General features: G+C 36.2%; 49 protein-coding genes (1 of these 49 running past the window's edge). 34 read left to right on the top strand and 15 right to left on the bottom strand.

What is annotated here, in order from left to right:
• The 6 genes from glmS to ACZ9HT_RS09595 all read left to right on the top strand — a co-directional run.
• Positions 1–1,058, top strand: the 3' portion of a protein-coding gene (glmS, locus tag ACZ9HT_RS09620) for a glutamine--fructose-6-phosphate transaminase (isomerizing) (protein WP_476040274.1). 793 nt of this gene lie to the left of the window's left edge; the window shows 1,058 of its 1,851 coding nt (coding positions 794–1,851); its start codon lies off the left edge, out of view; it ends in the stop codon at positions 1,056–1,058.
• Between the two features lie 111 nt (positions 1,059–1,169).
• Positions 1,170–2,585, top strand: coding sequence for a T9SS ring complex lipoprotein PorK/GldK (porK, locus tag ACZ9HT_RS09615; RefSeq protein WP_476040273.1), 1,416 nt, complete (start codon positions 1,170–1,172; stop codon positions 2,583–2,585).
• 52 nt (positions 2,586–2,637) lie between these two features.
• Complete coding sequence (gene porL, locus ACZ9HT_RS09610) at positions 2,638–3,324, top strand: type IX secretion system motor protein PorL/GldL (RefSeq protein WP_476040272.1); 687 nt, start codon at positions 2,638–2,640, stop codon at positions 3,322–3,324.
• A 52-nt stretch (positions 3,325–3,376) separates the two neighbouring features.
• Entirely contained in the window at positions 3,377–4,942 is a 1,566-nt protein-coding gene (gene porM, locus ACZ9HT_RS09605; protein ID WP_476040271.1) for a type IX secretion system motor protein PorM/GldM, read from the top strand.
• A 254-nt stretch (positions 4,943–5,196) separates the two neighbouring features.
• Positions 5,197–6,075, top strand: coding sequence for a type IX secretion system ring subunit PorN/GldN (porN, locus tag ACZ9HT_RS09600; RefSeq protein ID WP_476040514.1), 879 nt, complete (start codon positions 5,197–5,199; stop codon positions 6,073–6,075).
• Positions 6,076–6,149: 74 nt separating this feature from the next.
• Complete coding sequence (locus ACZ9HT_RS09595) at positions 6,150–7,181, top strand: NAD(P)/FAD-dependent oxidoreductase (protein ID WP_476040270.1); 1,032 nt, start codon at positions 6,150–6,152, stop codon at positions 7,179–7,181.
• A gap of 73 nt (positions 7,182–7,254) precedes the next feature.
• Here the strand turns inward: ACZ9HT_RS09595 and ACZ9HT_RS09590 are convergent, their stop codons facing one another.
• Positions 7,255–7,998 carry a succinate dehydrogenase/fumarate reductase iron-sulfur subunit gene (locus tag ACZ9HT_RS09590; protein WP_476040269.1) on the bottom strand — a complete coding sequence of 248 codons (744 nt, stop codon included), beginning with the start codon at positions 7,996–7,998 and terminating at the stop codon, positions 7,255–7,257.
• A 66-nt stretch (positions 7,999–8,064) separates the two neighbouring features.
• Positions 8,065–9,975, bottom strand: a complete 1,911-nt coding sequence (locus ACZ9HT_RS09585) for a fumarate reductase/succinate dehydrogenase flavoprotein subunit (protein WP_476040268.1) — start codon at positions 9,973–9,975, stop codon at positions 8,065–8,067.
• 435 nt (positions 9,976–10,410) lie between these two features.
• Here ACZ9HT_RS09585 and tkt point away from each other — a divergent pair, with 435 nt between their 5' ends.
• The 8 genes from tkt (at position 10,411) to pgi (ending at position 20,411) form a co-directional block, all read left to right on the top strand.
• A complete protein-coding gene (tkt, locus tag ACZ9HT_RS09580; RefSeq protein WP_476040267.1) occupies positions 10,411–12,420 on the top strand; it encodes a transketolase in 2,010 nt (669 codons plus the stop codon).
• 52 nt (positions 12,421–12,472) lie between these two features.
• Positions 12,473–12,940 carry an RpiB/LacA/LacB family sugar-phosphate isomerase gene (locus ACZ9HT_RS09575; RefSeq protein WP_476040266.1) on the top strand — a complete coding sequence of 156 codons (468 nt, stop codon included), beginning with the start codon at positions 12,473–12,475 and terminating at the stop codon, positions 12,938–12,940.
• Between the two features lie 54 nt (positions 12,941–12,994).
• Positions 12,995–14,083 carry a transaldolase gene (tal, locus tag ACZ9HT_RS09570; protein WP_476040265.1) on the top strand — a complete coding sequence of 363 codons (1,089 nt, stop codon included), beginning with the start codon at positions 12,995–12,997 and terminating at the stop codon, positions 14,081–14,083.
• Positions 14,084–14,086: 3 nt separating this feature from the next.
• Positions 14,087–14,710, top strand: a complete 624-nt coding sequence (locus ACZ9HT_RS09565; protein ID WP_476040264.1) for an HAD-IA family hydrolase — start codon at positions 14,087–14,089, stop codon at positions 14,708–14,710.
• Positions 14,711–14,800: 90 nt separating this feature from the next.
• The gene (gene gndA / locus ACZ9HT_RS09560; RefSeq protein WP_476040263.1) at positions 14,801–16,237 is read left to right on the top strand and encodes an NADP-dependent phosphogluconate dehydrogenase; all 1,437 of its coding nucleotides are present in this window, start codon (positions 14,801–14,803) and stop codon (positions 16,235–16,237) included.
• Positions 16,238–16,272: 35 nt separating this feature from the next.
• On the top strand, positions 16,273–17,799 hold the full coding sequence (zwf, locus tag ACZ9HT_RS09555) for a glucose-6-phosphate dehydrogenase (protein WP_476040262.1): 1,527 nt from the start codon (positions 16,273–16,275) through the stop codon (positions 17,797–17,799).
• Between the two features lie 5 nt (positions 17,800–17,804).
• The gene (gene pgl / locus ACZ9HT_RS09550) at positions 17,805–18,533 is read left to right on the top strand and encodes a 6-phosphogluconolactonase (protein ID WP_476040261.1); all 729 of its coding nucleotides are present in this window, start codon (positions 17,805–17,807) and stop codon (positions 18,531–18,533) included.
• Positions 18,534–18,755: 222 nt separating this feature from the next.
• Positions 18,756–20,411 carry a glucose-6-phosphate isomerase gene (gene pgi, locus ACZ9HT_RS09545; protein WP_476040260.1) on the top strand — a complete coding sequence of 552 codons (1,656 nt, stop codon included), beginning with the start codon at positions 18,756–18,758 and terminating at the stop codon, positions 20,409–20,411.
• Between the two features lie 5 nt (positions 20,412–20,416).
• On the opposite strand, the gene glk is transcribed toward pgi, so the two are convergent.
• The gene (gene glk, locus ACZ9HT_RS09540; protein WP_476040259.1) at positions 20,417–21,490 is read right to left on the bottom strand and encodes a glucokinase; all 1,074 of its coding nucleotides are present in this window, start codon (positions 21,488–21,490) and stop codon (positions 20,417–20,419) included.
• Between the two features lie 113 nt (positions 21,491–21,603).
• Entirely contained in the window at positions 21,604–22,392 is a 789-nt protein-coding gene (locus ACZ9HT_RS09535) for an alpha/beta fold hydrolase (RefSeq protein ID WP_476040258.1), read from the bottom strand.
• Positions 22,393–22,734: 342 nt separating this feature from the next.
• On the opposite strand from ACZ9HT_RS09535, the gene ACZ9HT_RS09530 reads away from it, so the two are divergent.
• The 11 genes from ACZ9HT_RS09530 (at position 22,735) to ACZ9HT_RS09480 (ending at position 35,297) form a co-directional block, all read left to right on the top strand.
• The gene (locus ACZ9HT_RS09530) at positions 22,735–23,412 is read left to right on the top strand and encodes a response regulator transcription factor (protein ID WP_476040257.1); all 678 of its coding nucleotides are present in this window, start codon (positions 22,735–22,737) and stop codon (positions 23,410–23,412) included.
• Positions 23,413–23,449: 37 nt separating this feature from the next.
• A complete protein-coding gene (gene porY / locus ACZ9HT_RS09525; protein ID WP_476040256.1) occupies positions 23,450–24,700 on the top strand; it encodes a PorY family sensor histidine kinase in 1,251 nt (416 codons plus the stop codon).
• A 246-nt stretch (positions 24,701–24,946) separates the two neighbouring features.
• A complete protein-coding gene (locus ACZ9HT_RS09520) occupies positions 24,947–26,209 on the top strand; it encodes a TolC family protein (RefSeq protein ID WP_476040255.1) in 1,263 nt (420 codons plus the stop codon).
• 5 nt (positions 26,210–26,214) lie between these two features.
• Positions 26,215–27,138: an efflux RND transporter periplasmic adaptor subunit gene (locus ACZ9HT_RS09515; RefSeq protein ID WP_476040254.1), complete on the top strand. Its 924-nt coding sequence runs from the start codon at positions 26,215–26,217 to the stop codon at positions 27,136–27,138.
• Positions 27,139–27,339: 201 nt separating this feature from the next.
• Entirely contained in the window at positions 27,340–30,384 is a 3,045-nt protein-coding gene (locus ACZ9HT_RS09510) for an efflux RND transporter permease subunit (protein ID WP_476040253.1), read from the top strand.
• Positions 30,385–30,519: 135 nt separating this feature from the next.
• Entirely contained in the window at positions 30,520–31,524 is a 1,005-nt protein-coding gene (locus ACZ9HT_RS09505) for a YncE family protein (RefSeq protein WP_476040252.1), read from the top strand.
• A 542-nt stretch (positions 31,525–32,066) separates the two neighbouring features.
• Positions 32,067–32,507, top strand: coding sequence for a PepSY-like domain-containing protein (locus ACZ9HT_RS09500; protein ID WP_476040251.1), 441 nt, complete (start codon positions 32,067–32,069; stop codon positions 32,505–32,507).
• Between the two features lie 62 nt (positions 32,508–32,569).
• The gene (locus ACZ9HT_RS09495; protein ID WP_476040250.1) at positions 32,570–33,331 is read left to right on the top strand and encodes a phosphatase PAP2 family protein; all 762 of its coding nucleotides are present in this window, start codon (positions 32,570–32,572) and stop codon (positions 33,329–33,331) included.
• Between the two features lie 8 nt (positions 33,332–33,339).
• On the top strand, positions 33,340–33,780 hold the full coding sequence (locus ACZ9HT_RS09490) for a DUF2147 domain-containing protein (RefSeq protein ID WP_476040249.1): 441 nt from the start codon (positions 33,340–33,342) through the stop codon (positions 33,778–33,780).
• A 44-nt stretch (positions 33,781–33,824) separates the two neighbouring features.
• Positions 33,825–34,595 (top strand): COG4705 family protein, encoded by a 771-nt coding sequence (locus ACZ9HT_RS09485; protein WP_476040248.1) that lies wholly within the window; start codon positions 33,825–33,827, stop codon positions 34,593–34,595.
• Between the two features lie 291 nt (positions 34,596–34,886).
• On the top strand, positions 34,887–35,297 hold the full coding sequence (locus ACZ9HT_RS09480) for a GNAT family N-acetyltransferase (RefSeq protein ID WP_476040247.1): 411 nt from the start codon (positions 34,887–34,889) through the stop codon (positions 35,295–35,297).
• Between the two features lie 83 nt (positions 35,298–35,380).
• On the opposite strand, the gene ACZ9HT_RS09475 is transcribed toward ACZ9HT_RS09480, so the two are convergent.
• A complete protein-coding gene (locus ACZ9HT_RS09475) occupies positions 35,381–37,873 on the bottom strand; it encodes an ATP-dependent Clp protease ATP-binding subunit (protein ID WP_476040246.1) in 2,493 nt (830 codons plus the stop codon).
• A gap of 605 nt (positions 37,874–38,478) precedes the next feature.
• Between ACZ9HT_RS09475 and ACZ9HT_RS09470 the strand changes: the two genes are divergently transcribed.
• The 9 genes from ACZ9HT_RS09470 to ACZ9HT_RS09430 all read left to right on the top strand — a co-directional run bounded on the left by ACZ9HT_RS09470 (position 38,479) and on the right by ACZ9HT_RS09430 (position 47,449).
• A complete protein-coding gene (locus tag ACZ9HT_RS09470; protein ID WP_476040245.1) occupies positions 38,479–39,150 on the top strand; it encodes a LuxR C-terminal-related transcriptional regulator in 672 nt (223 codons plus the stop codon).
• 12 nt (positions 39,151–39,162) lie between these two features.
• A complete protein-coding gene (gene tssO / locus ACZ9HT_RS09465) occupies positions 39,163–39,702 on the top strand; it encodes a type VI secretion system TssO (protein ID WP_476040244.1) in 540 nt (179 codons plus the stop codon).
• Positions 39,703–39,713: 11 nt separating this feature from the next.
• Entirely contained in the window at positions 39,714–40,241 is a 528-nt protein-coding gene (tssO, locus tag ACZ9HT_RS09460) for a type VI secretion system TssO (protein ID WP_476040243.1), read from the top strand.
• A gap of 19 nt (positions 40,242–40,260) precedes the next feature.
• Complete coding sequence (locus ACZ9HT_RS09455; protein WP_476040242.1) at positions 40,261–41,181, top strand: PKD domain-containing protein; 921 nt, start codon at positions 40,261–40,263, stop codon at positions 41,179–41,181.
• Between the two features lie 24 nt (positions 41,182–41,205).
• Positions 41,206–43,572, top strand: coding sequence for a type VI secretion system protein TssR domain-containing protein (tssR, locus tag ACZ9HT_RS09450; protein WP_476040241.1), 2,367 nt, complete (start codon positions 41,206–41,208; stop codon positions 43,570–43,572).
• Positions 43,573–43,694: 122 nt separating this feature from the next.
• Complete coding sequence (gene tssD, locus ACZ9HT_RS09445) at positions 43,695–44,102, top strand: type VI secretion system tube protein TssD (protein ID WP_476040240.1); 408 nt, start codon at positions 43,695–43,697, stop codon at positions 44,100–44,102.
• A 49-nt stretch (positions 44,103–44,151) separates the two neighbouring features.
• Positions 44,152–45,033: a lytic transglycosylase domain-containing protein gene (locus ACZ9HT_RS09440; RefSeq protein WP_476040239.1), complete on the top strand. Its 882-nt coding sequence runs from the start codon at positions 44,152–44,154 to the stop codon at positions 45,031–45,033.
• An 82-nt stretch (positions 45,034–45,115) separates the two neighbouring features.
• The gene (locus ACZ9HT_RS09435) at positions 45,116–45,556 is read left to right on the top strand and encodes a GPW/gp25 family protein (RefSeq protein WP_476040238.1); all 441 of its coding nucleotides are present in this window, start codon (positions 45,116–45,118) and stop codon (positions 45,554–45,556) included.
• 12 nt (positions 45,557–45,568) lie between these two features.
• Positions 45,569–47,449, top strand: coding sequence for a type VI secretion system baseplate subunit TssF (locus tag ACZ9HT_RS09430; RefSeq protein ID WP_476040237.1), 1,881 nt, complete (start codon positions 45,569–45,571; stop codon positions 47,447–47,449).
• Between the two features lie 292 nt (positions 47,450–47,741).
• Here the strand turns inward: ACZ9HT_RS09430 and ACZ9HT_RS09425 are convergent, their stop codons facing one another.
• From ACZ9HT_RS09425 to tssD (ACZ9HT_RS09380), 10 genes are all read right to left on the bottom strand, one after another.
• On the bottom strand, positions 47,742–48,110 hold the full coding sequence (locus ACZ9HT_RS09425) for a hypothetical protein (RefSeq protein WP_476040236.1): 369 nt from the start codon (positions 48,108–48,110) through the stop codon (positions 47,742–47,744).
• A 199-nt stretch (positions 48,111–48,309) separates the two neighbouring features.
• Positions 48,310–49,599 carry a hypothetical protein gene (locus tag ACZ9HT_RS09420; protein WP_476040235.1) on the bottom strand — a complete coding sequence of 430 codons (1,290 nt, stop codon included), beginning with the start codon at positions 49,597–49,599 and terminating at the stop codon, positions 48,310–48,312.
• Complete coding sequence (locus ACZ9HT_RS09415) at positions 49,592–50,608, bottom strand: hypothetical protein (protein WP_476040234.1); 1,017 nt, start codon at positions 50,606–50,608, stop codon at positions 49,592–49,594. The genes ACZ9HT_RS09420 and ACZ9HT_RS09415 overlap by 8 nt, the downstream gene beginning before the upstream one ends.
• Positions 50,598–51,422 carry a hypothetical protein gene (locus ACZ9HT_RS09410; protein WP_476040233.1) on the bottom strand — a complete coding sequence of 275 codons (825 nt, stop codon included), beginning with the start codon at positions 51,420–51,422 and terminating at the stop codon, positions 50,598–50,600. The genes ACZ9HT_RS09415 and ACZ9HT_RS09410 overlap by 11 nt, the downstream gene beginning before the upstream one ends.
• Positions 51,423–51,545: 123 nt before the next feature.
• Positions 51,546–51,995, bottom strand: coding sequence for a tetratricopeptide repeat protein (locus ACZ9HT_RS09405; RefSeq protein ID WP_476040232.1), 450 nt, complete (start codon positions 51,993–51,995; stop codon positions 51,546–51,548).
• Positions 51,996–52,006: 11 nt separating this feature from the next.
• Positions 52,007–52,645 carry a hypothetical protein gene (locus tag ACZ9HT_RS09400; protein ID WP_476040231.1) on the bottom strand — a complete coding sequence of 213 codons (639 nt, stop codon included), beginning with the start codon at positions 52,643–52,645 and terminating at the stop codon, positions 52,007–52,009.
• A gap of 4 nt (positions 52,646–52,649) precedes the next feature.
• Positions 52,650–53,993 (bottom strand): PAAR-like protein, encoded by a 1,344-nt coding sequence (locus ACZ9HT_RS09395; RefSeq protein ID WP_476040230.1) that lies wholly within the window; start codon positions 53,991–53,993, stop codon positions 52,650–52,652.
• Between the two features lie 10 nt (positions 53,994–54,003).
• Entirely contained in the window at positions 54,004–55,056 is a 1,053-nt protein-coding gene (locus ACZ9HT_RS09390; RefSeq protein ID WP_476040229.1) for a hypothetical protein, read from the bottom strand.
• Positions 55,057–55,061: 5 nt separating this feature from the next.
• On the bottom strand, positions 55,062–57,134 hold the full coding sequence (locus ACZ9HT_RS09385; protein ID WP_476040228.1) for a type VI secretion system Vgr family protein: 2,073 nt from the start codon (positions 57,132–57,134) through the stop codon (positions 55,062–55,064).
• A gap of 195 nt (positions 57,135–57,329) precedes the next feature.
• The coding region (gene tssD, locus ACZ9HT_RS09380; RefSeq protein WP_476040227.1) for a type VI secretion system tube protein TssD at positions 57,330–57,671 on the bottom strand (342 nt) is incomplete at its 5' end.

Below are 57,671 nucleotides of genomic sequence, written 5' to 3'. Positions count from 1 at the left end.
AGCCAAAATCAATTCATGATACTTTAAGAGGCAGATTGTTGGTAGATGAAGGCATTATTAAAATGGCCGGGATCTGGGATAATCTCGAAAGATTGAATCAGGCGCAAAAAATAACCATTATCGCTTGCGGTACTTCCTGGCACGCAGGTTTAATTGGGGAATATCTGATCGAGGAATTTGCAAGAATTCCTGTTGAAGTGGAGTATGCTTCAGAATTTAGATATAGAAACCCAATCATCACTGAGAAAGACATCGTGATCGCAATTTCTCAGTCTGGAGAAACTGCAGATACTATGGCTGCGATTAAAATGGCCAAAGAAAAAGGAGCTTTCGTCTATGGAATTTGTAATGTAGTTGATTCTTCAATTTCAAGGATCACCGATGCAGGTTCTTACACGCACGCCGGACCAGAAATCGGTGTAGCTTCTACAAAAGCATTTACAGCTCAACTAACCGTTCTTTCTTTAATTGCATTAAAATTAGGGAAACATAACGGTCAGTTAAGCAATCAGGAATTCATGAAATTGATTACTGAACTTGATGCATTGCCAAAAAAAGTTGAGGAGGTTTTAGAAACCACTCACGAAATCACAAAAGAAATTGCGAAGAATTTTATCGACGCACAAAACTTCCTTTATTTAGGTAGAGGTTATAATTTCCCTGCAGCTTTAGAAGGAGCTTTAAAATTAAAGGAGATTTCTTACATTCATGCAGAAGGTTATCCGGCTGCAGAAATGAAACATGGTCCAATCGCCCTGATCGACGAAAATATGCCGATCGTAATTATCGCACCTAAACAGGGTCATTATGATAAAATAGTGAGTAATGTCCAGGAAATTAAGGCAAGAAAAGGAAAAGTAATTGCGTTGGTCAACAAAGGGGATACTCAGGTTTCTTCCGTAGCGGATTACGTGATTGAGTTCCCGGAAACTTCCGAATGTTTTTCTCCCATCATCGCTTCCATACCGTTGCAGCTATTAGCTTACTATATCGCAGTTTACAGAGGTGCAAATGTGGATCAACCTAGAAATTTGGCGAAATCTGTGACTGTGGAATAAAAAAAATGTTAATTTTTATGAAATAATCCAAACATTTTTTCGTTTTGGAAAAAAAATCATAATTGTTTTTCTAAAAAATTATATATTTACCGCTTAATTTCAAAAAATAGCATGAACAAAATATTTCTTGTATTACTATCCGCCACTCTAATAATTTCGTGTTCCAAAAGGGGCAGTTCTACCGCTGGTAAGCCCGGAGTTAAAGGTGAACTGGTTCCAAAAGGAAAGTCTAAATCATTTGTTGCAGAAAGACCTTACGGAATGGTTGCCATACCTGCAGGATCTTTTGTAATGGGTCTTGCTGATCAGGACTTTACCGATACTCCAGAAAAAGCAACGCTTAAAACAGTAACTGTTTCTTCATTTTTTATGGATGAGACAGAAATTACCAATGCAGAATACCGTGTATTTATTAATTATGTACGTGATTCTGTTGTACGCTCTTTGTTAGCAGAAGCTGCTGGAGATGGTGGTACTGAGGGAGACGGAGAAGCGATTGGAGATTACGCTTACTTAGGTAAAAAAGCGGGTGAAGACAAAACAGCTTATCAGGAGTTTATGGATTCTCAGGGCGGAAGAGATGGTTATGATGAATCTAAAAAATTAGACTGGAACGTTCCTTTACGCTGGAAAACTTCAGAATATCCGGATGCTCAATATGCAGAGATCTTAGAATCAGTTTATATTCCACCTGCAGAAAGAATCAATAACGAAAGAATTATCGACACCAGAAAATTGCTTTATGCTTTTAAATGGGAAGATATAGAATCTGCTGTCAAAGATAAATCCAGAGGTGCAAAATATTTGAAAAAAGAAAGTATCGCTGTTTATCCTGATACCACGGTTTGGATCAAAGATTTTAATTACGCTTATAACGAACCGCTTTACGATGGATATTTCTGGCACAGTGCTTACAAAAATTATCCTGTTGTTGGTGTAACCTGGGATCAGGCAAGAGCTTACTGTAATTATAAATCTAAATTGAAATCTGATTACAACGAATCCCTGAAAAAGAAAAAACAGAAAGCAATGGCTTTCCGTCTTCCAACCGAAGCGGAGTGGGAATATGCGGCAAGAGGTGGTAAAGAAAATGCAACTTACCCTTGGGGTGGCCCTTATTTGCAAGATGACAGAGGATGTTATTTAGCGAATTTTAAACCGAAACGTGGTAATTATATCGAAGACGAGAAGAAAGGTACTTTTACATACACTGCTCCCGTGAAACAATTTGCTAAAAATGGTTTTGGATTGTATGATATGGCTGGAAACGTTGCAGAGTGGACAGAATCTCCATACAACAATTCAACCTACGAATTTGCATCTACTCTAAATCCCTACTTATCTAATCAAGCTTATAAAGAGGTGAGAAAATCTGTAAGAGGAGGATCCTGGAAAGATGTTGGGTATTTATTAATGAATGGTGCCAGAGATTACGAAAGAAAAGATTCTGCCAGAAGTTATATCGGTTTTAGAACCGTGCAGGATATTCCGGAAGGTACAGCGAAGTTCAAAAAAAGAACCAACTAGATTTAAAAAAAAATAAACAAATAATTCTTACTAACTAATAAATTAAAGCCATATGTTTAAAACTAAAGAAGCAACTTACAATTTCATCTATTCAATTGGAGCTGCAATTGTAATTTTGGGTGCCCTTTTTAAAATGACTCACTGGAGTATAGGTCCTCTTACCGGAAATGTAACGTTGGCTATCGGTTTGATTACTGAAGCGATTATCTTTACGATTTTTGCATTCGATATCCCAAAATCTGAAGAATCTTATGCTTGGGAAAACGTATATCCAGAGTTGTTAGACTCGCATGCAGAAGCAAACCCAAAACATTCTTCTTTAGCTTTACAATCTGCAGAGGTGAAAGAGTTAGAAACTTCTTTATCAGATAAATTAGACAAAATGCTGGCTGATGCAAAATTAGATGTTAGTCTTTTCGACAGATTAAGAACGGGAATCGACAAGTTTTCAACTTCTGTTGATCAAATTAACCAAACGGTTGATGTTACTGGTTCTACGCAAAAATACAATGATCAGTTAATACTAGCTGCAAGTCATTTAGAAAGCATGAATGCATTGTATTCTCTTCAGTTAGAGCACGGTAAAACGCAAACTGAATACAGTAAAAAATATGTTGAAGATATGCAGAAATCTGCTGCTCATTCAGAGAAATTTAATGAAGAATTAACAGGATTAACCTCAAACCTAAATAGTCTTAACAGAGTTTACGGCGGAATGCTTAGCGCAATGAAATCATAGTTTCCTATCCATTTATAAATAAAATTTAAACTATTAACAAAATTTACTAAAAATGGCACAAGGAAAACAGACGCCTCGTCAGAAGATGATCAACTTGATGTATCTGGTGTTCATTGCAATGCTTGCAATGCAGATCGACCAGGAGATCATTAGATCCTATAAAGATACGACCGGTTCTTTGGAAGAAACCAGAACCTTAACTGAAAATAACAATAGTATTTTCGGGAAAACTTTAGAAGCTAAGGCTGCTAATACTCCCGAAACTTTTTCTGCTCCTTTGGCAAATTATAAAAAATTAGAAGCGGTATCCGACGATCTGGTTCAAAGTATAGAGGGTTTAAAGTTAGAGCTCAGTAAAGAAGCAGAATACAACAAAAACGAACTCGATATTCAGGAGAGTTTTGCGTCACTAAATAATACAGAACCTTCAACCAATATGTTTTTTACAGGCGGTGATGAAAATAATCCATCAAAAAAAGCGGCTGACTTAAAACTAAAAATTGAGGCTTTTAAAAGCTTTGTGAATCAAACATTCGGATCTAACAACTTAATGAAGGCAGTAGTTGCAAGAACCAATAAGCAAATGCTTACGGAATATAAAGAACTTAGAAACGGTAAGAATTGGGTTCAGTATAAATTTTACAACCAACCTTTAATTGCGGCACTTTCAAATTTAGAAGTTATTCAATCTTCTGCTAGAGGAATTCAAGGTGATGCATTATCAGTAATGCTTCAGGAAAAAGTAGATGCAGACATTAAGTTTGATGCTTATTCTGCAATAGTTTCTGCACCAACAATGGTTGTTCAGGGCGAAACTGCTCAAGGTAAAGTAGCGATCGGTAATTATTCCAGCAATGTTCCGGGATTAACCATGCCAGGTTTAACCATAACAAATGGAGAAGGAGTTCGTAATTTAGATACGGGTTCTTTAGGCGATAAATCGTTTGCAGGAACAATTTCCTTTAAAGACGTAAACGGAAAAGATCATCCTTTAACTTATAATCATCCTTATACGGTAGTTCCCGGATCAAAAGAAGTTGCTTTTGAAAGCGGTGCCTTATTATCTGCAGACAAAATGCAGGTTTTATACAGAGGTTTACCAAATCCAATTTCAGGTTCGATCCTTGGAGCAAATAATGGACAAACAACATTATCTGCATCTGGAGCCGGAGTTTCTAAAACAGGAGGTGGTACATGGGTTGTAACACCAGGATCTGGAACCAGTACAACATTAACGATTTCTGGTAAAGGACCAAAAGGTGAAACGATCTCTAAAGCTTTCCCTTTCAGAATCAAAAATGTTCCGCCACCAATTGGATTGATTCAGGGTAAAAATATTGTGTCAATGCCTGCAAGTTCAATTCCTAATCAGAAAGTTTCTGCAGACATGCCAGATTTCGATTTCCCGGTAACTTTTACGGTAAACAGTTTTATGTTTAAAGTTCCTGGAAAAGCAGCAATGCTTGTTAACGGGAGTTCTTTAAGTTCTGTTGGCAATCTTACAAAAGGCCTTAGAAATGGTGATATTGCTTACGTATTTAATATTCAGGCAACCGCTACAGGACTTGGTAATCAGCAGTTAAAAAACATAGGAAACGTCATAATAAACGTGCAATAAAATCGTTACTGATTTAATAATTAAGTTGTCTTTAGTACAAAAATTTTAGAATGAAAAAGGTCATATTAATAGTTCTTGCTTTAAGTTTCAGCTTTGCTGGAGCGCAAACTAAGAAAAAAACGAAAAGAAAAGCCAAGCCTAAAACTGCGGCTGTGGTAGCTGCAAAACAGGAAGAAGGTGCTGATATGGGCAATATTGATTCCTTGGTTAACGCCTACGCCACGCCAGCGATTCCAGAAGAGCCTATTAATTCTATGTCGATTTTGAATGCAAAGTCTCCCGAATCTTTCCGAAAATTTCGTGAGTTGGGAATGATCAAGCAAGGTGATTCTATGGTTTCTACCAGAAAAACTCCTTTAAAATATGGCTTTATTGAAGACAAGGACATCTTGAAAAGCATGGTCGTTTGGGAAATTATTGATATGAACGATAAGTTGAATCAACCTTTTTACCACAATGAAGACGGTTTGGTTTCTCAAAATAAATCATTGTATCAAATTTTATTCGATGCGATTAATGACGGCAGAATCAAAGAAGTCTATGATGACGAACTTTTTTCTATTAGATTAGATCCAGACGCCATTCAGGCCAGAATCAAAAATGCTGTAATGAGCGATGCTGGTATCGATAAGCTGAACGAGAGCGGGACACTGACGGACGAAGAAAAGAAAGAATTTACCAATGTTTACGAGACTAAAACTGAAAATGTAAAAGTTTTGAAAATTAAGGGAATGTGGTATATTGACCGAAGAGACAGTCAGATGAAATACCGATTATTAGGAATTGCCGCGATGGGACAAGATCCAGCAACAATGGGCCAATATGGACCAGATGGACAACCTTTAGCAGCGAAAGATGAATTGATCGATCTGTTCTGGGTGTATTATCCGGATGCGCGGGAAGTTTTAGCAAACTCTATTGTTTTTAACAGTAAAAATCTTGCTTCAGATATTTCCTTTGATGATTTATTGAACGCCCGTCGATTTTCTACCATCATTTATAAATCAGATAACGGTTTAGGAAACGGAGTTATTAAAGATTATATTCCACGTGATGCAGATGCACAGTTAGAAGAAAGCGAAAGAATTAAAGGACAGATCCTCCAAATGGAAAACGATATGTGGAATTATTAATTTCACTCGAAAATATCCCAAAACCTGAGTATTTTTACTCAGGTTTTTTTTATTGAATTTTTAGACCGATAAAAATGAAAAATGTTGATTATATTATTGTAGGCGATGGTTATGCCGGGATTTTTTTTGCACACCAGTTAATAAAGCATAACAAATCTTTCGTTATTTTTTCAGGCAATCAAAATGGAGCTTCCAGAGTTTCCGCCGGTGTCATTAATCCCGTAGTATTAAAAAAGTTCACTACATTTTGGTTGGCGGAAGAGCAGATTGACTTCCTCACCAAAACCATGGACGAGATCGAAACTTACACTGGAAAAAATTATTTGATTCACGAAAATATACACCGCATTTTTCATGATGAAAACGAAAAGGAACTGTGGCTCAGTAAAACTGAAACGGAGGAATTGGGACCGTTTTTGAATCCTGAATTTCAGACTTTAGATACTATAAGAAATCCTTTTGGAACAGGCTCTGTCAAAAAATCTGCCCGACTGAATGTTGAAGCGTTTTTTAACGATTTTTCAGATTATTTCCAAAAGAATAATATTTTGGTTCAGGAAGACTTCGATTACGAGAAGATTTCTGATCATAGTTACAAAGACTTTAACTTTAAACATATCGTATTTTGCGAAGGAATGGGAGTACGGAAAAATCCTTTCTTCGGCGATATTCCTGTTATTCCCAATAAAGGACATCATCTAAAAGTCAAACTCTCCCAAAAGTTAAATCATCAGCATACATTAAAGAAAAAGCATTTTCTTTTTCCACTGAATGAAGAATCTTACTATTACGGTGGAACTTACGATCCCAACGAACGGGAGAATGAAATTGATGACTTTAAAACCCAGGAATTGACGGAAAGTTTGCAATCATTTTATCCGCATAAGTTTGAAATTGAAGAAATTAATTATGGTTTTCGGCCAACCGTAAAAGACCGACGACCTATTCTTGGAAACCATCCAGACCATTCTAATTTTTATATTTACAATGGTTTAGGTGCCCGTGGAATTTTAAATGGATGTTACTTTTCCCTCGAACTTTTTGAGCACATCGAAAATAGAAAAATTTTAACGCCCGAAGTCGATATAAAGAGATTCATCAAGTAAAAATACACAGAGTCTGTCGAGAGTGAAAACGCTTCTAAAACATTTCCTCAATATCATTATAAAAATTCAGGTCCTAAGAAATATATTTCGCTTTAAAATATCTTGCATTCATTTCTGCTATGTTGCTGATGGAAATATCCACCGGACATTCTACTTCACAAGCACCGGTGAAACTGCAGCTTCCAAAATTTTCCAGATCCATTTGGACAATCATTTCTAAAGTTCGGCGATGTTCTTCCGGTTTTCCTTGTGGCAATCTGTTCAAATGATTTATTTTTGCAGAAGTAAACAGCGCAGCAGAAGCGTTCTTACAAGTCGCAACACAAGCACCACAACCAATACAAGCTGCAGCATCCATCGCACTATCCGCAATTTCTTTCGGAATTAGAATTGAATTTGCTTCAGCCGCCGTTCCCGTTTTAGTCGTAATAAATCCGCCCTGTTCTATAATGCGGTCAAAAGCAGACCGGTCAACCACCAGATCTTTAATGACAGGAAATGCACTTGCTCTCCAAGGTTCTACCACAATGGTATCGCCATCTTCAAAGCTTCGCATGTGCAATTGACAAGTCGCAGTATTTGCAAGTGGTCCATGTGCTCGACCATTGATAAAGACACCACATTGTCCGCAAATTCCTTCCCTGCAATCATGTTCAAAAGCGATGACTTTTTCGTTTTTCAAAACCAGCGTTTCATTTAGATGATCTAAAGCTTCAAGAAAAGACATTTCCTCATTGAGTCCATCTGTTTCGTAAGTCATGAAGGAACCTTTAGCTTCGAAATTTTCCTGTCTCCAAATTTTAAATGTTACTTTCATTGAGATGTTTTTATTGCGTTGATGAGAAGTTTATAAATATATTTCGAATTTTTAAAGTAGTCTGAATTACTTGTAGTTTCGAACGGTAGGTTTTTCAAATTCAAAATCTAAGTGTTCTTTGTGTAAAATAAAATCGCCACCATTATATTCCCAGGCAGAAACATAGGCGAAATCTTGATCATTCCGAAGTGCTTCTCCATCTTCAGTTTGATATTCTTCCCGGAAATGTGCTCCACAGGATTCATCCCGTTGCAAAGCGTCGATACACATCAATTCTGCTAAATCAATAAAATCTGCCAGACGCAAAGCTTTTTCTAACTCACGATTTAATTCATTTTCATGACCTGTGATTTTAACGTCTTTCCAAAATTCTTCCCTTATTTTTCTGATTTTAATAATAGCAGCTTCCAAACCTTTCTTATTGCGACTCATCGCACATTCCTGCCACATCACTTTCCCTAATTCACGATGGAAATCGTCCACTGTTCGGCTTCCCTTAATCGCCAGAATTTTTTGAATTTGTTCTTTAACTTCATTCTCAATTTTCAGGAATTCTGAATGTTCTGTTCCCGGATGCTTCTCTTTTAATTCTCCTGCTAAATACGTATTAATGGTATTCGGTAGAATAAAATATCCATCAATACTGGCTTGGAGAAGCGAGTTCGCACCCAAACGATTTGCGCCATGATCAGAATAATTGCATTCGCCGATCGCGTATAAGCCCGGGATTGTGGTCATTAATTCATAATCGACCCAAAGTCCACCCATAGAAAAGTGCGCCGCTGGAGAAATTTTCATAGGTTCTTCGTAAGCATTTATTCCTGTTATCTTTTCATACATTGAAAACAGATTTCCATAGCGGTCTTCAATTTCTTTTTTACCAAAATTTTCGATTGCATGTTTAAAATCCAAATAAACTGCATTTTTAAAAGTTCCGACTCCGTGTCCGGCATCAATTCTTTCCTTTGCAGCGCGGGAAGAGATATCTCTCGGTGCCAGATTTCCAAAACTTGGATATCGCCTTTCCAAATAATAATCCCGTTCTTCTTCCGGAATTTCGCCAGGTTTCCGAGGGTCCTCTTTATTTTTAGGTACCCAGATACGACCGTCATTTCGCAGGGATTCCGACATCAAAGTGAGTTTCGATTGGGCGTCGCTGGATTGTGGGAGCGCCGTTGGATGAATTTGGGTAAAACTGGGCGCCGCGAAATAAGCACCGCGTTTGTGAGCTTTCCAGATGGCACTTCCGTTGCAGCCAATTGCCAAAGTTGACAATCTAAACACGCGTGAATATCCACCAGTCGCCAGAACTACAGCATCAGCGGCGAAACGTTTTATTTCTCCCGTCGTTAATTCTCTGGCAATCACGCCTTTTGCTTTTCCCTCAATAATAACGATATCAAGAATTTCATGTCTCGGCAACATTTCAACTTTTTTTGCCCTGATCATTTTATATAATTGAGAATAAGCTGCGATTAATAATTGCTGACCAGTTTGTCCTCTGGCGTAAAAAGTTCGCTCTACCTGAACACCACCAAAACTTCGGTTAACCAGGACGCCACCATATTCTCTAGCAAATGGAACTCCTTGCTGCACAAAATGGTCAATTAAAGGAGCAGATAATTCTGCCAGACGGTAAGTGTTCGCTTCTCTAGATCGGAAATCTCCACCTTTCAAAGTATCATAAAACATGCGATAAACACTGTCACCATCATGTTGATAGTTTTTTGCAGCATTAATTCCACCTTGTGCAGCCACAGAATGTGCACGTCTAGCAGAATCCTGATAACAAAAACATTGGACCTCATAGCCAAGTTCGGCTAAAGTTGCGGCGGCACCTGCTCCTGCTAAACCAGATCCAACAACAATAATATTTAATTTCTTTTTGTTGGCCGGATTAATTAATTGCGCTTTCGCCTGATAATTTTGCCATTTATCTTCCAGCTTACCTTCCGGAACTTTTGCATTGAGTTTCATATCAGCTAAAATAACGAATTATTACCTTGGAAGCGAATCCAGTGAGTGCGATTACTCTTTTTACGATAGATGTCATATTAAAGGGCCGACGTATTTCTTGTAATATTTATTGGAGAATTCGCACTTCGTTTTAACAAACTAAATTCAAAATAACATTTAAATTTTTTTGAAAAGGTTGTGCGATGAGTATAAATTCTGAAAATTTTTTATCAAAAATAATTTTAAGAGTTACAATCAATGCTTAAAATAAGAAATTTCATAGTTAATAACCATTCGTTGGCTGAATGTTTGTTCCTGTTTTAGAACTGAAGAATAAGATAACAAAAGATGACTAATTAATCTTAAACTAAATTCAGCGCTTCCTTACCGATTTCACAGGCTTTCACAGCTATAATCGACATAAGAAATTCACTGTTCAAGAAGAAATATTACACTATGGAAAATAACGATTTAATTCAGAAAAGTATCGACACCGTAAGGGTTTTATCTGCAGATGCGGTGCAAAAAGCAAATTCCGGACATCCCGGAACACCAATGGCTTTAGCTCCTCTGGGCCACGTTTTATGGTCGGAAGTCATGAAGTATAATCCGAAAAATCCTGAGTGGGTAAACCGCGATCGATTCGTTCTTTCTTGTGGTCACGCCTGCATGTTGCAGTACAGTTATCTGCATTTAACGGGATATGAAATCTCTTTAAAGGATATCGAAAATTTTCGTCAACTTCACAGCATTACAGCAGGTCATCCTGAATACGGATTAACTCCCGGAATCGAAGTAACCACCGGACCTTTAGGACAGGGATTTGCGAATGGAGTAGGAATGGCGATCGCACAACAGTATATGGCGAAACGTTACAATCAACCGGATTTTAATATCTTCGACTATCATATTTATGCGATCTGTAGCGATGGTGATTTAATGGAAGGAGTTACAGCAGAAGCAGCTTCTTTTGCGGGCCATCTTGGATTGGGAAATATGATTTATTTCTATGACAGCAATCACATTACTATTGAAGGTGATACCGATCTGGCTTTTGATGAAGATGTTTCCAAACGTTTTGAAGCTTACGGATGGCATGTACAAAACCTTTCCGATATTAATGATCTGGAAGCTCTTTCTGCCGCCATCAAAAATGCAAAAGAAGAAACAACCCGGCCTTCCTTAATTAAAGTCCGAAGCATTATTGGTTACGGAAGTCCGAATAAAGAAGATACCGCCGCTGCTCACGGTTCGCCTTTGGGCAAAGATGAAGTTCGTTTGGTGAAAGAAAATTTCGGTTTTGATCCGGATAAAAGTTTCATCATCCCCGAAGAGGTTGCCGATTTTTACCATGACGCTGGAAAAAAAGCTGCTCAGAATGAAACTGACTGGAACGAACTCTACAAAAATTACAAAGAACGCCATCCAGATTTAGCCAAAGAATATGAAGACATTACTGCAGGAAAATTACCTGAAGGATGGAAAGAAAAACTTCCCGTATTTGAAGCGGGTGAAGACTTAGCCACCAGAAAAGCTTCCGGTAAAACTTTAAATGCCATCGCCGAATATTTTCCGCAACTCATTGGTGGTTCTGCAGATCTTGCACCTTCTACAGATACCAATCTCGACGATTATAAATCGTTTTCGCCTAAAAACCGAGACGGACGAAACTTCCACTTTGGAATTCGCGAACATGCGATGGGAGCCGTTTTGAACGGAATGGTTTTGAGTAATTATCTTATTCCTTATGGTGCAACATTTTTGATCTTTTCTGATTATATGCGGCCACCTTTAAGATTAGCGTCCATCATGAAAATTCGTCCGATCATGGTTTATACGCATGACAGCATTGGTTTGGGAGAAGATGGAACAACGCATCAACCGGTTGAACAACTGATCGGATTAAGAACGGTTCCAAACATGACCGTTATTCGTCCCGCCGATGCAAATGAAACTGCTCAGGCTTGGCGCGTTGCCCTTGAACATAAAGATGGTCCGGTTTGTATTGTCTTAACTCGCCAGGGAATTCCGATCATCGATCAGAAAAAATATGCAAGCGCAGAAAATCTTGAAAAAGGAGCGTACATTCTTTCAGATTCCGAAGGCGAACCAGATGTAATTCTTATCGCCTCAGGTTCAGAGGTTCAATTAATTATGGGAGCCCAGGAACAGTTGAAGAAAGAAAATATTCACGCAAGAGTAGTAAGTATACCATGTTGGAATCTATTCGACAAGCAAAGCGCAGATTACCGTGAAAAAGTTTTCCCCAAAAAAATTCGAAAACGTTTGGCAGTTGAAGCAGGATCTCCAGTTGGCTGGATGAAATATACTACTGATGATGGTGACGTAATCGGAATTGAAAAATTTGGAGAATCCGCCCCTGCAGAACAAATTTTTGAAGAGTACGGATTTACGGTAGAAAACGTCATGAAAAGAGCACGGGATTTGCTTTTAAAGGAAGACTGAGATGTTTTTAACTTCTATTTCTTCCATCACTTCTAACGAATTCAAATAAAAAATGTCCAACAAACCTCTCCAAATCGGAATTTGTGCAGACCACGGCGGTTTTGAACTTAAAGACAAAATCATTTCCTTTTTAAAGGAAAATAATTTTCAACCCGTTGATTTTGGTGCAACGGAATTAGACAATGCGGATGATTTTCCGGATTATGTTATTCCACTCGCCAAAGCTGTTGCAGCGGGAGAAGTTTTACGTGGGATTGCCATTTGTGGCAGTGGGGTCGGTGCCTGTGTTGCAGCTAACAAAATATCAGGCGTAAGAGCTGCATTAATTACAGATTATTTTTCATCACATCAAGGCGTGGAGGACGATGACATGAATTTGATCTGTCTTGGCGGTCGCGTAACAGGATACGCAAGTGCTGAAGAATTGGTTCTGGCTTTTCTCAACGCGAAATTCATAGGAGCTGAAAGACATTTGAGGCGACTGAAGAAGATTCAGAACTTAGAAAACCAATCTTTATAACAATGTCACTTTTCCTTCCTCACTTTAAGAATTATTAATTTTAAAACAATCAAAATGAATTCATTAAATAAAATAAGAAACTTAGGTCAAAGTATTTGGCTTGATTTATTAGACCGCGAAATAATGACTTCGGGTAAACTACAAAGTCTCATTGATACCGACGATTTGCGGGGTCTTACTTCCAATCCTTCAATATTTGAAAAAGCTATCAGTGGAAGTTCAGATTATGACGAAGATATTGTGAAACTTTCAAAAACAGAAACCGACAATTCCGCTATATTTTTCGATTTGGCCATTGATGATATTCAGAAAGCTGCCGATATTTTTAAACCGGTTTACGATAAAACCAATGGCGAAGATGGTTTTGTTAGTTTAGAAGTTTCTCCTTATTTGGCAAAAGATACTGATGGAACGATTTCACAGGCGAGAGAACTCTGGAAAAGAGTCGACCGTAAAAATGTGATGATCAAAATTCCTGGAACCAAAGAAGGATTGATCGCCATTCGGGAATGTTTGCGCGAAGGAATTAATATTAATGTAACCCTGCTTTTCGGACTTCCGAGATATCGGGAAATTACCGAGGCTTTTATGGGTGGACTGGAAGATCGCCTCGCGGAAGGTAATCCCATTAAAGACGTCGCTTCTGTAGCGAGTTTCTTCCTCAGCAGGATAGATGTTATGGTCGATCCAATGTTAAAAGAAAAAAACGCAGAAAATTTATACGGAAAGATAGCGATTGCTTCTGCAAAACAAGCTTATCAGATTTATCTGGAAATGATTTCGAGCGATCGTTTTAAAAAATTAGTAGAAAACGGCGCCCAAAAACAGCGTGTACTTTATGCAAGTACCGGTACGAAAGATCCGACCTTCAGCGATGTGGTTTATGTAGAAAGTATCATTGGAAAAGATACCATCAACACTCTTCCGATTGAAACGATTGATGCTTTTCGTGACCATGGAAATGCGGAAGAAACTTTAACAACCGGTTTAAAGGAAGCAAATGAAGCAATGCAGGAATTGAAAGATAAAGGAATTGATATTGATCAAATTACACACAAGCTGGAAGATGAAGGAATTGAAAAATTCAACCAGGCTTATGAAAAATTGATCAAAAGTATCGACAGTCAAAAACGAAAACTTTAAACAATGGTCGATTTTGATGTTTCGAAAATTAAGGTAGTTTTTATGGATATTGGTGGAGTTTTGCTCACCAATGGTTGGGATCACGAATCGCGCGAAAAGGCGTCGAAAGTCTTTGGCTTTGATTACACCGAAATGAATATTCTTCATAATTTCATTTATAATGTTTTTGAAATCGGCAGTATTTCGCTGGATGAATATCTGGATACCGTTTTATTTCATCAACGCAGAGATTTTTCAAAAGAGGATTTCAAACAGTTCATGCTTGAAGAATCTGTGGAATTACCGGAAATGCTCGAGTGGTCAAAATCCTGGAAAAAGCGAACTGATTTCGCAGTATTTGCGCTAAGTAATGAAAGTGCGGAACTCAATGATTATCGGATCAAGACTTTTAAATTACACGATCTCTTTGACGGATTCTTTTCCTCCTGTTATTTAAAAATGCGGAAACCTGATCCTAGAATTTATCAAAGAGCCATGGAAATTGCGCAGGTTAAACCATTTGAATGTGTTTATTTTGATGATCGACCCATGTTGGTTAACACTGCTAAAAAAACCGGAATGAACACGATTCTTCATCAGGATTTTGAAACCTCAAAAAATATTCTTGAAAATTTTACACGAAAATAATACTATTAAATGAGCATAGCAGGATTCGCTCACAACGACTAATCCTATGCGAATTGCATTTTTACCATTAAAAATAATATACTTAAAAAGATGAAACACGAAAATAAAAATCAAAATGCTTTTGGAATGATCGGTTTGGGAACGATGGGTTCCAACCTCTTACAAAATATCGCCGATCACGGCTATGCTTGTGCAGGATACGATAATAATACGAATGCCGTTGACAAGCTTAATAATTTAAAAAATGAAAATATCCATGGGTTTTCAGATTTAAAAGAATTTACGGACAGTCTTAAAAGTCCGAAAATTGTAATGATGTTGGTTCCTGCGGGAGAGATCGTAGACAGCGTCATCAAAGATTTATTAACAGTTTTAGATAAAGGAGATATTATCATCGATGGTGGAAATTCCCATTTTACCGATACAGAAAGACGTTATTTAGAACTGGAAAAAAAAGGTTACCATTTTGTAGGAATGGGTGTTTCCGGCGGTGAAGAAGGCGCAAGAAGAGGTCCAAGCATGATGCCGGGAGGAGATAAAGAGGCCTATAAAGTTTTAAAACCCATCTTAGAAAAAATTGCAGCTCACGTGAATGGCGAACCAACTGTTGCTTTTATGGGCGAACGTTCCGCGGGACATTTTGTAAAAATGGTTCACAATGGAATTGAGTATGCGATCATGCAATTAATTTCTGAAACCTACGAGATTATGAAAAATGGTCTTCAAATGGAGAATCAAGAGATAGAGAAGGTTTACAAGAAATGGAATGAAGGCCGCCTAAAATCCTACTTATTAGAAATTACGGCAGATATTTTCACGTATAAAAATGAGGGCGAAGATCATCTTTTATTAGACAGTATTAGAGATCAGGCGAAAGCTAAAGGAACCGGAAAATGGACTTCTCAGGCAGCGATGGATTTACATCTTCCAACTCCGATTATTGATATATCTGTTTCGATGCGGGATCTCTCCAGCCTGAAAGAGTTACGGGTTGAAGCTTCCAAAGTTTATGCGGATTCTACAGAAATGAAATATCAAACTAATCATTCTGAGTATTGCGTAAAGCTAGAAAGTGCCTTTTATTTTGCCATGGTTTCCGCTTATGCACAAGGAATGCACCTTCTTTATCAGGCGAATATCGAGTTTAAATACAACTTGAATTTAGATACCATTGCGAAGATCTGGCGTGGCGGCTGTATTATTCGATCCGAATTTTTAGAAGATATTTACGCCGCTTTCAATAAAAATCCGCAATTGCAACATTTACTTTTGAATGGTGAGGTTGCGAAAACTTTAACTCAAAGTATTCTAAACATCCGTGCGATTGTCTCAGATGCTGCTCTTCACGGGATCTCGACTCCCGCTTTTTCAGCTTCGTTAAGTTATTTTGATAATTTCAGAAATGAAAATATGCCAACGAATTTAATTCAGGCACAACGTGATTATTTCGGATCTCATACTTATGAATTGAAAGCGAAGGAAGGTGTTTTTCATACCAAATGGATGATGGAAAATATCAAGGAGTAATTCAATCTAAATCATCATATTTATAAAAATAAAAAATGCCAAACAGTTCATACATAAAAGCAAATCCTACCGTTTTAATAATTTTTGGCGGTAACGGAGATTTAACCAAACGGAAAATTATTCCGGCCCTCTACAATCTATTTCTCGATAATCGACTGCCCGAAAAGTTCGCCATCATAGGAACTTCCAGAACGAAATTTACTGATGAAAAGTACCGCAATATGTTGTTGGCGGGAATTAATGAATTTTCCCGAACCGGTAAAGCAAAGAAAGAAGATTGGGCAATATTTTCCGCAAATATTACTTATCAGGCAGCCAATATAAAAGATGTTGCATCGTATAATGACTTCGAATCCAGCATTAGCAAATTAAAAGAGGAATGGAAACAGGATCCTGCAATTTTGTACTACTGTGCAGTTTCTCCAGATCTATTTTGCACCATTGCAGAGAATGTTTCGAAAAGTAAATTAGAAAATAATAAGGATACGACGCGCATCATTATTGAAAAACCTTTTGGTCGGGATCTGGAATCTGCAAAGGGATTAAATACCAAGTTACTCACCATTTTCGACGAAAAGCAGATCTACAGAATCGATCATTATCTCGGAAAAGAAGTCGTTCAAAATGTCATGGCTTTCCGATTTGCAAATACGATCATGGAGCCTTTGTGGAATCGGACTCATATTGAACATGTTCAGATCTCGGTAAGTGAACAGATCGGTGTCGAAGATCGCGGAAGTTACTTTGATCACGCCGGCATTTTGCGTGATATGATTCAAAATCATCTCTTACAGTTATTGTGCATTATTGCCATGGAACCGCCCGTCAACTTCGACGCAGATCTGGTGCGCGATAAAAAAGTAGAAGTTTTAAAAGCCATGCGGAAAATCGTTCCCGGAATGATTGACAAGATCGCAGTTCGGGGTCAATACGGATCAGGTTGGGTTCAGGGCAAAGAAGTTCCAGGTTATCGCGACGAAGTTGATGTTGATCCAAATTCTAATACTGAAACCTACGCTGCCATGAAATTTTATGTGGACAACTGGCGTTGGCAAGGGGTTCCGTTTTACCTGCGTACCGGAAAAAGATTATTTAAATCAGCGTCTCATATTATCATCCAGTTCAAGGAGGTTCCTCATAATATGTTTACGAATAAAGAGGAAAATCTTCCGAAACAGAACAGACTTATTATCAGCATCCAACCTGATATGGCGATAAAATTCCAATTGGAAAGTAAAACTCCGGGTCTTGAAATGACTTTGAATACTGTGGATATGGTTTTCGATTATGAGGGAAGAACCAAAATCGATTCGCCGGAAGCTTACGAAACGCTTCTTTTAGACGTCATTTCTGGTGATCAAACACTCTTTATGCGAGCTGACCAGGTGGAAGCTGCATGGGAAGTAGTGATGCCGGTTCTCGACTATTGGGAAAATAATAAAATGGCTGATTTTCCAAATTATCCTGCCAATTCCTGGGGTCCGGAAAATGCAGAAGCACTAATTGCAAAAGACGGTTTTCACTGGATCAACTTACCTGAAAAAAATAAAACTGATAAGTAATGGAGATGGAAATATTTAAAACGATCGATGAGGTAATTCATGCCTTAGCACAAGATATTTGCAAAGTTGCTGAAGAAGCAATTCAAACCCGCGGACAATTTAATTTTGTGCTTTCTGGTGGAAGTTCACCGAAAAAACTATACGAATTGTTAGCTTCCGACCATTATAGAGATAAGATCGACTGGGATAAAACCTATTTTTTCTTTGGCGATGAAAGGTTTGTTCCCGCCGGTAATTCTCAACGGAATTCTGTTATGGTTGAAGTAGCTTTATTTGAACCCTTAAAGATTAAAAGCTCCAATATTTTTGAGATCGACACTTCGGGTTCACCAAAAGAATCTGCACAGAAATATTGGGATTCAATTTCAAAACATTTTGAAGGAAAATTGGTGGAGTTTGATTTCAATCTTTTAGGACTTGGAGACAATTCGCACACTGCGTCACTTTTCCCAAATACTTCGGTCCTCGATGAAAAGGAAGCAACCATTAAATCAATTTTTGTAGAGGAAGTTAATATGGATCGAATTACGATGACGGCGCCGCTAATTAATCAGTCCCGAAATATTGCATTTCTCGTTTTCGGAGAGGGAAAAGCAGAAGCAGTCTTTCATATTCTGGAAGATAAAAGCGGATCTTCAAATGAGTTTCCCGCACGCTTAATAACGGGAGATCAAAAAGAAGTCAAGTGGTTCATGGATGAAACCGCAGCCTCAAGATTACAGAAAGTTAGATGATCTTAAAAACAATGTTCTAAAAAGTGAGTGAGATTTTTCATCATAAAATCGTAAAGAATAAATTTTATTACGTAAATAAGTTTATTTCTATAGATAATATTTTACGAATTTTCATCGCCAAACTTTCCTTAGCAATTTTCTATTTAAAAAATAGAAGTCGATGTCGTTTTAGTTTTCATCCGTCTTGCAAATTATATTATCAAATACTAAAAAATTTAAAAAATGTTCCCAAAAATAAATCCTAGTGAAACCGCTGCCTGGAAAACCTTGATTTCTCACCAATCCGACATGAAAGAGGTTGCGATGAAAGATCTTTTTAAAGATGACCCAAAAAGATTTGAAAAAATGTCTCTTCAACTGGAGACGATACTTTTTGATTATTCGAAAAATTTGATGACTGAGGAAACGCTGGAAAAACTTTTGAATTTAGCAGAAGAGTGCAAGGTAAAAGAGGCTATGGACGCCATGTTTGCGGGAGAAAAAATTAATGGGACCGAGAATCGCGCCGTAATGCACACCGCTTTACGAAATTTCTCGGATCAATCTTATCATATTGATGGCGAAGACATCATGCCGGAGATTCGGGAAACCCGCCAAAAGATGAAAGCCTTCTGTGAAAAAATACACAGTGGCGAATGGAAAGGATATTCTGGCAAAAAAATAAAAAACATTGTCAACATAGGAATTGGGGGCAGCGATCTGGGACCTGTGATGGTAACAGAAGCGTTGAAACCATATTGGGTCGGGGGAATTCAGGCTTATTTTGTGTCTAATGTTGATGGAACTCAAATCGTGGAAACACTCAAACATCTGAATCCAGAGGAGACACTTTTCACCATTGCCTCTAAAACTTTTACAACGCAGGAAACCATGACCAACGCTCAAACTGCACGCGACTGGTTTTTAAGTTCTGCGAAAAATGAGAAATTCGTCGCGAAACATTTTGTCGCGCTTTCAACAAATGCGGAAGGGGTGAAGAAATTTGGAATTGACCCCGAAAATATGTTTGTATTTTGGGACTGGGTCGGCGGTAGATACAGTCTTTGGAGCAGCATCGGACTATCGATCGCGCTCACGATTGGGTACAATAATTTTGAGCAGTTGCTTAAAGGAGCCGAATCCACCGATCAACATTTCAGAACTACAGATTTTAAAGAAAATATTCCGGTGATTATGGCTTTGATTGGTTTGTGGTACACCAATTTTTTTGGATCAGAAACAGAAGCTATTTTTCCATATGATCAATACTTGCACCGATTTCCCGCCTATTTTCAACAGGGAAATATGGAAAGCAACGGTAAACATACAGACCGAAATGGGAATAATGTAAACTACGCGACCGGTCCTGTTGTTTGGGGTGAACCCGGAACCAACGGTCAACACGCGTTTTATCAACTTATTCATCAGGGAACGCATTTAATTCCGTGTGATTTTATTGCACCTGCGATTAGTCATAATCCTACGGGAGAGCATCATAAAATATTGGTTTCAAACTTTTTTGCGCAGACGGAAGCGCTGATGAACGGCAAAACTGCAGAACAAGTAGAAAAGGAGTTGAAAGAAAGCGGAATGGAAAAATCCGACCTGGAGAAACTCATTCCCTTTAAAGTTTTCACCGGAAATAAACCGACGAATTCTTTCCTGTTGAAAGAGATCACGCCTTTTTCTCTGGGCGCATTAACGGCACTTTACGAACATAAAATTTTTGTGCAGGGCGTAATCTGGAACATTTACAGCTTTGATCAATGGGGCGTAGAACTCGGTAAACAATTAGCCCAGAAAGTACTTCCAGAGCTGGAGAATAACGATGAGGTGAAATCCCACGATGCTTCAACGAATGGCTTGATCAATGCTTATAAAAAGTGGAGAAAAGAATAATTAAATTATTTAATTCCCATCGCAGCGTAATAGGCGGCACCCATTAAAGCGGTTTTGTCATTCAGTACAATTTTCACGGGTATGGTTTTTAGTAAATGTTCCATTCTTCCAACGTTGACAAAATTTTTGTAAAATTCTTTTTTATCGATTAAACTTAGAATTTTTGGAGCAATTCCGCCACCGATGAAAATTCCTCCTGTAGCCTTAGCTTTCAAGGCAAGCTGACTCGACTCTGTGGCAAGATATTTCAAAAACAGTTGGAGGGTTTCAATACAAACTGCATCCTTTTTTTCGATGGCTGCTGCCGAAATAACTTTAGCTGAATGGTCGATTTTTAGTTTTTGCTTTAGCCATTCTGGTTCTTCGTCATCTCTAAATTTTCGTAGGAATTCGTAAATGTTGAGGATTCCCTGACCGGATGCGACACGTTCCCAACTTACATGATCAAATTTTACATTTAGAAATTTCCTTAATTCCAAATCCAAGTCATCAACGGGTGCAAAATTGCAGTGTCCACCTTCCGTCGCGTACGGATGAAATTTTGAACCATCCCAATACATTCCGGCTTCTCCCAAACCTGTTCCGGGTGAAATTACGATGGCGTTACCTTCATTTTTCTCTCCATCAATAAGGCTTTCAAAGTCTGCATCTTCCAGCGCCGACAATCCGTAAGCATTGGCTTGAAGATCGTTGATGAGTAAAACGGTCTTGATATTCAGATCTTTTTCCAGTTTTTTTGCATCAATTTCCCAGGCAAAGTTCACGCCCCGAACTTTGTCACCATCAACCGGTCCGGCAACTCCCAGACATGCGCAATCAATAATTAAAGATTTATCGTCGTGAAATTCATGAATGGCCGTAACAAAAGAGTCGTGGTCACTTGTCGGGTAGCGCTGGTTTTTGAGGGAAACCAACTTTCCGTCTTTAATTTTGAAAAGCGCGAGTTCTGTTTTTGTTCCGCCCACGTCTGCTGCCAAAACCAATCCGGAATTTGGTAATTTATTTTCTTGTGATGGATAAGCCATTGCTAATCGGGCTTCAGAAATATCGGGTAAGGAAATTGATTTGAAATTTTCCATTTGAAATTTGTTTTTAGTGTTGTGATTTGTCTTATTTATTTTGAGGTATTTATACATATTGAAAAAAGCCGTGCTCGCTTCTTAAAATTTGTTTTGATCTTCGTTTATAATCATTAAAGCCTGTCTTCAACTTGTTTTTTCTCTAGGTTTTCATTTTCATTTATTGCAATAACGATCTGGTCGGCGATCCATTCTGGTGCTTCAAACGGACTTAAATGTCCGATCCCTTTGGTTGTCACTAATTTCGCATTTTTTAAATAGGGGAGAACTTGATTTTTGATGACCTTCGGAGTAATATTCGGATCATCTTCGGAGGAAAAAATCGTGATTGGTAAGTCTAGGTTTAGGAGTTGATCCGCAATCGAATGTTGAGTGCCATGCTCGATCCACCATCGCCACGTTTCAGGATCGGTGCTTAATTGTGTTTCAATCGCCAACTCGAGCTGCTGATCGCTCAATGTTTTTTTTACGGAACCTTCAATTATTTTTTCCGCGATTCCCGGTTCCTGATGTTTTAACATCCTTTCTTTGTCATTTTCAGAAATATCTTCAGTCGTGGGAGGCGATGGTGCTATTAAAATGATCTGCTGAATATTATCTGGAGAATCAGCCGCGATTTGCAAAGCTATTTTTCCGCCCATAGAATGTCCGATTAAGGTATATTTAGTGATATTTTTCGCCTCCATTTCTTTTTTTACAAAATCCGCGAAATTTTCAATAGAAATATTTTTCAGAGAAGTCGTGGAACCAAATCCCGGTAGAGTGACCGCAATACAGCAAAATTCTTTTGATAGTTTCTCTATAACCCAGCTCCAGCTTGCGGCAGATCCTCCAAAATAATGCAGGAATACCAGTGTGTTTTTATGGTTTATCAATTGGGAATTTATTTTAGAATCGTTCATTTTAGTTACAATTTTATTCTCAAGATCGATTTAAAATTAAATATATTTTAATCGATAGTTTACGAAAAGACGAAGTTCTTAAAAAGATATAACGCTAAATATGTATAAAATTAATTATCTAAAATCAAGATTATTCTATCACTAATTCGTCTGGAAGATCAGGTCTAGCAATGCATATTTCTAGCCAAGCACACTCAAAAAAAAATCTTTAAAACATTAAATGTCTGATATCGAAACTGGATTTAGATATGAAAATTTTCTTTGATCGCTGGATTAAACAGTAACTTTAAACCGAATTCAGTTTTCCTTCAGAATTTTGAGTTACATTTCTAAAAAATTTCAATGAAAATTTTACTAATAGAAGATGAAGTTCAGTTGAGCAAAAGTATTTTGTCTTATTTAAAAGACGAGAAATACAGTTGTGATCTTGCAGAAAATTTCGCTTCTGCCCAGGAAAAATTAGAATCTTTTGACTACGATTGCATTTTGCTGGATATCACTTTGCCCGACGGAAATGGTTTAAATCTTCTAAAATTTTTAAAAGAAGAAAATAAATCGGATGGCGTGATCATTATTTCTGCAAAAAATTCTCTGGACGATAAAATAAGTGGTTTGCAATTGGGTGCAGATGATTATTTGCCGAAACCTTTTCATCTCTCAGAACTGGGTGCCAGAATTTCTTCTGTTATTAGAAGACGACAATTTCAGGGAAATACTGCAATTATAATTAACGATTTAGAGATTGATACTAATTCAAAAGGTATTTCATTTAATAAAAAGTTGATCGATTTTACCCGAAAAGAGTATGATATTTTGTTGTATTTAAGTGTGAATAAAAACAAAATCATTTCGAAAAACGCCATTGCAGAGCATATTGCGGAAGACAATATCGATTTCTTTGACAATTTTGATTTTCTATACGCACACATCAAAAACATTAAGAAAAAACTGGCAAATATTGGTGCGCAAGATTGCATAAAATCAGTTTATGGAATGGGTTATAAAATTGAAGCAAAATGAAATCAACACTAATATTTTGTAAAATAAAGATCTCCATATGAAACTGACGCACTATATCTCTTTGCGGTACATTGGTGTCACGGTTTTGGTGATGCTCATTTCCATACCCGTTTTCTATGTGGTGCTCCAAAATGTTCTCACGAGAAATATTGATGAAAATTTACAGGATCAAAAAACATTAATTACGCATAAACTGCAGAAATTACAGAATGAAAATTTTGTGAATTTTCAGGATGCCATCAGTATTGAAAAGAATCCGGCCCAACTTCAAAAAGAAAAGCTTTTCACGGATGACGTTTTTAGTCAGCTCGACAATGAGATAGAATCTTACCGAATTCTGCAATTTTCTGTAAAAACTCCGCAGCATAATTATAATGTCCACGTAAAACAGTCACTCGTGGAAAGTGAGGATCTCATGAAAACCATTCTCTATCTTTTAATATCGATTCTCTTCATACTCACCATAACTTTACTCCTCATCAATGCGCAGATCAAACAAAAAATCTGGAAACCTTTTTACAAAACGGTCGAGGAATTGAAAAATTTTCGGGTCGATGATTTAAATGGTTTGAATTTAGAAAAATCAAAAATAAATGAATTCAGTGATCTGAATCAATCTTTAAACGCTTTATCAGCGGTCAATCAGAAGGTTTATCAGTCTCAAAAAGAATTTACGGAAAACGCCTCTCACGAATTACAAACACCTTTAGCAATTTTACAAAACAACGTAGAATTATTTTGGCAAACAGAAACAATTTCGGCGGAACAGGCGGGAATTTTAGAAGAAATTTCTGGGGCCACAAGCAGAATGAGCCGATTAAATAAATCTCTCTTGCTGCTTTCGAAGATAGAGAACAAACAATTTAATGATATTCAGGAAGTAAATTTAAATCGATTAGTAGAGGATTTTTTTAAAAATTATCACGAGCAGATCAAGTTTAAAAATATAAAACTGGAAACGCATTTATCAAAGTTTTTCATTTTGAAAATGGATTTTAGTCTGGCCGAGATTTTAGTTGGAAATCTACTTTTGAATGCTTTAAAATATGCGCCAAAAAACAGCAGGGTAGATGTTATATTTACGGAAGATGAAATGCGTATTTCAAATCAGTCGGAAGGTTCAGGTTTAGAGGAAGGTAAATTATTTAAAAGATTTCAGCGCCAAAGCCAGCAGGAAAACAGCACCGGTTTAGGTCTGGAAATCGCCCGAAAAATTGCAGTTTCCTTTGATTTAAATTTGAATTACAAATTTGAAAATGGTCGGCATTTTTTTATATTAAACCGTTGAAATTTAACCACAAAAGCTGCAAAAGTTTTGATATACAAAGGAAATAATTTACTTTTTAAAGCGAACATCAATTCTTAAAAATCTACAGATTTTTTTCTTTTGTAAACTTTTTCTCTAACTATTTTCAATAAAATCTTTTGTGACTTTTGCGGTTAAGAAATTTAGGATAATAATTATTATATAGAATTCAGATTTCAAACAGATTTGCATTTTACTTTTGAATTTCACATTAAGATTTGAAATTCAATGCAAGACATTTTTAAATATAAAATCATTCCTATTTTGTTTTTAGTATTGATGAATACTACATTTATCAAGGCGCAAAGTGAAAACACACTCGCTTATTATTTACAAGTTTCTCACCAGAATAATCCCAATCTAAAAGACTTTACCAATCAAATTTCAATCACAGCTTTAGACAGTATTAAAACGCGGCGTGATTACGGTTTCAAAGTGAATGGAATTGCAGATGCTTCTTATTCGCCCGTTATAAGTGGTTTTGGATATAATGGAAACACGACGATTAACGGCAAAAACGCAACTTTTATTGGCAGGGTTTCCCGAGATTTTATCAGCAAAAAATATTACAACGCAAAACTAAATTCTTTTTCACTCGCAATTCAGCAACTTTTAAATCAGAAAAATTTGTCTGCTTTAAATTTAAAAAAAGCCATTACAGAGCAATATCTTTTGGCGTATGAAAATCAAGAACAGACCAAAATTGATCAGGAAATTATTCATATTTTCTCTCAGGAAGATTTAGTTTTAAAGAAGCTCACCCAAAAATCTGTCTTTCGGCAAACCGATTATCTAACCTTTAAAGTGACGCAGCAACAAACTGAACTGCTTCAGAAACAGCATTTGGCGGATCTTCAAAATAATTTTGGCTTACTGCAATATCTTTCCGGAAGATCTGAAACTGAAACTTCCACTTTACAAAAGCCCAGTTTTGGTTTAGAAGAAAATTTAGATTTTCAAAAAAGTGTTTATGCAGAAACTTTCCGGACGGACAGTTTGAAATTGGCGAACGATATTCAATTAATAAATTACAGTTATCAGCCGAAACTGGCTCTTTTCGCAGACGGCGGTTATTCATCGGCATTACTTCAAACTCCTTATAAAAACTTTGGAGTAAGCGCCGGACTTTCCCTCAATATTCCTATTTACGACGGCCATCAAAGGGAATTATCCATCTCGCAGAAAAAAATAGAACTGGATACTAAAAAAGAATATGCATCTTTTTATTTAAAGCAATACAATCAGCAAAAAGCTCAGATCAAAAATCAAATTCTGCAGTACAGAAAAATGGTCAATCTCGCGGAAAATCAGATGAAATATTCCCAGACTTTAATAGAAGCCAATTTAAAACAATTACCGACGGGAGATGTAAGAATGGTCGATTTTATTTTGGCAATTACGAATTATACCAATCTAAAAAGCGGACTTTTACAGTATAAAATGCAGGTTTTGCGTTTAGAAAATCAACTTGATAATATGCTACTTCAATGATTAAAATGTTTAAACTTTTTCCAATCTTATTGCTCGCTTTTATTTTGTTTTCCTGCAAAAAAAAGGCAGATCAAACTGCGGTTGCTGATTCCGTTGTCATTTCTGCAACGCCGGTTTCTGTGGCATTTCCCACAGATACGCTTTCGATTGATAATTCTGTTTCTATTAATGCAACGGCAACTTATTTATTAAAATCCGATGTAAAAGCCAATGCGACGGGTTACATCACCAATGTTAGAATTAATCTGGGCGATCCGGTTCGAAAAGGTCAGTTATTGTTTTCTGTGCAAACAAAAGAATCGCGCGCTTTGGGAAATACCATCAATAAATTAGACCGGTCTTTTCGCTTTTCGGGCGTGACGACGGTGACTTCTCCTGCAACAGGATATGTTAATTTATTGAATCATCAGATTGGCGATTATGTGCAGGAAGGGGAAATTTTAGCAGGAATTACAGATTCTTCGAGTTTTGGATTTGTAATGAATGTGCCTTATGAATACCACGATATGCTCGTTAATAATAAAAATTTAGTAATAAATCTTCCCGATGGGAAAACCATAAATGGTCATATCGCAAAAGTACTTCCGGCAGTCGATATGGTTTCTCAAACTGAAAAAGTTTTAGTAAAACCAAATGATAATATTTCTATTCCAGAGAATTTAATTGTCAGTATCAATTTAAAAAATCAAAAAAATGACACAGGTATTTACGTTCCTAAAAGTGCAGTTTTAACGGACGAAACACAAACAAAATTTTGGATAATGAAATTGAAAAATGACAATATTGCAGTAAAGATTGATGTAGTAAAAGGTACAGAAAATGAAAATTATGTACAGATAATTTCGGGTAATATTAATTTAAAAGACAGGATTATATCTACTGGAAACTATGGTTTAGAAAATAATGCTAAAGTAAAAGTTACACCTTGAAATTTTAACACATTAGTTTATTAATAAAGCGCAAAAAAGTAAACATAAGAGCACATTAGATGGAAAAATCTTTGATTTTTATCCTTTGTGAACTTTTTCTCTTAATGATTTCAAGTAAACTAATGTGACTAATGTGTTAAAAAAATCCTTTGTGAAAAAGTCTTTGTGCCTTTGTGGTAAAATAACTCAAAGTAAATTAGTATGAAAAATTCCTTTTTTGTAAAATATAATAGTCCACTTTTGGTCATGATCCTGCTGTTGCTGATTGGCGGTATATTTTCCTATACTCAAATTAAATCTTCCCTATTTCCCCAGATCACTTTTCCGAAAATAAAAATTATTGCTGAAGCAGGACAACAACCGGTTGATCAAATGACAGTTGCCGTGACGCGACCGCTGGAAAATGCTGTAAAATTAGTTCCGGATTTACAATTACTGAAAAGTACAACGAGTCGCGGAAGTTGTGAAATTTCTGCTTTTATGGACTGGAATGCTAACATTGATTTAAGCCAGCAACAGATCGAGGCGAAAATAAATGAGATAAAAAACCAACTTCCGCCCAATACCAATATCACGGTGGAAAAGATGAATCCCGCCATTTTACCGGTGATGGGTTACACATTAAATTCTACGTCGCTTTCGCCAATTGCCTTAAAACAATTAGCACTTTATACCATCAAACCTTTTCTCTCACAAGTTCCGGGCGTTAGCGACATCAGAATAATTGGTGGCGAAGACAAAGAATTTTGGGCAATTTTAGATCAGGGAGAAATGACAAGGTTGGGTTTAAATCCAAAGGATATCGAAACTGCGCTCAACGAAACGAATTTTATAAAATCCAACGGTTATTCTTCAGATTATAATTTTCTTTATTTAACGTTGACGGATTCCCAAATCACCAATTTAGACGAATTGGCAAATGTAGTGCTGAAAAATGAGGGAAACAGAGCCGTTTATTTTAAAGACATTGCAAAAATTGAAGTCCACAAAGCAAAACAATATATAAAAGTAAACGCTAATGGAACGGAAAGTATTCTAATAGCCGTAGTACAGCAGCCCAACGCAAATGTGGTAGATGTTGGTGCAGCCATGGAAGCAAAAATTGCTGACCTGCAGAAAACTTTACCGAAAGATGTGGTTATAAAACCATATTACGTACAAGCAGATTTTGTGAACAGTTCCATCAAAAGTGTGACAGATGCACTTTTAATAGGACTTTTATTGGCAATAGTGGTCGCCATTTTATTTCTAAAATCCTGGAAAGCCAGTGCAACTATATTAATTACAATTCCGGTTACTATTTGTCTGACGATGGTTATTTTGTACGCAACCGGCGCGACTTTCAATATCATGACCTTGGGCGCAATTGCCGCGGCAATCGGTTTGATCATTGATGATGCCATTGTAATTGTAGAGCAAATCCACAGAACACACGAAGAATTTCCCGAGGAAAACAGCAAAACTTTAGTTCAGAAAGCCGTCAACTATTTATTGAAAGCAATGGTCGGTTCTTCTTTAAGTACGATTGTGATTTTTCTGCCTTTTCTGCTCATGAGCGGCGTTGCAGGAGCATATTTTAAAGTGATGACGAATACAATGATCATTACTTTAGTCAGTTCGTTTTTCGTGTCCTGGCTTTTGTTGCCCGTAATTTATTTGTTTCTATCTAAAAATAAAACTGTAAAAAAAGAGGAAATTCATCATGATGTAAAGGAAAGAAAATGGGTAGGATTTTTCATCCGAAAACCAATTTTCTCTTATATTTTTATGGGGATTTTAGTTTTGTCAACTGCGCTTATTATCCCCAATATCGCCACAGGATTTTTACCAGATATGGATGAAGGAAGTATTATTTTGGATTATAATTCACCACCCGGAACTTCATTGGAAGAAACGGATCGGGAACTGCGGGAAGTAGAAAAAATCATCAAAGCAAATCCACAGGTTGAAGCCTACAGCCGAAGAACAGGAACGCAAATGGGGTTTTTTATTACCGAACCCAATCGTGGCGATTATTTAATTAATTTAAAAAAAGACCGAACCCAAACTACGGCAGAAGTTACAGACGAAATTCGGGCAAAAATTGAAGAAACAGGATTGCCTTTGACGGTTGATTTTGGGCAAGTTATTACGGATATGTTGGGCGATTTGATGAGTTCTGCGCAACCCATTGAAATTAAAATTTTTGGGAATGATGTTCCCACGATTCAAAAGTATTCCCAGCAAATTGCAAAAATTGTAGAAAAAACGTCCGGCACTGCCGATGTTTTTGATGGGATTTTAATTGCCGGTCCGTCCATTCAAATTAAACCAAATTTTGGCATTTTAGCGCAATACCAAATTTCGCCACAGAATTTCCAGTATCAAACCCAAACGATTTTGAGTGGAAATACTGTCGGAGATCTGTTTGATAAAAATCAATTTACGCCGATCCGAATTTTATATAATAATCAATCCAATGCTTCGCTTCAGCAAATTCAAAATAGTATGATCTCTTTGCCAAATGGACAATTGAAACCGCTGAAAGAGTTTGCAAAAGTGTCTGTTTTGAAAGGTTCTGCTCAAATAGAGCGAGAAGAATTACAAAATGTCGGCATCGTAACGGCGCGTTTGGATAATGGCGATTTAGGTGGAACAATTAAAAAAATTCAGACTGAAATTGACAAAAATATTAAATTTCCCACTGGTTACAGCGTTTCTTATGGCGGCGCTTATGCAGAACAGCAGAAATCTTTTAGTGAATTATTATTGATTTTATTTGTTTCAAGTTTGCTTGTATTCACAACTATATTATTTCTTTTTAGAAATTTAAAAGTCGCATTTCTCATATTATTAGTTTCTATTTTAGGGATTTCCGGCAGTTTTATTTTACTCTTTTTAACCAACACACCACTAAACGTCGGAAGTTACACCGGATTGATTATGATGGTCGGGATCATCGGCGAAAACGCTATTTTTACCTATCTGCAGTTTGAAGAAAGTCTGGTAGAAAAATCCCGTCAAGACGCTATTATTTATGCTATTAGCACAAGATTACGTCCAAAATTAATGACGGCTTTAGGTGCAATTATCGCTTTAATGCCGCTCGCTTTGGGAATTGGAACCGGCGCTCAAATGCATCAGCCTTTAGCAATAGCGGTCATCGGTGGATTTATTATCACGTTGCCTCTGTTGTTAATTGTCTTTCCAACTTTATTGAATAAATTAGAATTTAAAGAAAAAACTCTAAAAAATGAAATAGAATAAATTTTTTATTTGGTAGTCTCGTCTGTGGACGAGAGTTTGCGTTCCCTCCCGATTTTAAATCGCGATCCACTAAAGTCGGGCTGCAAAATATCGCCAAAACAAATTATTAGTTAACATAAAAATCTAAATAAAATAATGAAAATTAAACTGCTCTTTTTAGCAATTTCCGGACTTTTAATTCAAACTAAAGCGCAAACAAAAACAGAAACTTTTAAAGTTCTCAAAACAATTCCTATCAGTGGAAATGGCGGTTGGGATCTGTTAACCCTTAATCCGACCAATCATTTTATTTACGCAAGTCATTCCAATCAGATTAATATCATCAATGTGGAAACGTCGATGTCTGAAGGAATTATTGAAAACCAAAGTGGCACCCACGGAATTGCTTTTGATAAAAATAACAGAGGTTACATAACGAATGGAAAAACCAATTCAGTTTTTGTATTTGATGTGAAAACAAATGAAAAGATAGCAATCATAGAAGTTGAGAAGAAACCTGACGCGATTATTTTTGATAATTTTTCGGGAAAAATAATCCTTGGAAATGCCGACAGTAATAATATGAGCATCATTGATCCGAAAAATTTAAAAGTGGAAAAAACAATTAAATTAATCGGAAATCCAGAACTAATAGTGAGTAACGGAAAAGGTAAAATTTACGTGAACACCGAAGATCAGGCGAAAATTGCTGAAATAAATATGAAATCTGGTTTGGTAACGCGCTATTTTTCTTTGGGAAAAGATACTGGTCCAACAGGTTTAGCCATGGATACTAAAACTCACCGCTTATTTGTTGGCTGTCAAGAGCATTTGGTCGTGGTGAATTCCGATACCGGACAAGTAATTACCTCTTTACCAATTGCGGAAGGTTGTGATGGGGTAGAATTTGATCCAGGATCCAAAACGATTTTCGCCGCGACCTATTCCGGCGTAATTTCTACCTATCTGGAAAAATCTAAAAACGAATTTGTGGCTTTGGCAGACATTAAAACTGAATCCGGCGCCAGAACTTTAGCGATCGATGTAAAAACACAGAAAATCTATTTGCCGACTGCTGAATATGGAACGGTTGAAAATCCGGTGAATCACAGATTTCCAGTAAAAGACGGTACTTTTCATATTTTGGAAGTAGGGAAATAGTTTAAAACTTTGTATTTACGATTGTTATTTTTAAGATTGCCTTCCTCCGGAATGCAAGATTCTACTTAGTATTGTTATTACACAGATAATGTTCCGCTGGAACATTTATTACGGATTTTTCATAAGTTAAAATAGTGGAAAATTAATTTTATAAAGGATAAATGTTTTTTAATTATGTCAATGACCGTAATGATTCCAGCGGAATCATATCTGTTTAGAATATATTAAAACGTGAAATTTTGGCGTTCCGGAGGAATGCTATCTGAAGAAGTTATAATTTTTTGATTTCACGATTATCTTTCAAATTATCGGAAATCTTTGTTTCACCGAAACTTTGCAACCCGATTTGAGCGGATCCCGATGTAAAATCGGGAGAAAGCCGAATGTCTCGTCCACAGCCGAGATTGCCCAAAAAATTCTAACTAATAAATTAATGTTAAATATCCTTTCCTGGCTATAAATTCAGATTCTCTACAGATTGGTGTCGCAGATTTGTATTAGAGATTGGAACAAATTCAATCCTAAACTTTAGTATAAATCAAATGAAAAAGTCAGCAATTGTACTATCAATCATTTTCGCGCTTGGAGCAGGAACAATCACTGCACAACAAATGAGCAAAGGAGACGATGTTCCTATGGTCGTGAAAAACGCCTTTAAAAAAGATTATCCGCAGGTAAAAAACGTGAAATGGGACGATGAACACGGAACTTACGAAGCAGAATTTAAGTTAAATAACAAAGATATGTCTGTCACTTACAGTGCAAAAGGCATGAAAGAAGAAACTGAAACCTCTTTGACAGTATCAGAATTACCTAAAAATGTAATTTCTTATGTGGCTCAAAAAAAATACGGAAAAATAAAAGAAGCCGCCAAAATCGTAAAAGCAGATGGTTCTGTGGTTTACGAAGCGGAAGTAAAAAGCGGAGATCTACTGTTTAATGCAAATGGAACTTTTCAAAAATTAAATGTTGAAAACGACTAAAAAATGTAAAGGCAATCAATAATTTTGGTTGCCTTTTTTTTTAATTCTTTAATCCATTTCTGATGAAAACAACGCACCGCCAAAGTATTTCTCCATCCCTTTTTAAATATTTTCCCCTGCTATTTCTGATGTATTTCCAATTAGGATTTGCTCAAAAAGATACTTTGCAGGATTCTTTAAGAGTACCTGAAAACAAACTGAAAATAAAACAATTTATTATTCCGGCGGCTTTTGTGACGTATGGTTTTGTCTCTTTGGCAAATCCGAAATTAAACAGAACCACGAATAACGAACTTCGGGAAGATCACCCAAATTTCATTACGCATGTAGATAATTATTCCCAGTTTGCACCAGGAGTTGCAGTTTTTGCCTTAAATGCTTTTGGAGTAAAAGGTAAACACAACTGGAAAGATGCCGCATTGATTTACGGAACTACCATTGCGGTTACAACTGCAGTTGTTTTTCCTTTAAAAAAATTAACAAAAGAAGAACGTCCAGACCATTCCGGTTTCAATTCTTTTCCATCCGGTCATACTGCGATTGCTTTTGCTTCTGCGGAGTTTCTCCTCCAGGAATATAAAGATACTTCACCCTGGATTGGTTACGCAGGTTATACCGTTGCCGCAGCGACGGGAATTATACGGATGTACAATAACAAACACTGGCTTGGAGATGTAGTTGCAGGTGCCGGTTTCGGGATTGCTTCTGCAAAATTGTCCTACTTTTTATACGATAAAGTTTTTCTGAAGAACGGTTGGCATTTTACTTTAACACCGGTTTACAATAACAAAAACGTAAGTCTCGCCTACACTTATCAATTTTAATTTTAAAGATGCTCAAACCGATCTTATTTTTATTGGTCCTTTTATCAATCTGCATTTCTGCACAGACTGAAAAAGACGATGTTCTAGGAAAATGGATCGCTACAGATAAAAGTGTCGCAGTGCAGGTTTATCGACATGGCAATGACTTTAAAGCGAAAGTAATTTGGTTTGATGAACGGTTAGGAAGTGGAACTCCGATGAATTCGCGACATGATTCGCAGAACCCTGATGTAAATCTTCGTACCAGAAAAGTAATAGGAATGGATATTCTGGAAGGTCTGACTTATAATGCTGATAAAAAGCGATGGGAAAATGGCAAAATTTATGACGCTTCAAGTGGTAGAATCTGGGATACTTTCGCAGAAATAAATGAGGAAGGAAAATTGTGTGTTCGTGGTTTTTGGAAATTTACCTGGATCGGCAAAAGTCTTTATTTCAACAGATTATAAACAGCTCGTTTTTTTTTAACACACCTCAAACAAAAATATCAATTATGAAAAATACAGCGATCAACAGAGTAGCCAGTTTAGGTTTACTATTTTGGCTCATCAAAATTCTCTCCACAACCGTCGGAGAAACTGCTGCAGATTATGTTTCTGTAGATCTGAAAGTAGGTTTAATCTGGACAACCATTTTAATGGGAGCGATTACCATTGGAGCAGTAATCTGGAATTTTAAACAAAAGAAATATTTCCCGCCATCATATTGGTTTTTAATCGTGATGATGAGTATAGAAGGAACTTTGATCACGGATATTTTGGTAGATCAATTTGGAATTTCACTGTTGGTTTTAGATGGGATTTTTACCATCGCGATGATCGTTCTGTTCGTTACCTGGAACAAAAAAGAACACACTTTATCCATTCATGATATAAATAATGACACCCGGGAAAAATTCTATTGGATCATCGTTTTAACTACGTTTGCTTTGGGAACCGGAGTTGGAGATACGGTTTCAGAATATTTGAATTTCGGATATTTAAATTCATTGATTCTTTTCGGATGTATCTTTATTTTAGTCGGAGTTTTATATTATTTTAAAGTCGTCAACAATGTTTTAGCCTTTTGGATCGCATTTATTGTGACAAGACCGATCGGTGCATCTTTGGGCGATCTGTTTATTCAGGCTCCAAAAGACGGTGGATTAGGTTTGTCGATTGGATTGATCAATATCGTGTTTTTTATTGTGATCATTGGTGCAGTGTTTTATCTGAGTTTAATTTCTAAAAAGGAAGTTTTGTCTTCGATATCTAAATTAACATAAACGCAAGTTGATTAGTTATGAAAGAAGTTTCGCTCAACAGAAGCCGATACAAATACTCCGTCGTATATTTTCGTTTAGATCAATGATAGAAGAAGATGTAAGATGTTAATGCAAAATGAATAGAATCTTCAATGAACATAATTTATAATTGGTAATCTGCAATAGATTTTTTTTTTAATAAATAGAAAACATCAAAATTGAAAAAGTTTTACCGAAAGAAATTGTGTAATTACAACAGTTTTCGTAGCAAACGTTCAGTGAGACTTTTCTGATTTCAATTCCGCAGAAAATATGCAAAAATTTAGAAATGATAATTTTTCCATAGATCATTTCACTGCTGAATTTTACAATAATAATTCCCAGTTTTATTTTGCCAGAGAGAATGGAAACCGTGATTGGCTATTTAAAATTAAATTTTGGCCACGCTCAGACCGAATTCGGGAAGCCAACGCGATGGAAATAAAGCGGATTTATGTTCTGATAAATTACCATGGAAGAACAATAAGCAAAGTTCTATATGATAAAGCGCTAAAAATTGCGCGGGATTTAAAATGCGATTATTTGTGGTTAAGAGTTTGGGAAAATGACAGGGCAATTTCTCTTTATAAAAATAATGGTCTTGTGGAATTTGCCAAACATTCCTTTATGGTGGACGATGATGATCAAACGGACCTTATGATGAAATATGAATTTGCGCGTTAGAATTTTTGACGGAAGTAAATTTCTAGATTCAAGAATAAAAGAGAAAAAAGCCCTGAATAAATTAATAATCAGGGCCTTTTTATTTATGCGTGCGGCTTAATATGCCAAATTAATTCTTGTTGAGGTTCATCCCAATCTACCTGGATGATCTCGCCGGCTTTTACTTCTTCGCGTACAATTTTTTTCGAAATCGGTCGAGCCAAGCGGGAACGAATAACGCCCGAAATTTGTCTTGCGCCATATTTGCTGCTGAATCCATTTACCGCTAAGTTATGAACTGCCTCATCACTTATTTCTAATTCCATTCCTAAACGTTCTAAGGATTTGATAAGAGACTTTAACTGAATTCTAAAAATGCGTTCTGCGATACCTTCGGTAATTGGTGCAAAAGGAATAATTTCTGTAATTCTAGCCAAAAACTCGGGTCTAAATTTCCCTGAATTCGACATGATCTGCATTAAACTTTTGGAATCCGGAGTTACGCCTTCTTCAAACTTTTTAACGATTTCTTCACTTCCGATATTGGAGGTAAATAATATTAGAGCGTTGCTGAAATCGCCTTCTTTTCCTAATTTATCGTGAACTTTTCCTTCATCCATGATCTGTAGAAAAACATCAAAAACGGACGGATGCGCTTTTTCAATCTCGTCAAAAAGAACAACGGTGTAAGGTTGCTGGCGGATCTTATTAACCAGCATTCCACCTTCCTCATAACCAACATATCCCGGAGGCGCGCCATAAAGCAAAGCTGCCGAATGTTCTTCTTTAAATTCGGACATATCAAAACGAACCATGGCTTTTTCATCATTAAAGAGAAGTTCTGCCATCGATTTTGCTAATTCTGTTTTCCCGGTTCCTGTTGGTCCGAGTAAGAAAAAGGAGCCAATTGGCTGCCCCGGCTTGTTAAGGCCACTTCGACTTTCAACAATTGCATCGGACAAAACTTTTAGGGCATGATCCTGACCAACAACTCTTTTCAAAAGAAGAGATTCCATGTTTATAAGTTTCTCTTTTTCCTGGGCCTGAATTTTCCCGATAGGAATTCCTGTTTTCGCCGCCATAACGGCTGCCAGTTCCAGTTTATTTACTTTCTCTCTTTTTACCGCTGCGTGCGTTAAAAGTTCCGCATACGTGTCTTCTATAATTTTCTTGATCTGATCTACGCTCATAGAGTTGTCAATCTCATTCTGTTCTTCCAAAGAACCCCATAAAATCGGACTTAAGCGGTCCTGCAATAATCTGAAATGCCAAATTAGTTCTTCAACCAAATCAGATTCTACGGCATATTCTGCGTTAATTAAAGCATCATATTCCTCTTTCCATTTTGCGAGTTCTTTTTCCGAGAGTTCGTCCAGCATTTTAATGGCTGCCATGGTTCTGTCTAATAAATCAATAGCGGCATCGGGAAGTTTTTTACCTTTTGCATATCTTTTTGAAAGTCGGACGCATTCTGGCAAAGCAGCTCGATCCACTTCAACATTGTGGTGTAATTTGTATCCATCAAGAACCACTTCGATCATTTTAACGCAGGTTGCGTCATCGGGTTCTTCGATTTCTAAAACTTCAAAACGGCGGTTAAATGCTTTTTCAGGTTCGATGATCTTTCGATATTCTTCCTGAGTTGTGGCGCCGATCACAGTCAATTCTCCGCGTGCCAGTTCAGGTTTTAAAAGGTTGGCTACATTTCCGGCACTTCCTTTAGAATCTAAAAGCGCGTGGATTTCATCAATAAACAAGACGGCCTTTTCCATTTGTTTACATTCGTTGATGACTTTTTTCAGGCGGTCTTCGATTTCACCTTTGTAAGATGTTCCGGCTAATAATGCGCCAGTGTCGAGTTCTAAAAGGGTAGCATTCTTCAATAATTCCGGGACATTTCCTTTGTTTATTTCTTCGGCAAAACCTTCTATTAAAGCTGTTTTTCCAACACCAGGTTCGCCTACGATGATCACGTTGGGTTTTGATCTTCGACAAAGAATCTCTATCAACATTCGAAGTTCTTTATCCCGCCCGATGATTTGATCTAATTTACCCTGTTTTGCCTGCAAAGTTTTGTCGACACAATAGCTGCTGATCGCAGGAAAGGAACCGTTGTCTTTGAAGGGCGAATCAAAAAGTGCATCCGTTTTATCACCGATATTCTGATCTTCGCCTCGGTAATGATTTAAAATTTCATTTTCCCGAAGCGGTAAAGATTTTAATTCCTGTGCATCATACACAACATGAGGTTTAGCAATACTCGCCAAAATACAAATAGGAGTGATCTCGTCTAAACCGAGTCTTACACTAATTTCATCAGCTTCCTGCAATATTTTTTTTACGTCCTCAGCCTGTGCAACTTCTTCTGGCAAATGTGCGGTTTTGGGATAATCTTCGATACGAACCTCGGCCCATTCGTAAAAATAGCTCGGATCTTTATCTATACTTTTTAAAAAATCGCGCAACCCAATATCCTGGTGCATTAAGGCTTGTAAAAGATGAGGCGCACCAAAGGTGGCATTGTAATTTTCTCTCGCGATAGACTGTGAAATATGAAACAGCTGTTTTACGGTTTCGTTCGATATTAATACGCTCATGTAGTCTTGATTAGTAATGTTTAGATGGTATTCAAATATAAATTATTTATTCGTAACAAATTGAGTCTTGGTGGAATTTATTTCACTTAGATTAATTAAAAATTTACAGAATATGAATTTTTTGTTCATAAATGCTGACCATTTAATTATTTGAATCTTAAATGTGGATGATTTTTAATTCTTATTTCTAGTCGAAATTAATAACTGAGTTCAGAATAAATTGCGTCGAGTACTCACTTCCATCACTTACTTACAGTATATAAAATGAAACTGATATCAGAAGTCCTGAAATTTACGCTTTCCTAAAGATTAAACCTGTTCCTAGCCTCAATTCTTATTTTTAAAGAAGAAGAATATTAAATTTATTTAACATGAATTTGTAAATGCTTCGTAATGAAGCGTGTCAGTTTCTGTTTTTAAATAATCATAATGTTTTAAGCTAAACTTTGAGTTCTTACCGCTTTTTGTTTTTATACTTTGATAAAATATTATATATTTATAAAATATTATGACAAGTGGCATATTTACGTTTATGGTGAATTTTTTTATCCATGTGTAATTACTGCATTTGACCTGAATGCAAGCTGTAACTAAAATAGAAATTGATGGATAAAAAATCTACTGGTGTAGTTCGTTTTTCTGTAGCTGATAACGACTTTTATTTCAAGCAGTTTTTACTGAAAATGCTCTTAGAAAATCCTTTCTACAGAGTTGTTAATGACTGTAATAATGGTCATGAACTTATTAACAGGTTATTTTGGAAACAGGAAGATGTTTTTCTTATCAATCTATACATGCCGATTCTAAGCGGTTTAGAAGCTATTAAATTTATCCGCCAATCCAACACGCATACCCCGATCATTACTTACTCTGGAACATACCAAAGTGATATGGATGAAGTTATATCGGAGATTCCCAATACATATTACTGCCAAAAAAGCAGCATTGTGATTAAAGATATTCTGAAAAACTCTATATTATCGGATAATGTAGAATTTTCGGAATATCAAAAAGAATGGTCGAATCAGATGCAGGAAGTTCAAAATTATTTAGACCGCCAAAAAAAGAGTCAGCAGGAATTATCGGTATCAGAAATTCAGATGATAAAACTTTGTTATGATGGATTCAGCAACAAAGATATTGGGGAACGAATGAATCTTAGCGCAAGAACGGTGGACACCTATGTTAAAAGACTTACCGAAAAGCTGGGTTTAAAGACCAAGTTTGAGCTGGTTCGTTTTTGTGTAGAAAGTGGTTATTACAATACAAGTATTTAAAAAAGTAGGAAAATGAATTCGTCAGGACAGGAAAAATTAAATAAGAAAGCAGTAAATATAGGTATCTGGGGATTTATATCCTCTTTTGTCATTCTTACCGGTGTAAGTTTTCTTGCACTCTTCATGTTTTTTAAAAGCAGTGAATTTCAACAGAAAGAGATCGCAGAATCGGTGAGTAAATATATTACACTGCAAAGTAAAGATGAACTTTTACAGGACAGAATGGAAACCATTTACTCGCGAATGAACATGCTGGCTTCGGACAAAGTACAGAATGAAGTTTTTCTTCGCGATAATATTATTGAGTCGATCCGGGACTGTAAAAATATTATGGGTCAGGACAGTATTAAAGAATTCAAGCAATATTCAACCCTTATTAGAAATATGAGCGAAATGATCAACCTGAAAAACGATTTGATCTCGGTATCATCTCAGGAACAGATCGCCATGCGAAATTTGCAGGAATGCCAGTCGCGCTTAAATGGTGCAAGCGAAAATTTAATGAACAGTGTTCCGAAACCCATTAAGCGACCAACGCTAAGACGACGTTAAAAAAAGAGATTATGCAGTTACAGATCACGTTATCAAAAAAAGAAAAACGATATTATTTCATCTATCTCTTAGCGATGCTTTTTTTAGGCGTTCTTTTTTTAGGGATCATTTTCTTACATAAAATAGAATCTCCATTTAGCACTTCCGATGCTATTGCGATAAAAACATTAAAGCAGAAAGGTATTTTTGATGACCGCCAAAAATCCGTTCAACCGCTCGTAGACAGTACTTTCATCAAGATGAAAAGACTTAGTAGTGAAAAGCCACAACCTGTAGAAGAGAATGAACTGAAATATGAGATCGGCGATATTAAGGATGCTTTCTCGGATGTTATTATTACAGATTCCAGAAAAAATAATTATCCGCTCATTGCGAAATATTACAAAATGTATTTCGACGATAAAAAGATCATCGTTAAAAAGAACGATAATCTAAAAACGTTTACAAAGCAGTTTGAGGAATGTACCATTGGTATAAAAGAACTTCAGCAACAAATAAATCTGCGTAAAAACGCACAGATCATGGGAAGCCGAAATTAGAACTAAAACCGTTGAAAATATGACTTACTTTCAGAAAAACAAGAAAAACATTATTATCGCTGTAGTCTCCACATTGCTGGTGGCGTCTTTGATCGCGATCTGGCTGCAAAGAAAATCTGTTGATCCGGATGATATTGTAGCAGTAGCATTTCCTGCCAATTTATCGTTGGGCGATTCCTTAAAATTTGAGGATAAGACCGACAATGCAAAAACAAAAAAATGGGATTTCGGCGACGGAAAAACTTCTGAACGTGGCAAAGGTGTACACTTTTATTCCAAACCGGGTTTTTATGAGGTGAAACTCACCATCGATAATAAATATACCAAAACATTTCCTATTTTAGTTTCTAACAGAATTGTAGATCAACCTATAATATTGGCAAGTCCTGCGACAATTGACGGACCTTCGCAAGCAATGCAGTTAGAAAATGTAGTTTTTCGTGCAGTGTCTCCCAATGCCAAATCATTTACCTGGAAGTTTGGGGAAACAGGAAACATTGATTCTAAAGAAAAAATGGGCTTTTATTCTTATAAAACGCCCGGAATTTATACGGTGACCCTTTTTACGGATGACAGTATGGAGCCGATCACTCATCAAATCAGAGTTTTGCCTTCATACAATCCTATCGAAGCGGTAGAACAGGATATTTCTACCACCGTAGACGATACTTATAACGAGATAGATGATGATCTGAAAAGAGTTCTTCAGCAAATTGCGTATGGGAATAACTTCAATTCAAATTATAATTATCTGTTGAATTCTTATTTCTGTAATAACGATAATGTTGCAGTAACGGTGAACGGAGAAAAAATAAAGAACCTTTATTATTACTGTACAGGATTGCAATTTGATAAAAGCAATATTATTCAGGAAGTTAAAACTACTTTTGATAATAATCAGACCTGTATCATCAAACTAGAAATTACTCAAAGCAAATAGACCCTGTAACCCTAAAACATCACTATGAAAAATACGATCTCTACCATATCTTTACTGGGAGCAGGAATTATTCTTACCGCTTGTGCAGTTAGAGTGCCATCTGTTAAAACTCCGGCGCCCAACTATTACGGCAATGTAGAACAGACTTTGGTTATTAACGGTTTTCCGAAAAAAGCTTCGCCCTGGGTTGTTTATTCGGACCGGGAAAAAAATACCGTTTACCTGAAAAAGGAAAAAAACGAGTCTCCAAAAGAAATTAAATTTTTAGAACCTTTGTTGGTTCTTGATCATAATAAATCGAGAAAACTGGTAAAAGTTGCAGAATATAATGCCGATGCACTCCTGAAAAAACTACCGGGCAAATCTGTAAAATCGTATGGTTGGATCTCCGAAGATAATTTGCTGCTCTGGAGCAATGCTGTTACGGAGAGACTTTCGGGATTTACTTTGAAGGCTTCTGTGGTTCCCAATAACGTTGATGTGATAAAAAACGCTGCTGCCTATTTAAAAAATGATTCGGCGCTTGTTTATTCTTCGCCAAGTCTTTCTGAGCCAATTGCTAAGAAATTACCTATTGGACAAATGGTTTACATTTATAAAAAATCTGCCGATGAGAGAGGATATTTGATTGGGCAGAAACCGAAGTTCAGTATGGATAGTATTGCCAACAACATGTACGGTTGGGTAAGCTCAAATATGATCTCGACCTGGGGTGAAAGATCAGCTATAAAATTAGACAGCAATTACGATTACGCCAATGTGCCGACTTCCGGGATTTATAATACACTTCCAGAATTTACTACAGAAAGTCCCATTATTGCCCTAACAGATTCGAAAGATAGAAGCGTTTTAGAAAATATCTTTCCAACCTCCATTAATCTGAATAAAAATTCTACTAAATATTTTACGAACGCTTTTGATTACAGTCCTAATTTTATTTTTAATGCGATCGGGGAAAAACTTTCATTTAACCGATATAAAGAGATTACGAGAAGAAGTAAGCATTTAAATATTGTTTTTACTTTAGATGTAAGCGCAGAAAACAGATCTTATTCGCCAATCGCGAAATCGATCATTCAGGATATTCAGCTTAAAATTAATAACTTATCTTACTATAAAAGCGTAAAATATAGTGTTGTTTTATATAAGAATAACCCTTGCGGCTCAAATGTGATTGCCTCGGTTTTATCGAGTGATTTCAGTGGAATATTCAAATATATTGATGAGAAAACTGCGGAAATGACGTGCGAAAGAGTAGGCGGACAACCGGTAAATGAAGCTTTGGCAACTGCCGGAGAATTACTAAATACGGTTCCCGACGAAACCAATATCGTTGTACTCATTGGTTCTACCGCAGCGAGCAGTGTAACTGACGCCAGTACGATCCGAACTTTATCGAGTGCGAAGGCGAAAATGATCTCTTATCAAACGCAGTCTAAACCTTCGGATATTTATAACAACTTCGTTCTACTCTCGGAAAATGCGATTACCACCACATCCAGAAACATAGCTGAGTTAAACAAAGAGAAAGTGGCAGATCAGAATTTCATTATCAATAAAAATAATTTCAACCTGATTGAAGGAGACGAAGGTGTTTATTCCCTGGATTATCCAAATAAAAGTATGACGCAGGGTTTTGTAATTTACCCAAAAAGAAGAGAAACAAACAGCAATGCCTTTCTAATAAAAGCTTTAGATACTTTATTGGTTCAGGTGACTCACGAAAACCGATTTACAGAAAAATCACTTACCTCTTATTTTAAATCAGAAGTAGGTTCAAACAAAACGATCTTGGAAGGAAGATATGCCTTTAGATTTCCGGGTGCGCCAACGCCTTTGCCTGTACCAGTTTCGTCGGAGTTACTATCGTTTGATTACCCTTTCTTAGCTTCTGGTTTTATTCCGGTTGCCTTAAGAAAACCTGTAGATGGTGTTCATAAAGGGATCTTGATCTCAGAATCGGAATACGAAAATCTTCGGATGATGTACAATGAGATCTATAAAGCGACTGATCCCGATAATAAAAATTTCAATCAAAACCGTGCAATCTCCAAGTTTGTTTCCATCATCCAAAAGAATGATCCAACGATCGAAGAATTATCTTCGAGTGCACTTTACGGCAAACCTATGAGTACTGCAGTAGCCTTGAGTACCGGTTTCGATAATTCTGATGAACAAATAATGTCGCAGTTTATTTTGAAAGGCTGGAAAGATAAAAAAACGGTGAGTAAAGAGATTGTTCAAAAATACTTTAAGAATTATCAGTTGTTAGCCAACCGACTTTTAGAGAATAAAAATAATCCTAAAGTAAAAATTATACAGAACGGAATGACTGTTTACTGGTTGAACGAATTTTTCATGCCGACCGTTGACGATACAGCCGCACTTTAGGAGGTGTTTTGTAGTAGAACTACTACAATTTATTTCTTTTTAGAAAATGATGGTTTTTTTAGTTTTAAGTGCTGTACTTTTGAAATAACAAATCAACAATATTAATTAAAAATTTAGAAATTATGGCAGTAGACAATTCAAGAGGCGTACTGAAGTTCAACGGAGGTGCGGCACAAAAAATTTTAAAATTGAATTATGGTGTTCAGCGTTCTACCGATGTTTCGGGTCGCGTAGCATCTGATCCATCTAACGCATTGGTAAGAGTTACCGTTGAAGCAACAGAAAGTTCTACAATCTTAGAAAGTTTGCTTAACGGAAAATATAAACCAACAACCGGAGAAGTAACCTTTAACAAATCTCACGAAGAAGGAACATTAATTACATTAAACTGGGAAAACGGTTATGTTATAGAGCACGAATTAAGTTTTGATGCGCTTAATGACAATAATATGCTGATCTCATTCCTGGTTAGTGCAGAAAAAATCAATTACGGCGGATCTGCTTATGAAGGAGTTTGGCCAGGTAACTAAAAATAAGTCCCGCTGCATATTTTTTATGTAGCGGGCTTTTAAAATCACCATGAAAAACATTTTTACAAAATTACTCGTATTGAGTTTCACTGCAGTTCTTTTTTCAAAGGGAACTGTTTTTGCGCAGGTACTCACGGTAACCGATAAGTCAGATGCGAGTGTGAACCGAATTAGAAGCACCATTAATGCGAACCGCGAAATCGTAAACTATATCGAATATACTTTGGTAAGCAGAGGTTTACCGAGACATTTACGCAATCTTTCTTTATTGGAATCGGGATTCGCGAACAGCAGTATTTCTACTGCAGGTGCCGTTGGGATCTGGCAGATCATGCCGGATCATGCGCAGGATCACGGATTAAGTCAGGCAGACCGCGCCGATGTTTATCGCAGTACGCAAACTGCTGCAAATTCATTAACAAGAATGTATAATAAATATCATGACTGGATCACAGTTTTAGCGGCCTATAACTGTGGTGAAGGTAATGTTGCGAAAGCAATGGCTCAAGCAGGTTCCACCAATTACGAAGATTATTATATTTATTTGCCCGACGAAACCACGAATTCCATCAAAAAGTACATCAACGCGTGTTATGCGACGGGAGAATTAGATGATCTGTTTAGAAACAGCAAAGTAAAAAGAATCACATCTGCGCCTAAAACAATAAAAGTAAAAAGACCTGCCTCAACTTTTACGAAAGTGGAAGTTAAAGATCCTTCACTTTTAGGAACGCAGATCAATTCAGGTTATAATTTAGAAGTGATCGCGAGTTTTTTAAACGTTGATTTAAGCGACATTAACAAATGGAATCCGGACATTACGAAGAAATTAAGAGACCAGTCAGATGTTACTTTTTATTTACCACCGCAGGAAATGGCAACGTTCGAAGGCAATAAAAATAAAATATTACGGCTTTCGCTTGTTCCGTAAAAAAAGTCATTAATTAGTACCAAATACTCGATTAAATTTTATAATTTAATCGAGTATTATTTTAGATACAAATGTGATTATTATGGAAAGTTCAAATTACTCCCTTCCGTTTAACCCGTCTTCTTTAATGAAAGAAAATGGTGCGATCCAAACCTGCGATATGGCAGAAAGTATTGCGCAGAATATTATGCTTCTTATCATCACCAAAAAAGGAGAGAACCGTTATGATGACCAATATGGCAACGATGTCTGGAATCTAGAGTTTGATAACGGTGTTTCATCTGCAGGCTGGGAAACTTTATTCATTAACAGTCTTAAAAGACAGATCGCAGATTACGAACCCCGCATCGTAAATCCTCAAATCAAGGCACATATTATTTTCGTTGAAAAAAATTATGACACTCGGTCTTTCACAGAAATAAAAAAGAAAGTCAAAATCGCCATCAACGCGAAATTAGAATCTACCGGTGAACAGTATAATTTTGTTACGGAACTCTTTTTAAGTCCAATGTCTATTGACTAAAGTTAAATAAAGATGAATTTAGATCAGAATATCTACTCCAAAGAAACTATAAAAGCCAGAATGTTACAGAACGCCACCAAATTATGGGGCGTAAAAAGCGTTCAATCCTTAGATCCATTTGTTAAATTACTGATCGATGCTTTTAGTACCGAAGTTTTCAAGGCAAATAATGAGATCCAGAATGTGAACAGCAGATTATTGGAACGGTTAGCAAAAATGCTGACTCCAACAAAATATACACATCCCGCTCCGGCGCATGCCATCGCTTTTTATATGCCCGAAGATGATTCAGAACTGCTCATGAATTATGATGAATTCTTCTTCAAAAAAAGCATTAATTCTTACACGAAAACACAATCCGACAAACAGATCGATGTTGCTTTTACGCCAGTTAACGACATTAATGTAATTAAAGCGCAGGTAACCACCATGATCGTTGGCAATACCTGTTATACTTTTGATGAGAGCCTGAACCGGGTTCCGATTTGTCGTGTAAACAGTAGGGTAGAAGATTACCGAAGAGTGACGATAGGGATCGATGTTTCGCAATATAACGCGGGGAAACTACCCGAAAAATTAAGTTTATACTGTGCAAATCTTGCTTTTGAACATATCGATTATGTGTACCGGCTTTTGCCACACGTAAAAGTTACGAGCAACGGCAAGCCTTTGCAGATCAGTCCGGGAAGAACGTATGAAGACCAAAACAGTTATTCAGGTTTCGAAGAAGTTTTCCGGGAGCAGTCTATACGCTACAAAGTCACCGAAGACATCAAAAAAATATACAATCATAAATTTGTCGAAGTTGAAGGTGTTTCTGATGACCTGATCATTGAAAAAGGATTTTTTCCTTTTGAATTACAGCATCTTCGGGAAAATACGCCACAGCTGGAACAAATTATCAAGGATCATCGATTCGTTTGGTTGACTTTTGAGTTTCCGCCCCAGTTTACGGAGCAGATCTTAGATAATTTTTCTTTTGCTTTGAATGCTTTTCCAATCTATAACAGAGCCTGGAAGAAAACGGAATATGTCCTCGACATTATGGGAAACAATATTCCGCTCGAAACTGCAGAAGGTGAATTTTTTCTTTATGTTCAGGAAGTTGTTGATGGTCTCGGTAAAAAATATGACGAAATCCCATTTACGCCAAATGACAGCTTGAGTAAAGGTTTATACACGGTTCGAAAAGGAGGAATGGAACGCTTCAGTAAAAGAAATGCAGTTGATCTAATGATTCACGTGTTAGAATTAACCCGTGATGAGGTTGCTGCTTTTTCCGTTTTCAACAGAGATAAAGTGAAAGATGTGCTGAGTGAAATGTCGGATAAAATGAAGGGCATGATCAAGAAAGTAGAGAATGCCGACAAATCTCTGGTAGAAGATGTGAACTATGTAATTATAGAGCCAATTGATTCTACGGTACACTGTTACGCGTCGTTCTGGGTAACGCATTGTTCACTTGCCAATAATATTCGACCAAGTACCGTTCTTAATTCTCAGGAAAAAACAAAAAGAATCACATTATTGACGGATACAACCGGTGGTGATCTCGAACAGAAAGGTGCGAACAGCATTCAGGCTTACCGCTATGCGTTGATGACGAGAGACAAAATTGTGTCTGTAGAAGATATTAAAGCCTATTGTCAAATGATGATGAAGGATGATTTAAAATCTATAAAAGTCACTCGCGGCACGATCATTAGCGACAAACCAAAAGAAGGCTTTGTAAAAACGGTGGACATTAATATTATTCCGCACAGCTATTCTTTTTACGGAAAAGGCTATTGGGATAACCTTGCCGTTGTCCTCACGAATAATATTAAAATGCGAGCCATTGACGGCGTCATTTACCGAGTGAAAATTTTTGAAGAGATCGCAGTAGATGTTTAGGCATTATGAATTAATCAATTTAAGTTGATTGATCTTGCTAAATAATATTAAGGAAGAAAAATCGCGTAAATGCGGTTTTTTTGATATGATCTTAAAATTGATTTTTTTTAAAACTTGTTCGAAATAATTTACCTATTAATTGAGATAGATGATGGTGCAAATCATCTTAAAAATTAACTAGCTTTGGTTTTTATCAACAAATTCCTTGTAGTGGAGTTTATTTCAAAATGTTCTAAATGGTAAAATTATTATTGATAATTTTTTCTAAAATTCCTAATTACATTTATAAACTTTACTGACCTTCTGCTTCAATAATTTCATCTAGAGTTTCTTCCAGAATATTAACCTTTTTCATCTCGTAAGAAGAAACGATCTTATTTGTTTCAAAAAGTTTAATTATTATCTCTTGGCATTCTTCATCGGTCGCGTATCGCTGATCATTAATAAACTCAGGTGGGTTTGGGATATCGACCAACCATTTGTTGTTTGCTACTAAAACAAACTGAATGGTTTTATCGGCATCGTCGATCATCCCGAAATAATTTTCAAGTTCTGAATTTAAGGTCGAGAAAATCTCCAGAGCTTGAGTGATATTTGCGTTTTGAGGATCGTCTGATGGGATGCCTTGCCGTGTTTTGTAGTTGTGAAAGAATATTTTCATAATGATAAATTTAATAAATGATGAGAAATTCGGTTAATTTACTGGTGTGGTAGCGACTATACTGACACCTTCACTAGCCGCTAGATCTTTTGCCATTGCATTAGCTAAATCGGCACTAGCTTTCTCTGAAAGCCAAGTACCAACAAATGAGAGGAAAAATAAAAATCCTTCGCCTGAAACCTTTGCAATTTTCTTGAAGTTAATTTTGGCAGGAATTAATTGTCATTCCTCCACCTGATTGATTTGCATAAGAATCTGCCAGAACACTAAAGGTCCACTCGCTAAGAGGTGATACCAATAATGGTAAAATTAAACCAACAGCATTCATCCCGCTAAAACCTTTTGCAGCCTCAGATTTCATACCTTTTGTAGTCTCAGATCTATGCTGGTTGATAACAGTATTACCTTTTCTGCTGGTTCTCTCTCTGGGATAAATATTTCCATTTCTTCGTCTCATTGCTTCTACAGCTTCAGATCCTGATCTTGTCTTTTTCATCTCAGTAACTATTTCTGCAGTTCTAGCTTCTCTTTCAGCGCGCGTTCCCTTTAAATTCATAATTTCCTTTATATACTTCTCGTTTTGCTGCTGTCGGTAAAGATCAAAAGAGTGGTCTTTTATATTCCCTACAGCGGTTGTTTGTGAAGTTCCAATGTATGGATCATCTGGTGAATCTACTGCAAAACCATTTTCCATATTTTTTCTGGCGTCCAACATTTCATCGTAGGTTTGATCTCCATTCTCATTGCTGTATAAGGATTGCATACCTTTAGCTTCTAAATTAGAAAGTGGTTGATAAATCAGATAAGCACCTACAACTCCTACTGCTACCTCTTTTCCACCGGCTAAAAGACCAGCTCCAAGTCCACCACTCAACATTGCAGTTCCACCGGAATATCCTACAGTAAAACCAAACAATCCGCTGATCACTGCAGTTAATCCAACTTCGCCCATATTCCTGAAAGCGACATTTTTTGCGGCAGCTTTTGCCTCATCTTCATCAATAAAGGGAGTTAAAATTCCTGGTCCTGCAGTACAGGTTAAAAAGGATTTTTGAGTTAATGCTTTATTTTTCTCAAACTTCACTTTTGAATGCGGATTTACCCACTCAGTAAGATTAGGATTACATTTTGTGCTGTTTGAAGCAAGGGCTAAAGTAAGTCCGGAACCAATAATTACAGTAGCTAAAACACCTATTATAATTGCACCAACTCCGAACGTTAATACCAAAAATGCTACTGCAGCCGCAATTGCTAAACCTGCAATTAGTCCTCCAAAAAAGAAACCCCAACCTGCAGCCTGTCCCCAATTACTTTTACACTCAAAATCATCTTTTAAAATTTTATCAACTTCTGTTAATAATGGTTTTTTTTCTGATTTGTAAATAACACTTAGATTCCAGAGATTAGGATCTGCTAGCAAAACTCCAGGGGAAGGATTTACCTGATGTGAACAGACGATAAACGATTCTTGTGGCAAATATTTACTCATGATAAAATGTTTCTTTGTAATATATACTTTTCGGAGATGAAGACAAAGTGGTACTAATTTTTTCGGTGATTTCAAAAAGAATTTTATACCTGTTTATAAAATTCTGAAAATCCACATCATTGTCTTTATTATATATCAAATAATTTTTTTTTGACTTACTGTAAATAACAAAGTACTTTATTGAACCGCTCACTGTATTTATAAAAAAAACGGTCTTCTCTATTTCTTTTTTGTTTAATTCAAAATTTTTTTTTCCTTGAGATAATGATAAACCGTTATTCAGGAAATTATAGTCCACTTTATTTTTACCCAAAATTATTTTAACCGTAAAAGAATAAGTTACTGAAACAAAAATTAAAATAAATGGAAGAGAACTAATAATCATTAGTAAAGCACCTTTTGCTCTAAATAAAATCTGAAGATCTGCGATATATGGCGTAATAAATTTATAACTAAAAATAGCGGTTAAAATATAGATGAGCAGTAAGAAAATGAAATAAATATACATTTCAAAAAGACTTCTGACTCCTCCTATGAAAGATTCTTGTGCTGAATCATTAGTAAAGTTTTTTTCTTTCATCAATATTTTTTGCAATAAAGCTCCTTTATTGTTATCTTTCAGTAATAAATCTATATTTTTTTCACCACGTATTTTAATAATATTTTTATCAATTTCCAATTGACTTTTACTAATTACAAAATTACCATCACCTTCGACAAAAAAAGTTAGTAACTGATCTTCAGAAATTTTAAGGACCACTTTTTTAGAAAACAATCCGAAAATCATTTTATAGCAAAAAATAAAGATCAGAAAGTAAAAACTTAAAAGCAGAAAACAAATCATTGGTAGACCAAACAGTTGTATGAGATGTGTTTTTACTTCAAACAAATAATCCCATCCAGGTACAAAATAAGAAAATATAATTACCAGAATGATCGCTAGAAAAAAAGCTACCAATCTTTTATTGCGGGCTGGAACCGTTTTCAAAATTATTTCCTCATTCTTCATTACCAACTTTTTTCAAGTTAAATATACATTCAGACTTGATGTTATTTTCGATATTTTCGATGATTGAAAGTTCAGCTTTAATGATAACTTTGGTTTTATGATTATAAGTGAAAAGATTTCTCATATCCAATTTATAATTTGAAAACTTGTATTTAATTAATGGTTGGTGATGTTTTTCGTAACCTTTGCTCACCTTTTCCAATAATTCTTCAGATTCAATCGTTTCCCAAACTTTTCTAACTGTTACCAGATCGCCCTCCACTTTTAGAACATCGTACCTCATATTCATAGGAACTACAACATCCGGAAATAGCTGAGACTGATATTCATATATCTCAGTTTCTAATTGTTTGTGTGGCAGGATTAAATATTTATCAAGCAATACTAAATAAAACAAATCTCTGTTAAAATCTTTTTGATCATCATAAACTTCTAAAAACTGTAAATCTCCCTGTTTTATTAAATTTTCATATTCCTGAGGTTTTGTCTGCTTAATTACATTCACAAATTCAATGTCAGATAATTCATCATTTTTAAATTGCTCCCATTTTTTCGGTAATAGATCTTTATTTTCAATTTTTAAAAATCTTCCGTTTGAATCGTATTTGATCAAGCAATTATTTCTTATAAAGTCCACTTTTGAGATGAAATCAAAAATTCGGGAAAGTGCAGGTGGATTAAATTCGTAAAAAAAATCCAAAAGACTCACTTCAACTTCATTCTTTGCCTTATTTAATTTAAAATTGTAAGTGACCGTTGTGCTACGCAGACTTGAATAGACTGTGCTTTGATTTTCTGCATCTTTCCATGACATTTTTTTAAGTGTAGAAAAATCAGTATAGGTTATAACAACTGTAAACAGAGTATAAGCGATCCATAAATAAACTGAAAATGAAGAAAAGAAATCCAAGTTAAGTCTCGTCATAAATTCATATTATTAACGATCTCTATTACTTTGCTCAACTGAGTCTAATATTTTAAAATTTATTTGGGTATTGATATTTCCATTTTGTCGTGCTTTTTTTAGAAAAACTTTTGCTTTATCTAGATCTCCTTTATATAAATAGCTCATTCCTAAGGCAATCAATAGTTTATCGTAATCCAAAGTTCCTTTACCATAATTTTTATCGTGAGCTTCTTGCAAATTTTGTATGGCATTTTTATAATCGCCAATATTTAAATAAGATGAACCTAAACCTAATAAAATATCAGGATGTTTTTCTTTATCCACGTGATTAAAATTAAAGATTGCCAGCTCAGGTTGGTTTCTTTCGTAGGCTTCCCATCCTGACCTGTATGATTTGGAATCTTCGGAGGTGAAAAAATTTTCTTTTACAATCACTATTAAAAATCCAAGAGCTATAATACCGACAACTATCTGAATCATTTTTTTCATACTTATACTAATAGATTAATTATTAAAATTATAAAAAGAAATATTAACCTTCCTCCAATCTTCATTTCTGAGATCATATTTCTATCTTTTTCGATGTTAATTTTCGGTAGTTTTTCAAAAGAAAACACTAAGAAATAAGGTAGAACAAATATAAAAAATGCAAATAATATGGAATAGTTAAATTTCCAAATATCCAGAAGTAATAGAATTTTTGATGAATCACCTTTAATAGTTCTTAAGCCAAAAAATGGAAGTGAGACTAACTCTTTTAATTTGCCGCCAAATAAATCTTTCCTGAAAACAATCTTTTTCTTTAAAATTTTCTCAAGATCACATTTTCTTGTATAAAAAGATATATCAACATGGCTAACATTTTTATCAATGTTCCACATCCATGTATTTAATCCTTCTAAAATCCCAGGATACTTTCGACTAATTCTTACATTATCTTTAACAAAATTATATGTTACGGTTGTACTCCTCCGGCTGGAATAAACAGTACTCTGGTTTTCTGCATGATTCCACTCATGCCTTTCCATAGTAGAAAAATCGCAAATAGTTAATCCTATAGAAAATATGAAATAGGTCACACCTAAAAGAAATGTAATTAAAAATATCCGAGATTCTTTAAAATTGATCATTAAGTTAGTCTTTACCTGCTACCACGTTTATTTTGGCTCTAGCGCTGGCTTCTTCTCCTTGCATCGCATTTATCAGATCTTCAGCTTGATCTTTGAGTATAAAATTACTTATCCCTTTATAAGCATCTTGCATAAAGCCTAAAATAACACCTCCTCCTTTTGGACCATCTTTCCCGAACGTGGGTAGCCCTTTTTGATCTAAGTAAGCATTCTTTAGCGAATTTCTTGTAATAGAACTATAATCTGATTTGGTTAAAGAACTATATTGAGAATTGGTCGTTGTTGTAGTTCTTTCAATTTCTTGATATCTTCCACCAAAATCTTCATCGATAACATTTAAACCACGAGTTGTATTAGGATTTCGACCATCTATCGTCCCTGAAACACGACCATTTCCACTTGTTGTTGTAACACCGTGTTCCTCTATATCATCTAAACGTACAGATGTTGTTCTATCTCTAATAATATATTCAGAACTTCTGTTGCCAATTGTTTCCTTACCGACACCCGTAGCTCCGCCAAGATCATTTGCATGTTCTTCTACACCTTTATTACCATCTGAATTTAATAAATTATGATTTTGAACTAGATTTTCTGGGCTAGTTTCGAATCCATCAATATAGTCTTTAATAGTATTTCCGTCACCTGTTGGAATGGTTGAATAAACCCCTCCCTTTGCCTGGTCAATTCCAAAACCGACACCATATGCAACACCTGTAGAAAGTCCTATACCACCAAGATAATTCATCCCTGCAGCCCAACCAAAAGTGGTTATTGTTGTCTTTGCTGTTACGGCAGTCGTACCAATTGCAGAAAGTGCTGGATACAATAAATATGAAAGAGCTACTACGCCCACTACATTTATGGCAGTTCTCCCAAGAGTAATATCTGTAAACTCACTTGCTGCTTTTTCTGAATAAAGAATCATGACATTTCCACCTAATAAACAGGGAATTTGTGAGTTTTCCAGAAGAGGAGCTTTCCCACCAGTAGTTACGTTAGTATCAAATGGCATCCATGTTTTTAGCAGCATACCACATATCGATGGTACTATTGATACACCTACACCAGCCGCTGCACCAGCTGCTGCAATAGCTGCCACTGCCAATGCACCACCAGAAACTATTGAACCCGCAACTAATGCAATACCTACGACAGCTCCAATAATAGCACCTGCAACCGCCATTTTTCCACAAATAAAATTTCCGCTAGGTCTATCGTCAATAGTAGCTTTGAAATGTCCACCTGCAATTGTAACGCTGCTTTGACTTGTTACCTTTATCTGCTGCTTTTTCATCCCATTGGAGCATACAAGCCAAGCTCCGTCAGGTACATATAATTTACTCATTTTTTAGCTTTTAGTTTAATTCTATTTTGTGAGACGTTAAATAAATATATTTGCTACTTGCTTGCTCCTTTATATTTGAATGACACAACATCAATTTCCCTTTCTCAATATCGTAATGGTACTCTATAGACCATGTAAATGTGTAGTTAAAATCTTCTTGCAAGAATTCTCTAAGTTTGGTATTATATATCTCACATAAATGTTGGTTATCAGTAGTATTTGCTTCTGAATAAAATTTTATTTTAGCAATATTTCCTTGTTTATCCACTTTTCTTTTAGTAATAATGTTTACCTTTTCATTACTAAACACCTGTGAATTATAATATCGTTTTTCTTGCACTACAAATTTTCCAATATCATCATACTCCTGGTAAACTTCTTCAAAAAATAAATTGTAAAGTATATTATTTTTTAACAAAGGTAATGTGTCGCTAAAATCTTTATCGCCCCCTTCCAATATATTTTTCTCCTCAAGCGTGTCACCCATTTCAAGAAGTAAATTATTTCTTAGAATTTCCCAAGTATTTTGTATCTCCTGCTGATTACTGATATTTACTACTTTTCCCTTGGTATTAAGTTCTAAAGTGAGATGCTCCAATGGCTTATTAAACTTCTGCATGTATTCTGCGAACTGTCGATAAATTGACTTAATATATTTTATTTGATGAGATTTTTGTAGTATGTTTCCATAAAATACATTTCCTTGTTTCTCCTTTTTAAATTCCCAAAAAATTTCAGTTTCAGAATCAACAATAGTGTTCCCTGAGATTTGCATATCGACCTTTTGAACAATATTATAAGAGCTTTCCGATATTTCAGATTGTTTCAAGCTAATAATACTTGCTGACTCTTCTCTATTTTTCTTTTCTATTAAATTACTTTCCGAATCAGGTAATATCAAATAACTAGTCCATAGTGGCAACAAATCATCATCTTTTATCCACTCATGAGGTTTTGAATTGCTATTATGAAAATCTTTTAAAGACGGGACGGTTATTCCTAATTTTTGAGAAATTGAAAGGACTGTATCTCTTTCTTTTATATGATATTTATGTAATTCCAAATTCTTTAATTTTCTATTATTTGACTACCTGATATAGTTGTGGTACCATTAAAAATAGCTTTAGCTGGTGTTGCACCACTAATTGTTGATGATGTAACCGCATTTATTTCTATTACATCACTAACTATTTTAATATTGCAAGCTGAAATTTCTATATAACTTTCACCTACTTTCAACGTAACTTTCGTTGCACCGTTTAGATCAATAACACCGTCTTGTCCCATTGTCAGAATACTTTGTCCTTTACCGACGTCTGTTGTGTGCTTCGAGCCTACATTTGTTGTGTTATTATTAGTAACTGTTTTAGTATTATCGTTACCTACAGTCACACTTTTATTATTATTTGTATTTGTTACAGCATTCCCCGCACCATCAAACTTCATATTCGCACCGCCTTTATCAGTTAAGAAAACAGAACCTTCACCGTCATGCAGTTCTAATTTATTCCCACTTTTACTGCTCAAACTTTTCACATTATTTCCGCTTCCGCCACCACCGCCGACTTTTCCATGGAACATCGATCCCATCACGAAAGGTCTGTCTGGCAATTGATGCTGAAATCCAACCATCACTTGATCTCCAACTTCGGGAATGGACATAAATCCTCTGTTTTTGCTCACCTTGTCGCTTCCACCAGCATCGGGAGTCATTACGCGAATCCAGTCTGTGTTGTCGGGACCGTTTTGCCAGTCGAATTGAACCTGAACACGGCCTTGATTTTTTGGATCAGCATTGGCAGTGACTTTCGCAACCTGAACTTCAGATCTTGGAGTTTCAAAATCGGGTCGTGGCATAAAGCCAGTATCCGCAGCGATGGCTTCAAAATGACCTTCATAATATCCTCTTGCATCTACCTCATGAGTAACTTCTGTGATCATTAATTTTGTAAAATAATTGGTAGTTACTTTTCCTGGTTTTCTCATTTCAATGTCTGCCGGACAACCTGGATACATAAAAGGAACCGTAGTAGTACCGGAAGTGATAAAAACATCTACGGCCTTACTTCCTGCAGAACCTTTTTGGGAGGCGCCAATATCCATGTCGGTGCTCGCTTTGATGGGAGCTAACCGAAGTGCTGGAGTTGTAAAAGTTTCCTGAGAAATGTTATAAGCCCGCTTTGCGATATCTGAAACATGATTAATGGTGGATGCGCCAGTTGTCAATTTTTTATTTTCACTGCTGTTGTATCCGTAAAACGAAGGTTGTACGTGTTGCGCTTTCATACGAACTTTTACATCATTGATGTTGCTGCCATATTGTAAGGTAATGGGTTTCTCCGGAGGTGGCATTTGTCCAAAATGTAAAACTTCGCCGTCGTAGAAAAACTGTTCGCCATAAGCTTCCGCCATTCGTGCTAAATAATTGTAATGCGTTTCTTCATATTGTGCACTGTAATCTAAACTGCCATATTTTGCATCGACCCTGTAATCGTAAAAGCTTTTGTTAATTCCCTGTTTGATGACGTTGTCAGCGATCGTATTTAAACTGACAGATTGCGTGCCGCCAAAACTTTGTGTGTGTTGGGAAGCGTCTAAAAGAATCGTAGGACTAAATCCTTCAATCACAATATCACCAAGACTTCCTTTTTGCTGACTGAAACCAACTTCTGTAATCACACCCACGAAGGTTCTTTCGGGACCGTCTATAACATCTTTGTATCGAAAAACTACCGTAAGTCTTTTTCCTAAAAATTTCTGACCGACTTCTAATTGGTAACTTTCTTCCTGGCCCAAAGCATCATGTGGAATGATCAAGCTAAAACGGTGATGTTTTACAGCACTTTGGGTCAGTTTAAAATGCTTAAAGTTTTTGATGATTTCTCCATTAATGACAATCAGAAGTTTTACAACACGATTAATTCCTTGCAGTGCATTTTCAACAATTCCTTTAGCATTGTGAATTTTTGAAGTGGGATTGTTGCCGGACCAAAGATTTTCGGTAGAGTGGGGCAGTTTATCCTGAATGATTCCGTTGGGATTCTTTACCAAATTCTTAGGCAAATCACGTAAAGAATTGCGATCTTTTACAGAATCTAAACCTGTATTCTTAAATTTTGGGTTGTTATTTTCTTGGAACATAATTTTACAGTGATTTGGTTAATAATAAAAAATGAGGTCACGTTATAAAGGGACATAAAGAGGAGAATAGTTTCTTCCTAAAATCTTAACGTTTCTAAAGAAAAGATTTGCAGAAGGTTTAATAACTATTAAAATGACAAAATAATGCATTCCTTAAAATGCATTATTTTAGTGGTAAAAAATGTAAATATCCTCTTACATTCCCGGCCAAACACCTTCGTAAGCACCGCCACCGTAGTTAATCTTTTCAGCGCTGATGACGAATGAGATAAGCATACTGTTGCTGTCGATCGCATCAAAATCTACTTCGTGCTGAATTACGTAACCATTTTCCCAGTTCAATTTGATCAACGTTCCTTCTTCGTGGGATTTATTGAAAGTTACTTCGCCAACTGTTGGTTTGTATTTTCCGTTCAATAAAGATTCGATGATGTCTGATTTATCAGTCGCTTCAATGGTTACTTTAATGATCGCGTTGCTCGGATCAGAAGCTACTCTTCCTGAAACATCGGTAGATCTCGCTACGCTGTAGTTCAG

This window comes from Chryseobacterium sp. UYP7 (genome assembly GCF_056279225.1).
Note: the sequence above shows the minus strand (reverse complement) of the source record. Positions and strands in the feature narration are given on the sequence as shown.

Coding starts and splice junctions, on each gene's coding strand:
- ACZ9HT_RS09530 (WP_476040257.1), top strand. CDS start 22,735: ATGAAAATTTTACTAATAGAAGATGAAGTTCAGTTGAGCAAAAGTATT.
- ACZ9HT_RS09500 (WP_476040251.1), top strand. CDS start 32,067: ATGAAAAAGTCAGCAATTGTACTATCAATCATTTTCGCGCTTGGAGCA.
- ACZ9HT_RS09565 (WP_476040264.1), top strand. CDS start 14,087: ATGGTCGATTTTGATGTTTCGAAAATTAAGGTAGTTTTTATGGATATT.
- ACZ9HT_RS09585 (WP_476040268.1), bottom strand. CDS start 9,975: ATGAAACTCAATGCAAAAGTTCCGGAAGGTAAGCTGGAAGATAAATGG.
- ACZ9HT_RS09480 (WP_476040247.1), top strand. CDS start 34,887: ATGCAAAAATTTAGAAATGATAATTTTTCCATAGATCATTTCACTGCT.
- porM (WP_476040271.1), top strand. CDS start 3,377: ATGGCACAAGGAAAACAGACGCCTCGTCAGAAGATGATCAACTTGATG.
- tal (WP_476040265.1), top strand. CDS start 12,995: ATGAATTCATTAAATAAAATAAGAAACTTAGGTCAAAGTATTTGGCTT.
- ACZ9HT_RS09395 (WP_476040230.1), bottom strand. CDS start 53,993: ATGAGTAAATTATATGTACCTGACGGAGCTTGGCTTGTATGCTCCAAT.
- pgl (WP_476040261.1), top strand. CDS start 17,805: ATGGAAATATTTAAAACGATCGATGAGGTAATTCATGCCTTAGCACAA.
- ACZ9HT_RS09415 (WP_476040234.1), bottom strand. CDS start 50,608: ATGAAGAATGAGGAAATAATTTTGAAAACGGTTCCAGCCCGCAATAAA.
- ACZ9HT_RS09420 (WP_476040235.1), bottom strand. CDS start 49,599: ATGAGTAAATATTTGCCACAAGAATCGTTTATCGTCTGTTCACATCAG.
- pgi (WP_476040260.1), top strand. CDS start 18,756: ATGTTCCCAAAAATAAATCCTAGTGAAACCGCTGCCTGGAAAACCTTG.
- tssD (WP_476040240.1), top strand. CDS start 43,695: ATGGCAGTAGACAATTCAAGAGGCGTACTGAAGTTCAACGGAGGTGCG.
- ACZ9HT_RS09470 (WP_476040245.1), top strand. CDS start 38,479: ATGGATAAAAAATCTACTGGTGTAGTTCGTTTTTCTGTAGCTGATAAC.
- ACZ9HT_RS09455 (WP_476040242.1), top strand. CDS start 40,261: ATGACTTACTTTCAGAAAAACAAGAAAAACATTATTATCGCTGTAGTC.
- porL (WP_476040272.1), top strand. CDS start 2,638: ATGTTTAAAACTAAAGAAGCAACTTACAATTTCATCTATTCAATTGGA.
- ACZ9HT_RS09485 (WP_476040248.1), top strand. CDS start 33,825: ATGAAAAATACAGCGATCAACAGAGTAGCCAGTTTAGGTTTACTATTT.
- ACZ9HT_RS09430 (WP_476040237.1), top strand. CDS start 45,569: ATGAATTTAGATCAGAATATCTACTCCAAAGAAACTATAAAAGCCAGA.
- ACZ9HT_RS09520 (WP_476040255.1), top strand. CDS start 24,947: ATGCAAGACATTTTTAAATATAAAATCATTCCTATTTTGTTTTTAGTA.
- ACZ9HT_RS09490 (WP_476040249.1), top strand. CDS start 33,340: ATGCTCAAACCGATCTTATTTTTATTGGTCCTTTTATCAATCTGCATT.
- ACZ9HT_RS09510 (WP_476040253.1), top strand. CDS start 27,340: ATGAAAAATTCCTTTTTTGTAAAATATAATAGTCCACTTTTGGTCATG.
- ACZ9HT_RS09505 (WP_476040252.1), top strand. CDS start 30,520: ATGAAAATTAAACTGCTCTTTTTAGCAATTTCCGGACTTTTAATTCAA.
- glk (WP_476040259.1), bottom strand. CDS start 21,490: ATGGAAAATTTCAAATCAATTTCCTTACCCGATATTTCTGAAGCCCGA.
- ACZ9HT_RS09495 (WP_476040250.1), top strand. CDS start 32,570: ATGAAAACAACGCACCGCCAAAGTATTTCTCCATCCCTTTTTAAATAT.
- tssR (WP_476040241.1), top strand. CDS start 41,206: ATGAAAAATACGATCTCTACCATATCTTTACTGGGAGCAGGAATTATT.
- ACZ9HT_RS09425 (WP_476040236.1), bottom strand. CDS start 48,110: ATGAAAATATTCTTTCACAACTACAAAACACGGCAAGGCATCCCATCA.
- ACZ9HT_RS09475 (WP_476040246.1), bottom strand. CDS start 37,873: ATGAGCGTATTAATATCGAACGAAACCGTAAAACAGCTGTTTCATATT.
- ACZ9HT_RS09515 (WP_476040254.1), top strand. CDS start 26,215: ATGTTTAAACTTTTTCCAATCTTATTGCTCGCTTTTATTTTGTTTTCC.
- porK (WP_476040273.1), top strand. CDS start 1,170: ATGAACAAAATATTTCTTGTATTACTATCCGCCACTCTAATAATTTCG.
- porY (WP_476040256.1), top strand. CDS start 23,450: ATGAAACTGACGCACTATATCTCTTTGCGGTACATTGGTGTCACGGTT.
- ACZ9HT_RS09595 (WP_476040270.1), top strand. CDS start 6,150: ATGAAAAATGTTGATTATATTATTGTAGGCGATGGTTATGCCGGGATT.
- ACZ9HT_RS09385 (WP_476040228.1), bottom strand. CDS start 57,134: ATGTTCCAAGAAAATAACAACCCAAAATTTAAGAATACAGGTTTAGAT.
- ACZ9HT_RS09590 (WP_476040269.1), bottom strand. CDS start 7,998: ATGAAAGTAACATTTAAAATTTGGAGACAGGAAAATTTCGAAGCTAAA.
- gndA (WP_476040263.1), top strand. CDS start 14,801: ATGAAACACGAAAATAAAAATCAAAATGCTTTTGGAATGATCGGTTTG.
- ACZ9HT_RS09400 (WP_476040231.1), bottom strand. CDS start 52,645: ATGATCAATTTTAAAGAATCTCGGATATTTTTAATTACATTTCTTTTA.
- tssO (WP_476040244.1), top strand. CDS start 39,163: ATGAATTCGTCAGGACAGGAAAAATTAAATAAGAAAGCAGTAAATATA.
- tkt (WP_476040267.1), top strand. CDS start 10,411: ATGGAAAATAACGATTTAATTCAGAAAAGTATCGACACCGTAAGGGTT.
- ACZ9HT_RS09575 (WP_476040266.1), top strand. CDS start 12,473: ATGTCCAACAAACCTCTCCAAATCGGAATTTGTGCAGACCACGGCGGT.
- tssO (WP_476040243.1), top strand. CDS start 39,714: ATGCAGTTACAGATCACGTTATCAAAAAAAGAAAAACGATATTATTTC.
- ACZ9HT_RS09535 (WP_476040258.1), bottom strand. CDS start 22,392: ATGAACGATTCTAAAATAAATTCCCAATTGATAAACCATAAAAACACA.
- zwf (WP_476040262.1), top strand. CDS start 16,273: ATGCCAAACAGTTCATACATAAAAGCAAATCCTACCGTTTTAATAATT.
- ACZ9HT_RS09435 (WP_476040238.1), top strand. CDS start 45,116: ATGGAAAGTTCAAATTACTCCCTTCCGTTTAACCCGTCTTCTTTAATG.
- ACZ9HT_RS09410 (WP_476040233.1), bottom strand. CDS start 51,422: ATGTCATGGAAAGATGCAGAAAATCAAAGCACAGTCTATTCAAGTCTG.
- porN (WP_476040514.1), top strand. CDS start 5,197: ATGTCGATTTTGAATGCAAAGTCTCCCGAATCTTTCCGAAAATTTCGT.
- ACZ9HT_RS09405 (WP_476040232.1), bottom strand. CDS start 51,995: ATGATTCAGATAGTTGTCGGTATTATAGCTCTTGGATTTTTAATAGTG.
- ACZ9HT_RS09440 (WP_476040239.1), top strand. CDS start 44,152: ATGAAAAACATTTTTACAAAATTACTCGTATTGAGTTTCACTGCAGTT.